Source organism: Nostoc sp., assembly GCF_036917355.1.
GTDB lineage: Bacteria > Cyanobacteriota > Cyanobacteriia > Cyanobacteriales > Nostocaceae > Nostoc.
Window position 1 is genome coordinate 1 of the sequence record NZ_JBALDP010000075.1, and the last position, 40785, is coordinate 40785.

Sequence of the window (40785 nt, forward strand, 5' to 3'; positions counted from 1 at the left end):
ACCAACTTACATTTGAGCAGGTAATTTCTGTCTCTTCTTACAACTTTATCCTGGAAGCTTTATTCTATGCAGCTTCATATTAAATTGGTATTAGACCATGCTAATAGAAAAGGAATTGACCCATTAAAGTATCTATGCAAAGCTCATAACTTTAATAAAAAAGGAGCGATTAGAGTCCCGAAAACTGGATATCGTGGAGATAGTTCAGCTGTATACCGTAAAGGTAATGAATATCTGATTGTCAGACCTGACCAATATGGTACTGAAAAGATAGTTACTTATGGAGTCAATGATGACTAAAGCAATTTTAAATGAGCAAGAATTAGTGAAGAGAAATATTAGTCAATTATTAGTACAATTGACTAATATTTATCAAAATACACGTGGTGAACGACAACAAATTTCTATTCAGTTTCCACCAGAAGATGAAGAGTTTTCCTTCTTAGAAGAACTTGAACTTTTAACAGTAAATCTTAGAGGTTATGCAAGTCAAATTCAAAGCACAGGTCAAATTGCCAATCAATCTCAGGCAATTGAGCAATTACAAACTATGCGAGTTTTAAATATACCTCAGATTGCGAGTTTTTATTTTGGCAGTAATGGCAATTATGAACAGATAAAGAGTTATATTAGAACGTTAGATTACTTGCGGTTACTACTGTTGGAGTATTTGCAGTTTCAGAGTGACTAAAATCATCAAAAACTACTTCTATCTAATGCACATTCAAACTATTTCAAAGCTTGTACGGTTCCTACTTGCCAAGAGCGTTCAACTGTAGCGGTAATAATTTGAGTTAGAGGGATATTTTGAAAGTTAGGACTATTAAGCTGTTCCACATTTCAATTGCATAATTAAGGCGGGCAAGATGCCCACCCCACAAGAGTTATATAAATTTTAGATATGCAAACTAGATGTGGTTTAGCTTATCAGATTCGATGTAATGTCCATCCCTGAGTAAATAAATTCTCAGCTTTTTACTATCGTAAATCCATAGTTCTGGAACTGCGATCGCTTCGTAAGCATCAAGAGTTGTTTTTGATGTCACATCTGTTTCAATTGCCAAATCAGGAGGCGGATCGTTTGGTTCCAGTTTGCGACGACCAATCATTCTTTGATAATTTTGGATGTAGAAGCAAGCATCTGGTTCTACCCCCGCTATATTTTCCCGCTTAAAGGTGGTTGAACCGAAGGGTTCATAACTTTTCCCTGCGATCTTCAGCAAAATTTTTACAATATCCGAAATTAAGTCCTTTGATTTTTCGTGTTCGGGTAGAGGAACCATAATTTCTAACGTAGACTTGCTGTAAGCAACTCGTAGCGATCGCTTTTCCCCCAATTCTTGCAAAATAGACTCAAATTCCTCCCAACTGATATCCTGGATATTCACTGTACTACCAGGCGCTAGCCGCATTTGGCTAACAGGTTTAACAACGGGAGATACAGCAGTCATAAGCATTTTCCTTATAAAGGAACTATTCTGAAACTTGAGGCTGGATTAGCTTTAGCGTAACCTAATCAGATCGCTTACAGGCTAGTTGCAAAATTTTCCTCCATTCCCTAAACTCTTTTTTTCTACGTACCAGCATTTGATAAGTTAGTACATAATCTGAAACAATAACAGTTAATACAAAGAGGGGATTACGTTGAGTCAAAATCCAGATGCCATAGCCCCCCACGGCGGACAGTTGGTTAACCGTATCGCCACACCAGAACAAAGAGCAGAGTTTCTCTCAAAAGCTGACTTTTTGCCGCGAGTGCAACTTGACGATCGCGCCGTTTCCGATCTAGAAATGATTGCGATCGGTGCTTTTAGTCCGCTGACGGGTTTTATGAACCAAGAAGACTACGATCGCACTGTCACAGAAATGCGATTAGCTAACGGTCTTGTGTGGTCAATCCCGATTACACTATCGGTAAGCAAAGAAGTAGCTTCCCCGTTACAAGAAGGCGGCTTAATCCGTCTGGATAACTCCAGAGGCGAATTTATCGGAGTTTTGCAACTCACGCAAAAGTATCACTACGACAAAACCCGCGAAGCAATAAAAGTCTACCGCACAGATGATGTCAAACATCCCGGCGTGCAGGTACTCTATAACCAAGGTACTGTACATCTGGCGGGTGATATTTGGTTGTTGCAACGCGAACCTCATCCCCAGTTTCCCACTTACCAAATCGATCCAGCTGCCTCACGGCAACTATTTCAAGACAAGGGTTGGAAAACCATTGTTGGCTTTCAAACTCGCAACCCCATCCACCGCGCCCATGAATATATTCAAAAGTGCGCTTTAGAAATTGTTGATGGTTTATTTCTGCACCCATTAGTCGGGGCAACAAAAGAAGATGATATTGCCGCTGACGTGCGGATGCGCTGTTATGAAATTTTGCTGGAACACTACTACCCCTTAGACAGGGTAAGTTTGGCAATCAATCCAGCCGCAATGCGTTATGCTGGGCCTCGTGAGGCTATATTCCATGCTTTAGTCCGCAAAAACTACGGCTGTACTCACTTTATCGTCGGACGAGATCATGCTGGTGTCGGTGACTATTACGGCACTTACGACGCTCAATATATCTTTGATGAATTTGAACCAAGTGAATTAGGCATTGTGCCGATGAAATTTGAACACGCTTTTTACTGCACGCGCACTAAGCAAATGGCAACATCTAAAACCAGTCCCAGCAGGCCAGAAGAACGCATTCACCTATCAGGGACAAAAGTTAGAGAAATGCTGCGGCGCGGTGAATTACCTCCACCAGAATTTTCTCGTCCAGAGGTAGCAGCAGAGTTGGCGCGGGCAATGCGGATAGAAGTACCAGCTTAGGGTATGGGGCAAAACAGTGCTGAGTGCTGAGTTAGGAGTTAGGAGTTAAGAATTTTCCCCCTGCTCCCCTGCTCCTCGGTAACAGAGCGTAGCCGTTGGCGCAGCCTCTCGTAGAGAAGTGCTGCTCCCCTGCCTCCCCTGCCCCTCCACTCTCCACGTTTTTGTAACTTTACAATACAGAGTTCAGCCCTGTAAGCTGCTAACTGAATAGCTGAGGGCTGATAGCTAATTATGAAACGTCGCACGTTTTTAGAGAGAATTGGCTCAATACTCGCGGTATTGGGGATAACTGAAGTTGAGTGGTTGTCTTTAGGAAATCGCTATTATCAGGCTTTGGCACAACCTAGTCTGCGTAAACTGGCATTATTAATAGGTATTAACCAATACCCAAAATTTTCAGCCCTCAGTGGTTGTCTGACGGATGTGGAACTACAAAGAGAACTTTTGATTCATCGCTTTGGTTTCCAAGGGTCAGATATCCTAACTTTAACTGAGGAACAAGCTAGTAGGGAATTCATTGAGGCGGCTTTTTTGGATCGTCTGGGTAAGCAAGCTAAACCCAGCGATGTGGTCGTCTTTCACTTTAGCGGTTATGGCAGTCGTGTAAAATTGGAGACATCACCAGATACAATGCAAAATGCTCTGGTGCCAGCTAATGCCAGTTCCACCTCACAAGATGAAAAAACAGTCAACTATATATTAGAAGAAACTCTACTGCTATTATTGCGATCGCTCCCTACAAATCGAGTCACAGCAGTATTAGATACTAGCTATTATGCGCCAACCCCAGTATTAGGATTAAAAAGTCGTGCCCTTCCAGAATCATTAGAGGCAAAGCTAGCAGCAGAAGAACTCGACTTTCTCCAACAACTCAAAACTCAAAAGTTACCCAGCACGCCAATTGTCTTAGCAGCTACCTCAAATCCCAAGCAACCTGCCAGGGAAGAACTATTTTCTGGTTTTAGTGCTGGGTTATTTACTTACGCCTTGACACAGTATTTGTGGGAATTCACCCCAACTACCAGAATTCAAGTCGCTCTCTCTTATATGGAAAATTCTCTATCCAAATTGGGAAGTAAACAGCAACCAGCGTTATTAAGTAGTCAAAAAAATCAACATCTAACGTCTCTACCGCCAGACAACAATATTATTGGTGCAGAAGGTGCGGTGACAGCTATTGAAGAAGACGGTAAAACAATCCAGCTGTGGTTAGCAGGATTACCGCCACATGTGCTGCTATACTACGGAGTTAATTCTCGATTTACCTTAGCAACAACAACAGAAGAATTAGTATTGCGATCGCGGACTGGGTTAACAGCAAAAGCGCAAATTACCCAAATAGAAGGTGCAAATCCCCTACAAATCGGGCAACTTGTCCAAGAAGCAGTCCGGGTTTTACCCCGAAATATTAATTTAATAATTGCTCTGGATACTGGCTTAGAAAGAATTGAGCGGGTAGACGCTACAAGTGCCTTTGCTGCATTTCCCCATGTCTCCACCGTAGTCGCAGGGGAAAAACCAGCTGATTATTTATTTGCCAAACTACAGCAAACACCTAGTCGCTATGGTTTATTTTCTCTTGGTGGCGAACTAATTTCTAATGCCACAGGGGAAGCAGGAGAAGCTGTAAAATTAACAGTGCAAAAGTTAGCGCCAAAATTATCAACCTTGTTAGCAGCCAAGTTATGGCGGCTGACAGAAAATCAAGGTTCTTCCCGCTTGGCTCTCAAGGCAACCTTAGAAATAATTAACAACATATCGCCTCGTGTTATCGTGCAGCGCGAAACAGTACGAACTTTCAAAACAGAAACTTCTATTCAAAAATCACTCCCCACACCGATTGTCCCTATCGGTAGTCGAATGCAATATCGGGTAGAAAACCAGAGCGATCGCCCAGTATATTTAATCTTGCTGGGATTAAACAATAATCATACAGCGATCGCCTTCTATTCTTGGGAAACTCCCCAAGAACCAAACACCGCGGACACCAAACCTCTGCTTAAAGAAGTCGTCATCGCTCCAGGTGAAACCCTCACCCTACCCCAAACGAATACTGCTTCCGAATGGGTGATTTCAGGGCCAGCTTCTGAGTGCGAACACCAACTGATTTTTAGTACTGCCCCCTTTAACGCAACTCTCACCGCCTTGAACACTGCCAAGTATTCCACAGCCGAACAAGGGACAATTGGTCCATTATTGAATTCCTTAGACGTTGTACAAGCCTTGCTACAAGACTTACATAACGCTAGTGCCCTCAAAACGGAGATAAACGGTACAACAGCCGATTCACATAGCTTGGATGTGAATAATTGGGCAAGTCTTAGCTTTAGTTTTCAAGTGTTGTAAAGACTTCTTGCAAAAGTCAGGGTAAAGGGGAAGGGGGAAGGGGAAAAGGTTAAAGAAACTCAAAATCTTTTCCCTTTAACCTTTTTCCTTTACCCTGACTTTTGCAAAAATATATTTTTGCAAGAGGTCTTAAGTAAGTGGGTATGAATAATTAAAGATTTGTAGCTAGTGCCTCTACTAAAGCCTGATTTTGCTCATCTGTCCCAACAGTGATGCGTAATTTATCATCTAGTCCAGGCTGCTTGAAATAGCGAATTAAAATTCCCTGTTCCTTGAGTTTTTGATAGAGATATTCTGCATTTCCTTCTCTTGGCTGTGCCAGCAAAAAGTTAGCTTCGGAATCCCAGATATGAAAACCTAATTGTTTCAAGTCTGTTGCTAACTTAGTCCGTGATGCTTTAATCTTGGCTACACAAGCATTTTTATAAGCTTGGTCAGTGATAGCAGCTGTACCAATTGCACAAGCGATCGCATCAATGTTATAGCTATCCTTAACCTTAAACAATCCCTGCAAAAGTTTGGGATTTGCCACCCCAAAGCCCAATCGCAATCCTGCCAACGAGTATCCCTTAGATAGTGTCCGAAGCACAATGACGTTTTCGTATTCCTGAACCAAAGCCAATGCATTCTCTTCGGTAAAATCTATGTATGCTTCATCGATCGCTAAAACTCCAGATAACTGGCTGGCTAATTTTCGCAACTCATTGGTTGCCACCACGTGCCCCGATGGACTATTGGGCGACGCAATAAATGTTACCGCCCCATTAGCAGCAACTAATTCGTCCTTTGGTAAACTGTAGTCTTTGCTGTAGGGAATCTCAATAATTTCCGCTGCTTGCATTTCTGTTAAGGTGCGATATAAAACGTAAGTAGGCATCGGATAAACTACCTTCTTCCCAGGTTCAGCACAGGCTCGAATCACCACACTCAACAATTCGTCACTGCCATTTCCGACAATTATCCAATCACTAGGAATTCCTAAAACTTTACTTGCAGCTTCCCGGAACTCCCCCCCGAAAGGTTCTGGATACCGCCGCAACCACTCACCATCAATATTTCGTAGCACAGCTAATGCCGCAGGCGAAGGAGGATAGGGATTCTCATTGCTGTTAAGTTTAATAATTTGTGTACCGCGTCGAGGCTGCTCACCGGGAACATAGCTAGCCATTGCATCAACATTAGAGCGAAAGTAGTTGGTCATAAGGTATGGGGCATTGGGTGCGATGTATATGACGGGCTACACCTACGCATTTGGTGGCGTATCTTCAGCAAATTTCAACCCGCAATTTCTGACAATATCGTTTTTTGTCGTTTACATCAAAAAATACGTTATACTCGCCGCATCCTTACTACCCAAGGAATCCAGCCTCGAAAACGGTATTCAGTCACTCTAAAATAATAATGTTATGACCACGATAACACCAATGACAATGGACAATTTTATCGTTCGACCAATGAAGAGGTCAGAATTAGATTTGGTAATTGATTGGGCAGCAGTTGAAGGTTGGAATCCTGGAACTTATGATGCTGAATGTTTTTACCAAGCCGATAAATGCGGTTTTTTTGTGGGGGAATTGAACAATGAACTTGTAGCAAGTATTTCTGCTGTTGCTTACTCTCAGCACTTTGCCGTTATTGGCTTTTATATTGTCAAACCGCAGTTTCGTGGGCGAGGTTTTGGCATGAAAATGTGGAGGGCAGCAATGGCATACCTTGGTACTGAACGTAACATCAGCTTAAATGGAGTAGCTGCTCAACAGGAGAACTACCAAAAATCAGGTTTTAAAATCGCCTACCGTCATATTCGTTATGAGGCTGTAGGCGGCGGCGTTGTACCAGACGGCATTGTAGAACTCAAAACTGTGCCTTTTGATAAGTTAGTTGCTTACGCTCAAGAGTTTTTTTCGGCTGAACGCAAGCAGTTCCTACAACTTTGGATACAGCAACCAAACAGTGCTGCCTTTGGAGTTATTAGAGATGGGCATGTTGTTGGTTATGGAGTCATCCGCCAAAGCCACACAGGTTTTCGGATTGGGCCGTTGAATGCTGACGATGAACAGATTGCCGAGCAACTTTTACTAGCCTTGCTTGCTTTTGGTTCTGATGCTCCGGTGTTTCTTGATGTGCCAGATGTTAATTCAGAAGCGATTAAGCTGGCTCAACGTTACGGGATGAAGCCAGTCTCTGAAATCGCTCAGATGTACACTAAAGAAATTCCTAACTTGCCTATAAATCGTGTATTTGCGGTGACAAGCTTAGAAGTTGGTTAGAGGATGTTTGAAAAGTTCTCTTGTAGGTATCAAAAGTTTTAGATTCCTCTAAATCTCCCAATTTATTGAGAGACTAATAGGTTAAGGCAATAGACGGCGATTCATCGCGTCTTTGGGATTTTGTGGAAAACACCTAAATTAGAAAGCAAACTGGGGTTTGAATAAGTAAAAGTTCCTTTTGCTTGCGGAAAACACCAAAATGAGTAAGCAAACTGGAGTTTAAATAAGTCAAAGCTGTTTTTGCTTGCGGAAAACACCAAAATGAGTAAGCAAACTGAAGTTTGAATAAGTCAAAGCTGCTTTTGCTTGCGGAAAACACCAAAATGAGTAAGTCAAATGACCTTTTGAGTAAGTCAAAGCTTATTTTAAGAAAGTATTTCAGTGTTTTGAGAAAGTAATCGGGCATTTTTATAAAGCAATTAGGCGTTTTGATAAAGTAATCAGCAAATATACTTGACAATTAAAAATCACGTCTTTACAAAGCAAAGTCGGCATTTAGATAACTCAGGTAATATCCCTGAACTCACTTTGATATAAAGGATTTATAAAGTATAAAAAGCATGGTAAAAATTTAACTTCTATAAAAAGAGTTTCTTCAAGTCCGCCAGCGCAGACTTAATTTTTAAGCCACAGATTTATTTTGTGAATGCCAAATTTACCATGCTTAGTTTTTCTCTTCCAAGCATGTTAAATTATGTCACTCAATTTTCAACGAACCCGTGATTTACTCAATAACTTTCAATTTAGTGATTTATTTATAGAAGAATTAGGTTAGTCTAAACCTACTAGACAAAAGCGTGAAGCTGTTTCTCTAAGAAACCTTCACGAATTGCGACTATGACTTAAAGCATAAGTTTGCCGCCGTTTCAAGCATAAGTTTGCCGCGAGTATCACTAGAACACTGATTCTTGCGTAAGGCGATCGCACATGAAATTCCAGCTTTAAACTATAAGTTTGCCGCAATTAGATTTTTCAACTTTTAGCTTGCCGTAATTTCTTAAAATCATCTCACAGCATTAGCCCAGAGGTTTGTAGAAATATTACCTACTGCTAGGGTAAGTATGCAGCATTACCCATTCGGTTATGTGGGGCTTGTTACGTGGACAAATCCTTTAGCCGAGTTGAGTGGTAATCTAAGGAAACGGGAGTATGCGATCGCCTCGCCATCAGTTACGCTTATTATCAAAATGCCCTGTCTGCGAAAAACCCTTTTTCATTCCAGCTTTATGGATAGAGGGAATGTGTAATAGATGTTTTACACCTTTTGCTGAGATGGCAAAACATCAAAAGCATTACTGATTACATCCCTCCCTCTTGTCTTCCATCCGCCGACTATTGACATAGTGATTCTGCTTATGGGATGTGTTTTAATGGTGACTATTCTTCTTTCCTGAAGAATAGTCATATTTCCTACAACTCCTTGTTTGGCTGTAAAACTATCGTTCTGCCCCCCGAAATGTAGATATAATAAGCAGATCGATATAGACGGACATGGCAGACCATCACCAACTCTCCAACTTCATTTGGCAAATTGCTGACTTATTACGGGGGCCTTACCGCCCACCGCAGTATGAGCGTGTAATGTTACCAATGACGGTGCTGCGTCGCTTTGATTGTGTGCTTGCGTCAACTAAATCCCAAGTACTGGCGGAATATGACAAGCGGAAGGATATACCCGCATTCAAGGATAATTTCCCGGATCAAATTCTGGATAATGTAGCAGGACAACGTTTTCATAACCGTTCAAAACTCGATTTTCAGCAACTTAAAGGTGATCCCGATAATATAGATGAACATCTCATCAGCTACATTAAAGGTTTCTCGAAGAACGTTTACAATATTTTCGAGCGATTTGAGTTTACTGCTGAAATTGAGAAAATGCGTGAAGCAAATATTCTCTACCTCGTTGTGTCTAAGTTTTGCGATGTTAACCTGCATCCTGATGACTTAGATAACATCGGCATGGGATTGCTGTTTGAGGATTTAATCCGCAGATTTAATGAAGCAGCTAATGAAACAGCAGGCGATCACTTTACGCCGCGAGAAGTGGTTAAGCTTTCGGAATTAAATGTGATTTGAGAAATATTATTTAAATCCATTACCTCATCAACAATCGGGAATAAAGGGCTACCAGATGACCATAATTCTGTACTGCCGGGATGTTGATCAAAGTAATCAGGTTTAGTAGTAACTCGCAAAGTTTCTTTCATTCCAGGCATAGAGAATTTATATTCGCCATCCTGCATTAGTTGAACTTCAATCCCTGGAGGCAGTAAAGAGGGAGTTTGTAGCAATTTGTCTAAGATTTTTAAGCCATATAGTGGTTCTGGTCTTAAAGGTTCTTCTAAATCAGCTTCGGTAATTACATCCAAATCGAACGTTTCTTGTTGAGCTTGACGTATACTACTATCCAATTCACTGACTAAAACCGCTCGTTGCTGTTCTTGTTCAGTACGACTCGATAAAGCAGCATTGGCAATACTTCTAGGTAAAGTGGCTAAAATAGGTTGTAATCTGCCTACGTATTGAGAAAACAAACCAATGCGTTCTCTTAAAACTACATAAACATCTGTTTCTACAGTATCTTGATAATGTAAGTTAATGATTTTGATGTCTTCATAAGCTTGACCTAAACGGTCGATTCTGCCAATGCGCTGCTCAACTCGCATGGGATTCCAAGGCATATCATAGTTAATTAATGCGCCGCAGAATTGAAAGTTTAAGCCTTCGGCTGCTGCGTCTGTGCATAAGAGAATTTCTGCTTTTCCTTCACGAAATATTCGCTTAGTTTCATCTCTAGAAATACCTCGCCAATTGTTGTTACTGACGGCTAATTCTCCACCTCTTCCCGAAAAACAAATAACTTTATATTTTTCTGATTCTACTAAGTACTGGCGCAGAAAATCCATTGTATCAGTATATTGGGTAAATACAATTACTTGTCGATAGCCTTCTTGTCTGAGTTTCTGAAGCTCTTGGCGAAAAATTTGGGCTTTAGTATCAGTTGGTAATTGTTGGACTTGTTTTAATAAAAATTCTAATTCACGTACTTCTTCTGCTTGTAGAGCCTCTCTTTCTAGCTCGTTGGCTTCTTCAGCATCCATTGTTTCATCTGAAGCTTCATCATCAGAAATATTTTCTTCATTCAGTTCTAGTTGAGTAAAATTGCGATTTTTAAGATTATTAACTCGCTGGCTAAGGGTATGTTCTAAAGCGGCAAAACTACTAGCAAGACGGCGACGATAGATAGTCATTACAAAACCGACAGCGTTTTTCTCTGCTTGAGATGCATTATTATATGTTGTAGAAATATAATCCTCAACTGCTTCATATAATTGTCTTTCAGCAGGGGTTAAAGATACAAATTCGTCTTCAACAATTCGAGTAGCAATGCGACTACTAATTTTTCCAGCTTCGTAATAGCGCCGTAACAGTTCACGAGTATGGCGCGAAATCAGACGATTGACAGGAGTATTAGATCGCATAATTGCGATCGCTGCTCGTCTTTTGTCGTTGTTAAGTTGTTTTCTAAGTAAGGTGGCTTCATCTCTGAGAGCTTTTAATACATTTTTAGTGGCTAATTTACTGTTACCAGGGATAAATCTTTGGGCAGCTTCTAGAGATGTTTCACCAAATTGTGCTTCAACGGAGCGGAACAAGTTTGCCATTAACTCAAATTGAGCATGGCTAGGATTGCCTGCACTGGCACAATTGAAAAAATCTTGAAAATTCTTTAGATTCCACAACTGAGGTAATTCTAGTAAGTTGAGTAAGTCCCATACCTCTATGGGGCTAACTTGCATAGGAGTTGCAGTTAATAAAACTAAACCTTGAGTTCTATGTTTTAACTGCTGCATTAATCGCAATAATTGATTAGGGCCTTTCGGTTGAGTGCCACTCACTCCTTGGCGGCGGGCATGGTGTGCTTCATCAAGAAACAATAAGTCGTAAGGTTCAGCTTCATTAATCAATTCTTTGGCGCGATCTGCCCTTCGCATTAAGTGGCTGGAGGTAATGATGATGGGTTCTTTGTGCCATTCCTCACGGCTGACGGCTTTACTAATGGGTTTACCTAACACTCTCAAAGCTGGGCAATCATACCAACTAAGAGTTTTACCATCATAGATAGGAACATTGAGGTTAAACTTTTCTCTGAGTTCAATTTGCCATTGAGTGAGAATCGCTTTGGGGGCAAGGATGAGAATCCGCTTGGCTTTACCAGCTAACCAAGCTTGACGAATCAATAATCCAGCTTGAATGGTTTTACCTAAGCCAACTTCGTCAGCAATCAGGAGTTTGGGAGGCCAATTTTGATATAGGCGTTGAAAAGCATTGACTTGGTGCGGATAGGGTGTAATCGCACAGGTAGCTTCGCCAACGCGATCGCCTTTTCCAGGAATTGCCGCGCCGTACTGTATCAAACTCCAAACTTGTTTAAATTGTTCTTGCAGATCAAGAGGCTGCTTGTTTTCATCAAAGGTTTTTTCACTGGTTTGGGCAGTTGTAGAACCAACAGAACTCATCTCTACAAAATTCTGAGTGCTGACTTCTGGTTCCTGAATACTCTGCAATCGCTTTGGTTTTTGATCGTTGGGTGGAAGATAACTGAGGAGTTGTTCTTTTACCGCAGTAGGAACATCAATGACTAGACAGCGTTTGGCTTGGTTTGTCCAGAGTTTAGCAAATCCTCGTTCCTCTTCCTCTAAATGGAGTTTTGTTCCACCCCAATCTGTAAAGACGTGAAAACTCTCCCAATTTCCTGTCCAGCCTTTGGCTGTTTCATTCACACTGCCATTAAATGCAAGTCTGTTTCCAGCTTTATCTTCAATAACTCCGGCTTTTTCGTGAAAAATGCCTTCTAGGGGAATCGGCTGGCGTTCAGAAGAACAGGGTAAAGCAAGTTTAACTTCTAGATAGCCCTGTGCAATCATCCAGGAAAGAAGTTCTAATGCGTCTGCTTCTCCAATATTTTCTGGAATCAACGGAAAATTAGATAGAGAACGATCTACCACTTCTTTGAGTTTTTCACCTCGTGCGATCGCTTCTACTTCTTCTTCCTTAAGAGTGCAGCCAATGACTAACCGCATAACTCCATGATTACGAATTAAACCTTCAATTCCCCGTGCAGCTAAGGTGAGGATACGGGCAGAAAAAAAGCCAGTAGAACGGTCATAGCGGATTGCACAATTAAGGATAGGTTCGTAAAACTCATTAATCAGGCTCAATGTATCAGAGTCGTACTTTGTCGCCCAAGTATAATCTGTAAGTAAAGCCATAATTTTTAGACATTGGTTTGAATCATAAAGCCAAATTTTTCTAAAATCAGTTTTTTTCTAGCTGCAATAAACTGTTCATAGTTTTCTAGCTTCCATAACTCTCGGTCTTTAGGAATTAGATGTAAATTTAAATAATCATCATTTTTGCTGCTAAACCATTGTTCAGGGGGAATATCTCTTTTGCCTCCTGCACCATTTTCTTTCGCAGTTAGCAACATACAGTTAGCAATCTGATCTCGGTCAAATTGCAGATACTTGAGAATGTCTTTGCGCCCTGTAGTTGGGTTAATTGTTTTAATCTTTCGTAGCAGAGATTGAGGAAATATATGATCTATCTGTGGTAGACTAGCTTCGTAAGATGGGTGATAATCAAAGCTTTTATACCATAAATTAAAATACAAATGTATGTATTTAGAAGAATAATGCTGTGTTAAGACGCTAGATTCAGTAATTTCTAAATTTCTGCCATCAGCGCGAATTACACCTAATAGGTCTTTGACATCAAATTCTTCAATTTCTTTGATTTTTCTGGTTAATTTATCAATTAATTTATCCGGATTACCGCTAAAAGCACCAGTAAGTAATGTTCTTAAAACATAGGTATCTAAGTGTTCAATATTAGACCACTTTCTCGGATATTTATAGCGGAAATAGATAATCGGAATTAATGCCAAATAAGAAGGAACAGCTTTATCAGTCCGTAGAAAAGTTTTACCTAGTAGGAAATCTTTAACATCTTTGATAGCATTAGCTATGTTATCCCAGTTTTTTACAATCTCTTCTTTGGTAACTCCATCTCTGAACTTATTAACATCATACTGCGCTCCTTTATCCAGTAAAGTAATACAGGTTTTTAAAATAAAATCCCTGGTAAAACTATAGCCACTTCGATTCAGTTCATCTATTAAGTCTTCCAACTCCTCATCTGCATCATCCCAACTGGATGTTAACAGAGAAAAGAGTAAATCTGATTTACCTAATTGAGTCCCACCAGAATTGGCTCTAATAAAAATTTCTACAACATCTTCTTCTTTATAAGCTTGTGGATTATCAACGCTATCAAGTTCCTGATATATTAAAAAATCAGATGCAGAAAACTGATTAATAGCTAAGGCGACATTATCAAAAACTCTGCTTTTATCTTCATTGCTTAAATCGTCTTGAAGGTTAATAATTGATTGAGCAATTGTATTAAATCTGTTATGATTAAAGATAATGTCTTTGAATTTAATCCAAGGGAATTTAGCGTTATCAGCATTTAGAAATTTAAACTGATAGCGAATATCTTCTGGTGCAGCTAAATCTCCACTGATTACATTAAAAAATAGTTCTTTTCTGTCGTAACTACCTTTTAAGCCAATAAACATACATTGTAAACGTTGTTGCCCGTCTAGAACTAATAGTTTAGTCTTACTATTCTCTGGAACATTAAAATCAGAAAGTCTCAAATTTGGTTTATAATGGTCAATAAATTTACGACATTTTATTTTTGATTGAGTACGCCAAACCAAGAGCGTGCTGATAGGGTATTCACGCATAATCGAGTCAAATAGACGCTCGATTTGTTCTTCTGACCAAACAAAGGGACGTTGAATATTTGGCAACCAAAAGCCGCCATCTTTTTCTTCATCATTAAGGTAAGTAACCATTTTACGAATGGTTTCTTTTTGATTCTTCATAACACAATTTCCTATGCAATTTTAATATTCAACCACAGTTCTAATTGCTTGGGCTGTGGAACGTTTTCGCTAAATGCCAAGCGACGCAAGCTTTCTAACACATCAAAATCTTTAGCAGCTTCTGCAACTTCCCCTTCTTCTTCTGCAAAACCTGTGTAGGTGCTGGAAACAGGTAATACTTCTAATACAGCTAATAAAGCGGTTTGGAAATCTGAACTTTTATCAACTTGGTTGCTTTCGAGTAATTTCTTAGCAGCTTCTAAGCCATTGCTACGCGCACGGTTAGCAGCGTGGTGTAGTGCATCAATCATGCTGCGACTACCATCTGGTGAACCTAGACTAGCTTTGGCGGCGCGTTGACTACTATCCCATAAAATTAAATCGCTGGATTGTTTTTGTGCTAAATAACCAACAATTTCTTTGTCTAAATCTACACCTACAACTCTAGCTAATCGCAAGGCTTCATCATAAGGGAAACGAGGAGCTTCAAAAGCATCCCAAGCTAATACAAACCATTCGGTAATGGGGTCTAAATTTGTTTGGCGTTTTGTGCCTAAAAGTTGTTCCATGCGCCATTGTTTCACTTCTCGCCTAGCCGCATCTAGCGCATCTTCTGGGGTGACTGCATAAGGGTCAAATTCATCAAATAAGCTGGTTTGTTTGCTTTTCTGTTTCGTTTTTGGTTGAGCTTTGGGAGTACCGCGAGTTAAAGGCCAGTGTTGGGATAATTCTTGTAAGGCTGGCCCAAAGCAGGATAGATATAAATCAACGCCTTTGATACCGTATTTTTGAAATTCTTGGACTCGTTTTCTGACAGCCTTAGCAACATCCTTTTCTACGTCTTCCCAATAAACAGTATCTTCTTCAGGTTTGGTGGGACGAGGACGACAAACAAGGAATATAGTACTTTTAGCAGCAGCTTTGTCTTTGATGTGCAGGCTGCTTTCAGCTTCGGTGTTGATAGGCCAAGAAGCAGTGATAGTAAAGCCAGCTTCTAATAAACCACTAGCCAAAGCATCCCATGCACCTTGAGCTTTATGGGTAAACATGAGGGTGAGAATACCGTCATCTTTGAGGACACGGCGACACTCATTAAAAATACTCGCCATGCGTTCTTGATAGTCTTTGGTTGCTAATGCTTTCGCGCCTTTTTCACCTTGAAATTTTGCAGGGTTGGCTACGGCTTCGTTTTCTTTATCTGTTAATTGACGGGTAAAAAATTCAGGATAAACATAACCTGCGGTGAGCTTTAGCCAAACATAAAAGAAATCACTAAGTTCTGCATACATTACATTGTCATAATAAGGTGGATCAAAGACAATGGCATCTATGCTTTTATCTTCTAAATGAGACAGGTTATCTCCTGAATCATTTGTGATTGTAATATCAGGTATAGTAAAAGATGACGCATTCAATAATTGAAGTTGCTTACTCTTGCTGTTACTGTTTTTAGTATCAATGTCTGGACGGCTTAATTCAATAAGTTCTTCAATACATTTTCTAGTTTGTTCTATCGCCCAATCATAGCCTAAGCCATTAATTAAAGGAGCTATTTCAGCATAAGAGCATTTGAAAGAAAAATCATGACGCTCAAATAAATTACGAATTCTTTCAGTTTTCTGATCCCATCGAGAAGAATAAGAGTTATAACTAATAATTTTATCAATTACAAAGCTTAAATAAATAAACGCTGCTTTTGTAGCTTCATCTAATGTTTCTTGGGCTTTTTCTTTCTCTAATAGTTCTCGAAATATTTCTACACTTATCCCATGACAAAAAAGTTGGCGTGGGTGAAATAAATCGAGAAACTTTTTTGCTCCATACTGAGCAGGTGTATTACCATGAGTCCATGATTCTGTATTCATTGGTAAATAATCGCTAGGAATAATATCTAAAGCTTCCCATTCAATTAATTTTTCTTCTAACTTTGCTTTAATTTCTGCTGAATTATCATCACTGGATACAGGTGCGCGATATCCTCTTTCCCATTTTTCCTTTGTTTTTCCTGTTTTAGTTGTAGTAACAATTCTTTCTTTATATACAACAGCAAATAATTGGTCGTCCATTTCTCCAGCTTGTGCTTGAGATTTAATTTCATCACCTGACACAACTCGATTACAATCAGGATAGGGACATTGAGCATCGCCTTTACTAACTGTTCCGGCTGATTGGTCTTTGCTTTTATGGACTATTTCAAATTCACAAATTCGCTTATTTACATCTGGCTTTAAGCGTACTCCTGTACCGTCCGGCGCAAGTTTCCAATTAGGAGAAAGGGGAATTATACCTTCACAATAAGGACAGCATACTGTACGGGCGTAAATGTAATTAGTTGAAATCGCATTTTCTTTAGGTTCTTTAGGATAAAATTCTTTTAACCTTTCTTCTCTTAGTTGAATAAACTTAGCAGAAATTATATTAAATTCTTCTAAAATCTGTAATCCATAATTGATTGGAAAGTCAATAGTTGCTTTGAGAATAAGGGAAGCAACAGGATTAAGATCGTTAGCAAACGTATTTACGCCTAGTCGTATGGACTCAAAGGGTATACTACCTCCGCCAGCAGTTGGATCTAAAATTTGAGGTTTTTTTAAGCCTATTCTACGGCTTTCATAGTTTAGCCATTCTTTATCTGCATCTGAAGGAATATAAGAAAAAGCACGTTTATAAGTATAAGCGTCCCCTTCAAAACGTTCTCCTTTCCTTCTTGCTAAATCAATTTTTCTGCGAGTTGCAATAGGATCGCCATGAATACCTAAAATATGCAAAAATTTTTTTTTATCAACATCCGCAGGTAATAAAGAAGCCAAGACCGCAGCCCGTGATGCTACTAAAGGTCGCCTAGCCCACCAAACATGAAGATAATAAGTGGGAGGTAGCGCAGTCATTGAACGTCTTTCTCTAACACTTTCCTCACCAATTTCCGCAACAGGTAGCCATTCCTCAATCAAACGTCTGGTCATTTTTTAATCCTTTAATCTTTATTTGGGTCTGTCAACAAACAGCGCAAAGCCATCAAAACTCGCCTGGGATTTTTACGGTGCATTGCCATTCCTAACCAGTAGGCGGCTTCTTCTTTTCCCATCACCTCAACCCCTTCAGCACAACAGCGCATATTCTCTCGATTTCGCATTGGTGCTAACACGCGAAACATTAAACCCATTCTCAATGCCTGTTCTTCATCAAGGTCAAAATCTTTGATTTTTCCTTGTTGCAATTTGGTTAAATCAATATCTATCTGCTTGAGTTGACGTAGTAACCGATGTTCGATTAAAGCAAAATTTCTGCCTTTAATTCCTGCAACACGTTTGGGACTTTTGAGATGTGGTGTAGCGGGAGATGGTAACTGCCAAATTTCTAAAGATAAATCACTTCCTGGCAGCTTTTCTACTTTTAATTGATAATGAGGTTTACTCAAATTCTTAGTAAAAGAATTATGGTGATGTGAAAATTGACTTAAAGGAAGAGTAGCAACAACCATTTTTTAACACGCCTCTGCATAAGCTTCTACAAAAGCTGCACCAGTAGCAAATCTGGCTAGCTTTTCTGTTATCTTTTCTGGTTCATCTGTGTTCAGTTCTAGCCCACTTGCGTAGGTTAAGGTAAAAGTTATTTCTAAATGAGTTTCAGAAGCTGCTCGTAATTGAGGTTGCAAGAAATCTTTAATCGGTTGAGCATCACTCACCTGTCCGGCAAACTCGATACTGAAACTACTACTATTCGTGGTTTCATATTCAGCAGATAGTTTTACTTGTTTATCTGCACCCGACACAGTGTTAATCACACCAAGCAGCTTAAATCCATCACTACCATCAAAAACCCTTAAACTGAGCAGACTAATTTTCTTAATTTGGGCGCTGCGTGCATCTTCCCAAATTTTGGTTAAAGCTTCCCGTAATGGTGCTTCTGCTTTAAAAACATTCGGATGAGGTAGTAATGGTACAGGAACTTTTACAGAGTCTTTAGTAGTATCAACGCGATAACTACCAGTTTTTTCTCCTACTTTGGATGTGGTAGGCTGATTACCTTCATCAGAATTATTATCTGTGTCAGCATCTATTGCCTCACTCGGTTTTGTGACAACGGGACGAGGCCAAATCCCATGCTCCTTAGCATAAGTTGATGTGAAAACAATCGATTGCTCATCAATTTTAATTTCGGCGTAGGGGTCGCCATTTCCTAACAGTAAATCTCCACTTTGATAAACATAAACTCCCTCCTCTATTCCTAATCGCACCAATTTAATAAATGGATCATCACTAACCATGATGGGAAAACGAGGGTTTTGACGGAACTCTGCTCTGAGTTCAGCCGTGCTGATTTGTCCTTTTTTTAAAGAAGTCAGATCCTTGACAAAATTTGGAGCAGGAGGAGGACTATTAGGCGGAAGTAATTTTTGATTGTCAATCAGTGCTTTGATAATTCCCTGCTGTCCATTCCCTGGTTTTTCGGAAGCCGAAGGTAAATCAAAGGCTGTATGAGCTAAATCAACATTTGCTCCATCTAGGCGATTGCGAGATGGATAAAAAAGATGACGATAACACTGCTGAATAATAATTGCTAATTCTTGTTCAGACTTTTTGTAAAGTTCGTTAACTTTCTCTTGCTGGTGTTCTGGTAATTGTGCCAAACGGTCAGGCGATCGCATTCCATCTAATGCCAACCGATAAAGCATCTTATTCTTCATCTCATCACGAGTGGCATCGTCAGCAACCAGAAACACTAAATTATTCAGTAATTGACGGAATTTTCCTTGATTACCTTGATTGCGGTAAATATTTTCTACCAACTGCGGTACTGTCACCGCCTCATTACGAACTGTTTCAGCGTCATAACTAATCAGTACCAGATTCGGTCTGCCATCGCTCACATCATCTGCTACATCGTAAGCTCCACCTGCAAAACGGATTAAATTAAAAGTTTTTCCCGTAAAAATGGTACGAATATGGTCTTGTAATAAATTTCTTGCCTCGTTAGTATCCACCTGCTTTGTCTGGCGGCGAATGAGAACACCAAGGTTGACTTCCGTTAAAAACCGTAAGGGAGCGGCTGGACGGTCATCTAGATAGGCAGATTCAGCAATAAACCTTTGACGGGCATCATTGATAAAACTGATATCCAAACCAGAGGCAAGGATGGCGTAACGCAGATTTACCTCGTCAACACCTTGTAAATTGTCATTAAATGCAAAGCTATTCCAAAGAATGTTTCGAGCGACAAAAGAAGCATAGGGAGCTAAACCCGCATACCATTTAGCATCTAACTGTTGTGCTAAAGAAGTTTCTTTTTCTGTTGCTGCTACATCATTTTGGATTACAGGGTCAAACCTCCCTAATTCCAGACGGGTGGTAATCTCATCTCGAATGGGAATATAGCCTGGATTAACGTGATGTAAATGAATAGCGTAGGTATTTGCAGGTTGTTCTTGCCAAAGATGAGCAATGGTTCGTGTCAGTAACCTCAACATTCCTCTGACACGCTGAAAAGTACTCACAGTAGAGAGTTTATCTGTGAGTAAATCTATCAACGCCGGATGAAAAGGAAAACCACTACGAAAATCGGCCAGTTTGTCTGCATTCAGCCGTTCAATTGGTAAATGACTGCGATGGTTAATCCATAACTGTTCATAATTAGCAATTACTTCCTCGGCTGCATTTTCATCAATGTAAGAAAATAATCTGCGACGCAAAACCTGTACAGTTTCTTGTTCTGTAGTTGGGTTTAAAAGTGTGGCTACTCGCCCTGCAACTTTAGTTGCTTCATCAAGCTGTTCCGCTACAAATTCATTTTCTTGAGAATAAGCATCTGTCGCTTTCCCTTCCTTACCAACTGCTAAAGTAAAGACCACACAAGCTTTTGCTGAAGAACTTACAGCTTTAAATAAAGCAGTCAAAAAAGGTGTTAGTTGGTCTTGTTCTTTTCTACCTTTAATTTTGCGTAAATATATAGATAATTCATCAAGCAATATTAATACTGGCTCATTGCCAAATAATTCTTGAATCGTAGCCGCACCAGGAGCAACTTTTTCGATATCGCTTTGACGGACTTTCTCATATCCAGCCACCCCAGCTAAACCATACGCTAGTTCTCCCCAAGGCGTGTAAGCCCTCAAACCGTTGCCAAGAGGTCTACCGTTAACTGAATCTGCGTTTTCTCCATCAAAAGCAGCCAGTCGAACTGTGGTTGTGGGGACAAGTTCAGGGTCAATAAATTCCTGAATATTAGCTACACCTTTCATTCCCTGTGCGGCGTGAGTTAAAGCAATCAAACTATGAGTTTTACCGCCACCGTATTGAGTATCTAAACGCAGCACGGGAGAACCACCTACACCTTGTAGTCTTTGACAAACAGTTTTTAATAATGCTTTTAACCCTTGAGTGGGGTGAGTATTGGCAAAGAATTTGTTTGGTACAGCATATTCTGGTGGTGCTGTACCATTAATGACCTGCGCTAAATCTGCCGCAAAATCAGATTCTCGAATATCTCCTTTTAATATGTCAGGGCAAGGGCTACAAATTTCAAATAAGGTTTTCATTGCAATCAGCAGCGGCATTAGTTGCTACATATTAACCTTATGTTTGTAAAAATATGCTTGCGTATATTCCCTTATAAAATTCATAACCACTAATATTTGCTACTTAAGTACTTTGCGATTATCTATAGCTTGTCATCGCTTCATAAAAAACCTACTTAAATACAGCCCAAATTATTAGCATTACTGTTTTAACAATTCTTAATTAGCCAAAAACAATTCACTAGCTTGAAGAAGAAGGCTTGTTGTGTTGCTTTTGTCTTATGTCCCAAATTTAGAGTTTAGCTAAATTACTGAGTATTTACTCACCAAAAGTTATAAATTTTACTGTATGACAAGTACTAACATTAGTACAAAAAATAGTACTTAATGATACTTGTAAAGATGTAGAAAGCAATATCCAACTATGAATTGCTTTCTCTAAGTACTTTCTCTACTTCTCTAACGATACATTTGTTTCAAGTAAAAACCATTCAACTGAGTTTAAAGGGACGAAACCCTTTCATTAATCCCCCTTCCCTTTATTAGTTGAGGAATTTTCGTCCTCAGCGTCTAGCCATGCTCGAATTAACTCAAGTGCCTTCTGACTCATCGTGGTTCGATGCTTGGCACAGGCAATCTTGAATCTGGTTCTCTCAGCCTCCGGCAGAAAAACTCGGAAATTTACTGTCTTGTCTTCTTCTGACACAACTGCCCTATCAACACGAATTAGCCTCATTGTGGCATTTGCTTTGTTCAGATCAAATACGGCAGTTAGCCCAGTTGCGGCAACTGACCCAGTTGGTTTATCCTAATTTCCATAGTCTATTTGCAACATTTAGACTTCACTGCTGAACTTGACTAACCAAAAAAAATACCAAAAGCCAGCGCCCAACTTTCCACGGCTGACGCTGGCTTATGGTTTCCCCATTCAAGGAGATTTTATCTATGGTAAAACCTGTGAGCGCTCAACGCGATCGCTTAGATACTTATCAACAGGCTTTAGATGACTTTGGCATTACAGAGCTACTATCACGGTTAAGCAATTTTTCCGATCCAGATTTTGATGCAGCATACTTGGTGGAGAAACAAGAGCTAGAGAACCTAGTAGCCATACTCATCCAAAGGCTAACTCATAGCCTCGAAGATAATCTAATTGTCAGTTATTTAAGTGCCATTCAGCAAGGCAAATCAGATTCACTGTTGAGCCAAATTAATGTCAAAATTCCGCCGCCGTCGATTGAGTTACCAAGCCATTTCCCAAACGTCGAAACACCTCGCTTTTTGTACGGCGACAAACTACGGTGGGTTTCGTCTGATGATCGCACAGATTGGGGGATTGCGATCGGGAGATTCTACAGCTTTGCACCTCATCGCTGCTGTTGGATGTGGCGCTACCTAATTTGGTTAGCTAAAGATAGCCCCAGCGCAGCCTGGACAGTTGCAGACACTGCTTGGGAAGAAGACTTGGAGCCTTTAGCATCAGAAAAAGGTCTATGAAAAATGCTCGTCCTTTAACAGAGCGAGAGCAACAACTAATTCAACTCTACGCCAACTGTGAACTAGGAATGACTCCTCGGCAGTTTTACTCCAAGTGGCAGGTAAACTACGAAATACTTGCCTTGATTTGTTCGCGATCGCTTCCTACGGTGCAACGCTGGTTTAGAAGAGGTCACAACTATCGGCCTCCGCTAACACTAGACTTACGTAATCTTGCTTTAATGGATTTCTTGCTAGAGCATTTTGAACAGATTCCTCCTAATCTCTTGAACAAGCTTTGTTCCTCAAGCCAAACTCAGCAAGACTCTCAAACAACTAACTCCCAAAGCTAGGTCAAGTGAGGAAAGTAGACTCATATTTTAATCTAAATGTCAATATAATTCTGATATTTTTTTACTAGCCATTCTTTATTAGGATGGCTATTGTTTAATCCTAGTTGAAGAGGGATTTACTGTGAATCCTCTTAAAACAACAGAGAAATTAAAGATTAAAGTTTTTTATGCTTTCTAATCCTAGTGAACTTGTAGCAAAACTTCTAGACATAGATGAAAGAGAATTTTGGAGAGTATGTTTACCTGGAGCGCAGCTTCAAGGAAAAGACCTAAGCGGAGTAGACTGGTATGGCGGAAATATGAGCAAAGCCTGTCTAGATGGTGCGAATTTACAGAAAGCTGTTTTATCTCAATGTAAGCTGACGGAAGCATCTTTTAAAGGGGCCTTACTCACAGAGGCGTGTTTCAGAGCCGCAGACTTGAGAGGAGCATTTTTTCAGGGCGCTGATTTGAGAGAAGCAGATTTTGTGAATGCAAATTTGACTAACGCCAACTTAGCAGGCGCTGATTTGAGAGGGGCAGACCTTTCTGGTGCAAAACTTAATGGGGCTAACTTGTGTGGCGCAATATTGGATGGAGCAAAAATACCTGGAAAATTTGTTAATAACCAAGGTATTCCGTTCAATCCAAATTGGCGAATTTACCATTGGGAAGGGCTAAGGTTTCGCTCGAAGAACGAAATAGAAATTGCAAAAGCGCTTGATGAGGCTGGTGTTCTCTTTTTACCCCTTTGCCTAACTCGGCTCAATACGCCAACAGGTAGACGTAATCTAGAACCTGACTTTCTAGTTTGCCATCACGGTAAATGGGGCCTTATGGAAGTTGATGGCCCCTACCACACTCCATTGACACGAGTAGACGAACAAGAGCGAGAACGCTTTTTTCAGCATCATGGCATCAGAGTAATTCAGCGCTTTGATGCTAAAAGCTGTGAGGAGAAACCCCATGAAGTGGTTAGGGAATTTCTCCAATTAATTGAAAAAATGCACTAGTACTTCGATCTAGGCATTAATTAACCTGTAATTAAGCAATAATTATAACTGGATAAAATTAAATAGCTGATCTTAAGCGGCTTTTTTATAAGTTTGTGACAGATGGGCATTTCTAATAAATATTTTTAACCTTGATTTTCTATAAATAAGTTAAAGATCGAAAACATTACACACTGCTTTTAATTTTAGGTTCTATTACAGTCCAAACGGACACAGTTTTTGACAACCTTACTAGATAAGGATATTTCTTCAGAAATATCCTAAATCATGAAACGCTGTAAACCTTGCTATTTAAGGATTTTTATACCTCAGATGTGTTTACTATAAATTTTAATTTCTGGATATCCAGAAATTTGGTACTTACCGTACAGCAATATAGTAAAAAGTTTTATATGGTATTTATTTTTTAAAGTTAAATGAAAACATAATCACAAATCATTTTGGATTTTTAATTGAATAATTATCTCCAGCAGCTAATTTTCATTGTTTGTAAAAAAATATGTATTTCTTTTGACTAAGATAAAAAATAAACATATAAAAATAATTGCAAGATGTATTTAGCATAAACAATAATGCTTGATCTAAAAGAGTTAAAAAACTTTTATCTAAAATTAGGCATATCACACCAAGCTCAAAAGGTAATAGAAACTATACGCTCATCTGAACCATTACGGAAAGTTAAGGGTAATGCTAGAAATATCTCTGGAAACTATCCCAGTCTAAAGATGGGTAGAACGATCCAATTTGAGTCACATCAAGTTGAACTTATAGCAATTAAATTATTTTATGAGTACGATGATGATGTTTATGAATATTGGGATCAGGCATTTCAATTTCCTATAAAATACAAAGCTAATAGTGGAAAAAATATTACGACTGCCCACATCCCAGATTTTTTTGTTATCCGAAAAAATTCAGTTGGTTTTGAAGAATGGAAACCAGAGATTACATTGGAAAATCTTGCTATTAAACAGTCTAACCGCTATTCTCGAACAGATGATGATTTATGGCATAGTCCACCTGCTGAAGAATATGCACAAAAGCTAGGTGTCTATTACCGTCTTCGCTCAAATATAGAAATCGATTGGATTAAATACCGCAATATTCAGTATTTAAGAGGATATCTTGATAAACAATATATAGTAAGTGATGAAATTGCTAATATAATTATTGCTGTTGTTACTTTAAACCCAGGAATCACCTTTGATCAACTACGAGAAGAAGCTAAGGTTGCTAGCGTTGATGATATTAATGCACTAATTGCAACTAATAATATTTATATTGACCTCTCAGCTACTCCTTTAATAGAGCAAGAACGAGTTCATATATTTCGGGATAAAGTAACGGCTGAAGCTTACGCCATAGCAGTTCATTCTCGTTCTAATACAGTCACGCATAGCTTGCAAGTTATTGATGTGCAGGTAGGTCTATCAATTATTTGGGATAGTAAAGTTTTCACCATTAAGACAATGGGGGAAACAAAAATTTGGTTGAGTGGAGATGATGTCTTAGTTTCGCTAGCTCATGCCGAATTTCACAAGCTTGTTGAGCATGGTGAGATAAAAGGAATTGCTTCACAACTACAAGAACAACCCAGCATTAATTCCACCGGATGGGAATACTTTCTCCAAGCTTCTCCAGAAACTTTGAGCAAAGCCAACAAACGCTATCAATCAATTGTTTCTTACCTGCGTGGAGACACAATTGAAGTATCAAGCATATCCGAACGCACAATTAGAGACTGGAAAGCCAAGTTCAAAAAAGCTAAGGAGAAGTACGGCTGCGGCTTGATTGGGCTTATTGACCAAAAAAAAGGAAATTCTATTTCCAGATACTCAAGTGACACCTGGGAATTCATCGACAAGATTATTAAAGAAGAATATGAAACCTTTAAACAGAAAAATGTCTGGGCCACCTACGAACACTTGAAAGATCAGTGGGAAGAAGAAGGAATTTTAGAACCTATTCCCAGCCATACTACTTTTTATGAAAGGGTTAAACAGCATTCGGGTTACAAACAAACTAAAAATCGAGAGGGTTCTCGCGCTGCTAATCAAAAATTACCGCCTTTCAAACTGGAGTTTAGTACACCTCGCCACGGCGATCGCCCCTTCGAGATTGTACATATCGACCATACATTGCTTGATATTGAAATTGTGTGTGGATACACAGATATGAAGCTTGGTAGGCCTTGGGTAACGGCAATGATTGATGCCTACACTCGGCGCATCTTAGCTGTTTACATCACTTTTGACGCACCTAGCTACCGTTCCTGCATGATGGTAATGCGAATATGTGTACAGCGCTTCGGACGCTTTCCTGAAACTATAGTGGTTGATAACGGCAAAGAATTTAAGAGCATTTACTTTGATACTCTTTTAGCTCGGTTTGAATGCTGTAAAAAGCACCGGCCCCCAGATATGCCCAAGTTTAGTTCCATCATTGAGCGCTGGTTTGGTACAAATAATACACAATTCATCAATAACTTAAGAGGTAACACCCAGATTACGAAGCATATTCGTCTAGTTAAAAAGGCAAATAACCCCAAAAATCTAGCAGTCTGGACACTTGATGAATTTTATGAATACTTTGCTAATGGGTATTGTTACAGTGTTTACGAACAAAAGAAGCATCCAGCACTAGAAGGGTTTTCTCCCTTTGAAGCCTTTGCTGCGGGACTCGCACATAGTGGCTCTCGCCCTCATCAGAAAATAATTTATGACGAGCAATTCCGTATTTTGACTCTACCATCAGTACCTAAAGGGACAGCAAAAGTTCAACCTGCTACCGGAGTGAGAATTAATTACCAAGATTACTGGTCTATAGATGATTCCTTTCTCCGACCAGATATCGAAGGTAAGCAAGTGCCAGTACGTTATGACCCCTTTGATTATGCAACTGCTTATGCCTATGTTCAAGGACATTGGGTACGTTGTATTTCCAAGCATTACAACAGATTTCAAGGCCACTCAGAACGCGAAGTCATGATTGCCACTATGATCTCAACGCGAAAGAGACAGATTCATGGGAAAAAAATAGGATCTAAAGTTGAGGAAATAGCTCATCTTTTAAAAGATGCAGAGGCACATGAGGAACTGTTACTACAACGCCAACGCGATTTAGCGGCTAAAGGTGTTCGTGACTTAATCGAAAACAAGCCAGCTTACACAACCTCTCTCTCTAAAAGCGACGAATTAAAAGACAGGAATGATTTGCCAGATAATAATTTTACTGGTACTAATTCTGTGGATATAAAAAACAATAATTTGCCCTATATCAAGCCATATGATGATAGGGAGCTATGGCAATGACAAATCAGCGCCCATTCGCCTTAGAACTTTTGGAAAAACCATCCTCAGTCAAGTTGAAATACTTTAAAGATATTACTGTCCCTCATAGAAATTTGAAAGAAATATTGGCTCAACTAATAACAAATATTTTAGAGCCAGCCGATACATCATTGTTTCTCATTTTTGGTGTAACTGGAGTTGGTAAAACTACCTTAAGGTTACGACTCGAAAAAATTTTGTTAGAATTATTCTTAGAAGATTTGTTCTTGAATCCCGGCCAGATTGCTGTGGCAGGTGTAGAGGTAGCTTCTCCAGCACAGGGAAAATTTAACCACCAAGATTATTACATACGTGTTTTAGAAGTTCTTAATGAAGTATTAATTAGTTATAAAGTTGTCTATGATATTAGCGCTTCCAAAGATAATAATGGACAACCGATAAAAATTTCAGGCAATAACTCGCAAGCATTACGTCGAGCAATGGAAAAAGTTTTTCTCAATCGGCAATTGAGAGCCTTTACAATAGATGAGGCTCAACACTTATTTGCAACGGCAGGTGCTCATCAGTTATTGAACCAAATGAACTGGATTAAGTCCATTGCTAATCTCACAAAGACAGTACATATTTTATTTGGAACATATGAATTACTAAACTGTTCTACGATCAATGGACAGGTGGGCAGACGTAGCCAAGATATTCATCTTAGTCGTTATCACAAAGAGTTAGAACAAGATATTACTGAGTACAGTAGGATTATACAAACTTTTCAACGTCATCTTCCAGTCCTTAATGAACCGCAGCTTGAAAAGCATTCTGATTATCTTCTTGATTACTCCCTAGGCTGTGTTGGAATTCTTAAAAGCTGGTTGATTCGTGCTCTCAATATTGCTATTGAAAAAAATGAAAATACTTTAACAAAAAACCATCTGCAACAAGCTGAATTATCTTTAGTACGACGTAAACAAATCTGCGAAGAGGCAAAAGCTGGCGAGAAACGTTTTACAGAATCGTTCATAAATAATGAAGGTTCTGATACTTTTACTTCACAACAAAACCGAGCTACTGCCTCAAAATCAACTCATCGAGGTGTAGGTGAGCGCAAACCACAGCGAGATCAAGTAGGAGTCAATTCTTATGACAGTTAGTTTAAATATTATTGATGAGCTATGGGATTTAGAAAAGCCAATCTTCCCACCGCGAACCCATTTATTCTGTTTACAGCCAATAAGTATAGGAACACCTTATGTAGAGAGCCTAGCAAGTTATGTAGCTAGGCTTGCTGAAGCTCATTCTGTTACTACAGGAAAATTAATTACTCATGAAATTATACCTTGCGAAAAAGTTAAATATATGCAAAAATCTTTGCCTATCAAATTGAGTTCCACTGGTTTTAAAAAGATCATTCGTTGTTTAAAATTATGGAGCGGTACTGGAAAAGAAACAAAATTTTTTATAGAAAAACTTCAAAGTCTAATAGGAAGAAAAAACTTACATTTTTTAACTATGCTTACTTTCTCTGAAGTTATACCAAATAAGTATTTATTCCGAGAATGCAAAGCTTGGTGTCCAGTATGTTATCAGAATTGGCGTACATCATGCATATACGATCCTTTAATTTGGACTTTAAAAGTATTTACTATTTGCCCCTACCATTGTCAAATACTACAGACTCACTGTCCTAAGTGTCATAAAACAAATCCCTTTCTTGATGCGAATTATCGCCCTGGTTACTGCTCAAAATGCAGCCAATGGCTAGGAAGTTATAAATTTAATGAATCTCTTGCTAATCAAAATGTATCAAAAGAGGAAGTAAAGTGGCAAATATGGGTATTTGATAATGTTGGAGATTTGCTAAAAAAAGCACCTTTTTTTTCATCTATTCTTACTAGAAATAGAATTAAAACATTAATAGCTATATGTATTGATAAAGCTACAAAAGGTAATAAAAAGACCTTTGCTAAATTGCTTGGCAAGAGTGAGGGTTCTGTAAAAAGATGGTGTAATGGAGGGCAAATTCCCAACTTACATACCCTTTTACAAATTTGTTATTTTTCTAATGTATCATTACTCGTTTTATTCACTGTACCCTTAACTATTCTAGGGAGTAATAATGTTGCCAACAACGAAGAAAGTTTAGTAAATGAAACACTTCAGGATAAAGCTGAGAAAAATTTGATTATTTTAGATAGAGAAAAGCAATTTTTAAATGATCTGAATTTAATTGAACAAGCTTTAAAAGGAGCTTTGCATGAGTATCCTCCACCTTCATTGAAAATGCTAAGAGAACGTTTAGGATTAACAAGAAATCAAATATTTTATGAGTATTTTTCAGATTTATCTTATCAAGTATCTAGTTATTATAGCCAATACTGTAAATGCATTAAACAGCAAAGAGTACGCAGTTTAGTTTTAGCAGAAATAGGTAAAAATGAATATCCACCACCAACATTAGAACTAGTTGTTACACGAATAAAGTTAAGCTATTCAGTTTTATATAAAGCTTGTCCTGATTTATGCCAGATGATTGTAAAAAGAGCTTTTCAGTACCGTCATTTACGAGCAATTCAACGGGTAGAAAAACATTGTGAACAAGTGCGCTGCGCTGTTTTGATACTTCATGAAAGAGGAATTAATCCGAATCTAAACGCTGTAAAGAAATGTTTAATACAACCATTGATTTTGCTAAATCCAATAGTTGTATCTACATTATATGAAATGAGACATGAACTAGGTTACGAGGAATGAATTTATAAAAATATAACATTTTTCAATTTATACTATATATAAATTATTACAAATACATATTATTAATACTTGTTAATGCTAAAAAACTTTATTATGCGCTCTAATAATTTGTTTTGTTAGTAGTAAAATTTATTATCAATTTGAGCTAATTTTCCTTAACAAGTAACTAATATAGATACTTAAGAATATTTACTTATAGAAATTGGCTAATAAACAAATGATGTATAACATAACAATTATTTAAGAAGAAGTAAAATAATAAATTTATAGTTTATTCAGAGTAGAGTTATATGATACCTGAGCCACAGAGTATTCATGAATTGTGGGATTTAGAGAAACCAATAATTCCAGAACGTAGTTGCCTTCATCATCTAAATCCAGTAGGTGTTGGGTCTCCATTGGTGGAAAGTTTAACAAGCTATGTTTCTCGTCTGGCAAAATCTCACAATGTATTTCTGGGGGTGTTAATTTCCAGAGAACTTGCGCCGTTAATAGAAAAAGTATATGTTAAAACCAGCGCTGGCATGGGTTTACGTGCTTTGTTTAACCGTGCTACAGCTTTAAACGGCACAGGAATTATGGCTAAGGATTTTGTGCAAGCACTTGAAAAACTAACTTTGCAAAAAAACTTACAGTTTCTTACCTTGCTTTTTTGGGCAGATGTTATTCTACCAAAAGAGTTGTTTCGAGATAATAAAAGCTGGTGTTCAGTTTGTTATCAAGAGTGGAATTTATTGCAAAAAGAAATTTATGACCCTTTGCTTTGGACAATAAGTATAGTTAAATTTTGTCCTCAGCATAATAAATTCCTTTGTGAGCGGTGTCCTAACTGTCAGCAAAAAATATCACTCCTGACTTGGAAAACTCAACCAGGATACTGCTCAAATTGTGGTGGATGGTTGGGTAAAAATTCATCTACCACTTCATATATTGAATCTCCTGACAGCAAATATTTGTCTAAAAAGGAGTTGCAGTGGGAAACTTGGGTAGCACAGGTCATTGGAGAATTAATTGCTAGTACTCCATATTTGGCATCTGCACCACCAAAAGAAAACATTGCCAAATCTCTTGGTAGAGCTATAGAGATAGTAACGGATGGTAATATAGCTGCTTTTGCTAGCCTAGTTGAACTACCAAAAAATACAGTATGGATGTGGCAAAAAGGGAAAGCTTTACCGCAAGTTGATCTCCTTCTAAAAATCTGCCACTTTCTCGGAGTAAGCTTATTAGATTTTCTAACATCAGAAGATATTGGTAATTTGATTAAGACAATCTTAAACCCGTCTCAACAGCGATCGCGTAGGACAAGAATATCCCCGAAATCATTTGACTACGAGCAAGTGCAAGATGCTTTAGTAGCCGTGCTTGCAAATGACGAGATCCCACCATTAACAATGAAAGAAGTTGCTCAACGTCTTGGATACGATAGAAGAACCATTTTTCAACATTTTCCGGAATTATGCCGTGATATTTCCGCCAAATACCTTAATTACCGCAAAGCATTACGTTTGAAAAATATAGAACTGTCTTGCAAAGAAGTTCAAGAAATTGCAGTCATACTGTGCAACAAGGGAGTATATCCTACAGAAAAGCTTGTATCTAAGTCAATGACTAAGCCTGGATACTTAAGATACAAAGGAGTCCGTGCTACATTGCAGCAAGCACAAAGTAATTTTCCTGGATAGGCAGATTTAGAACTCAATCGGGTGAAAACATGGTTTGATTCAATATCCACTTTTTCAAGCATAAGTTTGCCGCAGGAGTTTTCAAGCATAATGTTGCCGTTGCGGCAAACTTATGCTTGAAATTACACATATAATTTGCGAATGTACAATAAATAAATGGGCGATACTGGATTTGAACCAGTGACCCCATCCGTGTGAAGGATGTGCGCTACCACTGTGCTAATCGCCCAAGGCTCTTTATATTAACATAATTTACTAATACTAAATAGCAACGTAAGTTAAAATGACAAAGCCTTACTTGCTGCGCCTACGCAATTGAAGTTATTCTTCATCATTGCCGTATGTCACGCAAGGACTGTCAATTATAAGTGCTGGCTCAAATGAATTGCAGAAAATGACCGTAGAACAATTAACCCCAAATTCGTCAGGGTGAATGCACGTTATCGCTTCTTCTACTAAAGCATGGAAAGCACAATCATTGCAGATAGTCTGACATTTCTCCACTAAGTATAAATTTTTAAATGGGATTGCGATCGCACTTCTATCAGTTAAATAAGAACAAGTAGCAACAAAATCAAATGTTTAAATCGCGTAGAGCCAGACGAATTTGCTCGACTCGTCTGCGGTTGACACCAAGATCGGATTCTCCTACGCGAGAAGCCGATCGCAGATGAATTACTGACTCATTAGGAGGTAAATAAAATTCTACATCATCAACAAATTGGAAAATACGGCTTTTAGAAAGAGCGTGGATGTAATTATCTGTTTGTTCTACAATTTCTGTACGCGGAACAACACCGATAACTTTTAGTAAGATTTCTCTAGCTGCATTGCGGTCTACATGATAAGCAATCGGGTCGATAGCGTGTTTTTCATCTGCGTTTTGACTGACAACACAGTTGTCTGAAGCCGGACAAGAACTAAGATGACCATTATCAACTCCCAAGCTAGAAGCAGCCCAAGTAGCCCCAGGAAGTATTAAACTACTAATCAAAGTTAAGAGTATTGCAAAAGCGATACTCCGTAAGAATCGCTGCCGGAATGCTGTTAGCAGACGGGACATGATAAATTTACTCCTTTTGTTCGATTATTTTGAGTGAGTACTGCGAATTGCTGGTTCGCTCTACAGATTATCATCTATCCAGCCACACTCTGAGTTTGGGCAATCACAATGTAGCCGCGCCGACCAGTCCCTTAGACTTCTTGCAGAAGTCGGGAAAAGGGTAAGGGGGAAAGGTAAAGGTTTTGTATTTTCCCCTTCCCCTTTAACCTTTTCCCTTTTCCGACGAGAGTGCAAAAAGCACTTTTGCAAGAGGTGCCTTGTGCTATTGTTGCTGCCAATAAGGGAATCAAGCCTAAAAAGTGACCAACAATTCAGATTTCCATTGACTACGAACCCAAAATCATTAACAGGGGTTGCAACTGCATTCCCTGGTGATTCCAGCTTTGACTCGGAAGAATTGGCTGGTATCGGCTTTGTTGTGGCCAATATTAGAAAGTTTGATGGTTTTAGATGAATATAGGAATAATCCAGCCTTACAGTAACGGGTTTTTAGAAGTTGTACCAGAGAGCGATTATTGGCAGATTGCAGCTATACACATCAATGGCCAAGCCTACTGCCCTACTCCTCAGCTTTATCGTTCAGAAAAAGTGGCATTAGCAAAAGCAACACAAATTTATGATTGGATAGCTGACCACGAACACCAAATCAGTGATGAGGCTTACTACTGCTCTGAATTGAACCTCATCCTCTGGCAGCAACCAAAAGTATCTTAGTTAACTAGGGAGATTGCTTGCCTTGGGCAAATCTGATAGTAGTTTCGTATTAATGTTTCAGAGTAAAGCTATAGTCCCTGCCGCAAATATGGGGATTTTAGTTTGTGGATAGGATGTGTAGGCATACCCGCCCGCTTGAGAAAGTCGTGTTCAGTCGAAGTAGCTAGGCTCTGGATGCAGGGGTAACTGAAGATTCATTTCTTTAGTTTATCTAAAGTCGCATCTAAGTTATCAAATTACCTTTCTAAGATAGAAGCAGCAACTATAAGTTGCTATAGATGACTAAAACCCAATTAACAGCTAGTGGCTGCGGAGAACATAAAAATGACTAAAGCGCCGGAATCTTTAGACTTATCTGCCTACGATGCTACAGACAGAGCCTTAGATCGTGACTGTACAACTTTATCCCGTCACGTCCTCCAACAACTTCAGAGTTTTTCGCCAGATGCACAGGATTTAAGTGCGCTGATGAATCGCATCGCCCTGGCCGGAAAACTGGTGGCTCGTCGTATGAGTCGCGCTGGTTTAATGGAAGGCGTTCTGGGATTTACTGGGGAAGTTAATGTCCAAGGCGAATCCGTCAAAAAGATGGATGTCTATGCCAATGATGTATTTATCTCAGTGTTTAAGCAAAGCGGCTTAGTCTGTCGCCTCGCGTCTGAGGAAATGGAAAATCCCTATTACATCCCGGAAAATTGCCCCATTGGGCGCTATACCCTGCTGTATGACCCAATTGATGGCTCATCCAACACTGATAATAATCTCAGCTTAGGTTCCATTTTCGCCATTCGCCAACAAGAAGGAACTGATAGCGATGGTAAGGCAACTGACCTCCTCACCAACGGACGTAAGCAGCTTGCTGCCGGATATATCCTGTATGGGCCTTGCACAATGCTGGTTTATACTATAGGTAAGGGCGTTCATTCCTTTGTTCTCGATCCCAGCTTAGGAGAGTTTATTCTCACAGAAGAAAATATCCGCATTCCTAACCACGGGTCTGTTTACAGCGTGAACGAGGGTAACTTTTGGCAGTGGGAAGAATCAATTCGAGAATACATCCGCTACGTTCACCGCACAGAAGGCTACAGCGCTCGTTATAGCGGCGCAATGGTGAGCGACATCCATAGAATTTTGGTTCAAGGCGGCGTGTTTCTCTACCCAGGCACAATTCAAAACCCTGAAGGAAAATTACGCTTGCTTTATGAAACTGCTCCTCTCGCCTTTTTAATTGAGCAAGCAGGTGGCCGTGCTACTACAGGACTGGTAAATATCTTGGATGTGGTGCCAAAAAAACTGCATCAGCGCACGCCTTTAATTATTGGTAGCAAAGAGGATGTTGCAAAGGTGGAGTCTTTTATTCAAAACGGACACTAGAAGACAATTCGTAATTACTGTTACGTAAGGGTTTTAGACGTTTTATAAGAGTGACTTATTTCCTCCATGCCGTACTCTCATCTGCCATTAATTAAACGTTAATCATGGTGATTTAGGATTGGGAATGCAAAATAGCGCTTTTTGAAGATCAATTAAGGATTATCTCAGCTGGCCGATGCAATAAGTAATTGGCAACGCCACAATTCAAAAGTAACCATCAATATTTGATGCGTTTTGCCAAATTTACTTAGAAGCATCACTATACAGGAGTGAAATAAACTAGCTATGTCTACCAATCATCTACTAGAAATTAACCAATACGGTCAAAGTATCTGGATGGATAATTTGACCCGTGACATTATTCAATCAGGTGAACTCAAAGACATGGTTGAAAATCAAGGAATCTCTGGGATTACTTCTAACCCAGCGATCTTTGAAAAAGCGATCGCTGGTAACGTTATTTATGATGCCGATATCGAAGCCGGAGTTCGGGCTAACTTACCCATAGACAAAATTTACGAATCCCTAGTTTTTGCAGACATCCGTAATGCCTGTGATATTTTACGCCCTGTTTATGAAGCCTCGAATAGACTAGATGGTTATGTGAGTATTGAAGTTCCACCAACCATTGCCCATGATACTGAAGCAACCATAACCGAAGCCCGACGCTATTTCCAAGAAATTGGTCGGGAAAATCTGATGATTAAAATTCCTGGTACAGAACCTGGTTTGCCAGCAGTAGAACAGGTAATATCCGAAGGGATGAATGTTAATATTACGCTGCTGTTTTCTGTAGAAAGCTATATAAACACAGCAATGGCTTATATTCGGGGCTTAGAAAAACGGGTGGCTGAAGGTAAGGACATTAGTAAAATTGCTTCAGTCGCTAGCTTCTTCCTCAGCCGGATCGATAGCAACATTGATGGCAAGATTGATGCTAAGTTGAAAAAAGGCGTTGATGATATTGCTGTGGAAGCAAAGCTAAGAGCTGTTAAAGGGAAAGTAGCGATCGCTAACGCTAAGATTGCGTATCAAGAATACAAGAAAATCATTAGAAGCGAGCGTTGGCAAGATTTGGCAGCAAAAGGGGCTACAGTACAACGGCTACTTTGGGCTAGCACTAGCACCAAAGACCCCAACTACAGAGACGTGATGTATATCGAAGAGTTGGTCGGCCATGATACCGTCAACACCGTACCACCAGCGACCATTAAAGCTTGTGCCGATCATTGTAACGTAAGCGATCGCTTAGAAACAGATTTAGATAATGCTTACACGCTGATCGAAAACCTCAAAGATCCCGACATCAACATCGATCTCGATAACGTCATGGATGAACTGTTAGTCGATGGTATTGACAAATTTATCCAGCCCTTCCAGTCCTTGATGAACTCTTTAGAAGACAAGATCAAGGTATTGTCACCAGTGTAGGGAACAGAAGAGGGAAAAAGGTTAAAGGGTAAATGGTAAAGGTATAGTTCTTCCCCTTTCCCCCTTCCCCTTTCCCCCTTTCCCTTTCCCCAATCCTAGTACCAAATCTAAAATCCAAAATTCCTATGGTTAGTCTGCTAGAAAATCCCTTACGCGTTGGTCTGCAACAACAAGGGATGCCCGAACCCCAGATTATAGTCATTTTTGGCGCTTCTGGCGATCTCACCTGGCGCAAACTAGTGCCAGCACTTTACAAATTGCGGCGAGAACGGCGTATTCCCCCAGAAACGACCATTGTCGGTGTGGCACGTCGAGAATGGAGCCACGAATACTTCCGCGAACAAATGCAAAAGGGCATGGAAGAAGCACATGCCGATGTCGATTTAGGGGAACTATGGCAAGATTTTTCCCAAGGTCTGTTCTATAGCCCTGGGGATATAGACAACCCCGAAGGCTACCAGAAACTAAAAAACTTATTGAGTGAATTAGACGAAAAACGGGGCACGCGAGGTAATCGCATGTTCTACCTCTCGGTTGCCCCTTCATTCTTTCCTGAAGCTATTAAGCAGCTAGGAAGCGCCGGGATGCTAGAAGATCCTTACAAACATCGTCTAGTAGTTGAAAAACCCTTTGGTAGAGACTTGGCTTCTGCTCAGAGTCTTAACCAAGTGGTACAGAAATATTGTAAAGAAAACCAAGTATACCGCATTGACCACTACTTGGGTAAAGAAACAGTCCAGAATTTGCTGGTGTTTCGCTTTGCCAATGCGATTTTTGAACCGTTGTGGAATCGTCAATTTGTTGACCACGTGCAAATTACCGTGGCAGAAACCGTGGGAGTGGAAGACCGGGCTGGTTACTATGAAAGTGCCGGCGCACTACGGGATATGTTGCAAAACCATTTAATGCAACTTTACTGTCTAACGGCAATGGAAGCACCCAACGCAATGGATGCCGATAGCATCCGCACAGAAAAAGTGAAGGTACTCCAAGCTACTCGTTTAGCTGATGTTCACAATCTGTCGCGGTCAGCAGTACGCGGTCAGTATAGTGCTGGCTGGATGAAGGGTCAAGCAGTACCAGGGTATCGGACAGAACCAGGCGTTGCTCCCAACTCCACCACACCGACCTACGTCGCTATGAAGTTTTTGGTAGATAACTGGCGCTGGAAAGGTGTTCCTTTCTACCTGCGTACAGGGAAGCGGATGCCGAAAAAAGTCAGCGAGATTGCCATTCACTTCCGCGAAGTTCCATCTCGGATGTTCCAATCTGCCGCCCAACAGACAAACGCCAATATTTTGACGATGCGGATTCAGCCAAATGAAGGTATTTCCCTGCGTTTTGATGTGAAAATGCCGGGTGCAGAATTCCGTACTCGTTCCGTTGACATGGACTTTAGTTATGGTTCCTTTGGCATCCAAGCCACATCTGATGCCTACGATCGCTTATTCCTTGATTGTATGATGGGCGATCAAACTTTGTTCACCCGCGCGGATGAAGTAGAAGCCGCTTGGCAGGTAGTAACGCCAGCCCTTTCCGTTTGGGATGCACCCGCCGACGCCAATACTATTCCCCAATATGAAGCTGGAACCTGGGAACCAACAGAAGCAGAATTCTTAATTAACCAGGATGGCCGTCGCTGGCGCAGACTTTAGAAAGTTAGGAGTGATGAGTTAATAGTTAGGAGTAATAAATTATGAGTTTTTGAGTTAATAATTCAGTTATTCTAACTCCTAACTCCTAACTCCCAACTCTTAACTCCTAACTTCTAACTGCTAACTGATTCACCAAACAAAGCTGACAACTCAAAACTACTATGGCTCCCCAAGCTTCTACAATTTATTCACTTCAGGCGCCAAAAGATATTTCGCTTAACGAAATAGAAGCGGAACTTAATCAAATTTGGCAAAGTTACGGCATTACTGGCGAGGATGGTGGGCTTCCTGCTGCCACTCGCGCCACAACATTTACCTTAGTGGTTTACGAACCCGAAGAAACCCAGTATCTTTTGGCTACTTTGGGATTTTACAACGGCCCGCTTGACGGGATTTTAGGGCCTCAGATGGTAGCTGCCTTGCGGCAAGTGCAGAGAAAATATGCACTACCAGATACTGGAACAGCAACACCTGAAACTCTGGCTATCTTGAGAGAAGAATTCATCAAACGTCAAGGAAACGGCGCTGCGGGAGACAATGCTTCTATTGAACTTCCGAGCTTAAATGCCCCCAGCCCCAGAATTGCTGATGAAATCGCCCTCCGCAACCCCTGCCGGATCATCGCGCTATTTCCGATTACTGGCGAAGATGAAGGAGTTAAGGCTCAGGTTTCTGCCTATTGCCCCATCCAAAAGCAATCGTCAAGCACACTAATTTGCTGCGAATACATCACTCTCAGTGGAACTGCTGCTGCCTTAGAACGCATCGGTGGTATGATTCCAGAATTGTTGATTGGTGGCTTACCAAAGTTTCTCTGGTGGAAAGCAACGCCAGACCCCAACAACACTCTATTCAAACGGCTGTCAGCTGTCTGCAATAATGTGATTGTAGATTCTTGCCGCTTTAACGAGCCAGAAAGTGACTTACTCCGCCTGCAAGAATTGGTGGACAGTGGTGTTCCCCTAGCTGACCTCAACTGGCGTCGCCTCTCAGCATGGCAGGAATTGACAGCTGAAGCTTACGACTCACCTCATCGTCGGGCTGCCCTGCGGGAAGTTGACCGAGTAACTATTGATTACGAAAAAGGCAACCCCGCACAAGCGCTGCTGTTTTTGGGTTGGTTGGCAAGTCGTTTAGGATGGCAGCCAGTTTCGTATAAAAAGGAAACCGGAGATTATGACATCACTCGCATTCACTTTATTGCCCAAGACCAACGGGAAATAGAAACCGAATTAGCGGGCGTTCCCCTTGCTGATGTGGGTGAGATTGCTGGCGACTTGATTGCTTTGCGCCTCAGTTCGACCAATCCGAAGGCAGACTGTGGTACAGTAATTTGCTCGGAAACTGGTGGTTGTATGCGAATGGAAACCCACGGCGGCGCTCAATCTGCCGGTCTGTTTCAACAGGTGACTTCACTTTCAGAACAAAAGGCGGAAGCTTTGCTGAGTCAGCAGGTACAACGCTGGGGTCGTGAGTCGCTTTTTGAAGAAAGTTTGGGAGTGACAGCGAATATTTTCAAATTGGAAACAAACTAGTATCCCAAGGCGGAATTCCAAAGTTAACACTGAGCAAAGTCGAAGTGTCAAAATTCAAAATCAATACACCGTAAGTGTTTCATTGATTTTAAATGGTTGCTTTATTTCCGCCTACTACTCTGGCAAGGCAACAATGCTTGGTTTTTAGTGAGCGCTAAAGCGCTCAAGTTAAGGACTAAAATCCTAACTACAAACTTATGCATCTATCAAAGTTGGTCTGGTGGACTACTAGTTAGCTTCACCTGAAAAAAATAAAAGTTACTACAATTGGAAAAATCAAACACAAACTCTTCAGATTTTTGGATATGTCAATAATCTGGAGGGTTTTTCTATTTTCCTTGGTTTTTTGAACCAGATACCAAAGACCTGATTTATCGCGTCTCTTGCCTTAACCGAGAGCTATTGCCCCCTACCAGGCTGCAACTTTAATGCATCGACCTACAACTTTGATGCATCGACCTACAACTTTAATGCATCGACCTACAACTTTGATGCATTGACCTGCAACTTTGATGTATCGACTTGCACCTTTAATGCATCGACTTGCACCTTTAATGCATTGACTTGCAAAAATTAATTAGCCTACTCTTGTCAAAATCAATTATTTTAAAACTTTGCAATATAAAATATTCAAAAGTAACTAAGTTGATTCACCAATACTAAACACATCCAACTCGCACTGCTGTAGTTGCAGCCTCAGTGCGGTTCGTTACCCCTAACTTATTTAATACCTGGCTGACATGATGTCTGATGGTAGAAGGACTCAGTTTCATGCGTTGAGCGATCGCGTCATTACTCAATCCTAAAGCCAGTAGTGCTAAGACTTCTTGCTGTCGCTTGCTTAGTTCGTAGACAAGTTGAGATGACGGTTTGCTTGGTTGCAGCAAAGCCTGAATCACCTCTGCTGCCAACATAGACCGACCGATCGCAGCGGCTCGTATGGCATCCGCCAACTCATCAATCGAGATACCTTTGAGCAGGTAGCCAATGGCTCCGGCTTGCATTGCTTGCTGTACCAAGTCATTCGCTAGAAAACTCGTCAAAATTAAAACTTGAATTTCTGGGTATTTTTTGCGGATAGCTCTTGTTGCTTCTGCCCCATTCATCCCCACCATCATTAAATCCATCAGCACCACATCTGGCTGCAACTGTTCGCACAAATGTACTGCCTCATCTCCATTACGCGCTTCACCCACTAATTCCATGTCATCAAACGCCAGCAAGAGAAATTTAATACCTCCCCGCAGGATTTCATGATCGTCAACAGTAATCACCCGAATCGGTTTCAATGATTTATCTTTTTCCATATATAAATCCGGGCAATTAAAACTATTTTTAATACATTTACATTACACGATCGTTTGATTTCCAGTATTTATACGTGATATTCTTAATCTTTAATTTTTTATTTACCGCCACTCAATCGCGCAAAAATCACACAATATAATATGTAAACTTATCTTTTCTAACCCTCTTCTGTCACTTTCCGAGTATTCTGAATAAAAGGATTAAAAGAAAAAACTCTGGAAGGTAAGCAGGGCAATGGATGTAGAATTACAAATCC

General features: G+C 39.9%; 30 protein-coding genes and 1 tRNA gene. 20 read left to right on the plus strand and 11 right to left on the minus strand.

Going from position 1 to position 40785, the window contains the following annotated elements; genetic code table 11:
• The first annotated feature begins 66 nt into the window (after positions 1–66).
• Together V7K53_RS24650 and V7K53_RS24655 are read left to right on the plus strand one after the other, a co-directional pair.
• The gene (locus tag V7K53_RS24650) at positions 67–300 is read left to right on the plus strand and encodes a hypothetical protein (protein ID WP_335200160.1); all 234 of its coding nucleotides are present in this window, start codon (positions 67–69) and stop codon (positions 298–300) included.
• Positions 290–691, plus strand: a complete 402-nt coding sequence (locus V7K53_RS24655) for a hypothetical protein (RefSeq protein ID WP_335200161.1) — start codon at positions 290–292, stop codon at positions 689–691. Before V7K53_RS24650 ends, V7K53_RS24655 begins: the two co-directional genes overlap by 11 nt.
• Positions 692–908: 217 nt before the next feature.
• On the opposite strand, the gene V7K53_RS24660 is transcribed toward V7K53_RS24655, so the two are convergent.
• A complete protein-coding gene (locus V7K53_RS24660; RefSeq protein ID WP_442940511.1) occupies positions 909–1451 on the minus strand; it encodes a Uma2 family endonuclease in 543 nt (180 codons plus the stop codon).
• A 193-nt stretch (positions 1452–1644) separates the two neighbouring features.
• Here V7K53_RS24660 and sat point away from each other — a divergent pair, with 193 nt between their 5' ends.
• A complete protein-coding gene (gene sat, locus V7K53_RS24665; RefSeq protein WP_335200162.1) occupies positions 1645–2823 on the plus strand; it encodes a sulfate adenylyltransferase in 1179 nt (392 codons plus the stop codon).
• 231 nt (positions 2824–3054) lie between these two features.
• Entirely contained in the window at positions 3055–5169 is a 2115-nt protein-coding gene (locus tag V7K53_RS24670; RefSeq protein ID WP_335200163.1) for a caspase family protein, read from the plus strand.
• Between the two features lie 151 nt (positions 5170–5320).
• Here the strand turns inward: V7K53_RS24670 and hisC are convergent, their stop codons facing one another.
• The gene (hisC, locus tag V7K53_RS24675; RefSeq protein WP_335200164.1) at positions 5321–6370 is read right to left on the minus strand and encodes a histidinol-phosphate transaminase; all 1050 of its coding nucleotides are present in this window, start codon (positions 6368–6370) and stop codon (positions 5321–5323) included.
• On the opposite strand from hisC, the gene V7K53_RS24680 reads away from it, so the two are divergent.
• The 3 genes from V7K53_RS24680 to V7K53_RS24690 all read left to right on the plus strand — a co-directional run bounded on the left by V7K53_RS24680 (position 6363) and on the right by V7K53_RS24690 (position 9518).
• Complete coding sequence (locus V7K53_RS24680) at positions 6363–6563, plus strand: hypothetical protein (RefSeq protein ID WP_335200165.1); 201 nt, start codon at positions 6363–6365, stop codon at positions 6561–6563. The genes hisC and V7K53_RS24680 overlap by 8 nt on opposite strands.
• 60 nt (positions 6564–6623) lie before the next feature.
• Positions 6624–7439 (plus strand): GNAT family N-acetyltransferase, encoded by an 816-nt coding sequence (locus tag V7K53_RS24685; RefSeq protein ID WP_335200166.1) that lies wholly within the window; start codon positions 6624–6626, stop codon positions 7437–7439.
• A gap of 1491 nt (positions 7440–8930) precedes the next feature.
• Positions 8931–9518, plus strand: coding sequence for a type I restriction-modification system subunit M N-terminal domain-containing protein (locus V7K53_RS24690; RefSeq protein WP_335200167.1), 588 nt, complete (start codon positions 8931–8933; stop codon positions 9516–9518).
• Here V7K53_RS24690 and V7K53_RS24695 read toward each other — a convergent pair.
• From V7K53_RS24695 to V7K53_RS24720, 6 genes are all read right to left on the minus strand, one after another.
• Entirely contained in the window at positions 9467–12715 is a 3249-nt protein-coding gene (locus V7K53_RS24695; protein ID WP_335200168.1) for a DEAD/DEAH box helicase, read from the minus strand. The two genes, V7K53_RS24690 and V7K53_RS24695, sit on opposite strands and share 52 nt — an antisense overlap.
• A 5-nt stretch (positions 12716–12720) precedes the next feature.
• Positions 12721–14394: a DUF262 domain-containing HNH endonuclease family protein gene (locus tag V7K53_RS24700; RefSeq protein ID WP_335200169.1), complete on the minus strand. Its 1674-nt coding sequence runs from the start codon at positions 14392–14394 to the stop codon at positions 12721–12723.
• An 11-nt stretch (positions 14395–14405) separates the two neighbouring features.
• Positions 14406–17357 carry a DUF1156 domain-containing protein gene (locus V7K53_RS24705; protein WP_335200170.1) on the minus strand — a complete coding sequence of 984 codons (2952 nt, stop codon included), beginning with the start codon at positions 17355–17357 and terminating at the stop codon, positions 14406–14408.
• An 11-nt stretch (positions 17358–17368) separates the two neighbouring features.
• The gene (locus V7K53_RS24710) at positions 17369–17875 is read right to left on the minus strand and encodes a DUF7680 family protein (RefSeq protein ID WP_335200171.1); all 507 of its coding nucleotides are present in this window, start codon (positions 17873–17875) and stop codon (positions 17369–17371) included.
• Between the two features lie 3 nt (positions 17876–17878).
• The gene (locus tag V7K53_RS24715; RefSeq protein WP_335200172.1) at positions 17879–20929 is read right to left on the minus strand and encodes an ATP-binding protein; all 3051 of its coding nucleotides are present in this window, start codon (positions 20927–20929) and stop codon (positions 17879–17881) included.
• Between the two features lie 502 nt (positions 20930–21431).
• Positions 21432–21644 carry a plasmid partition protein ParG gene (locus tag V7K53_RS24720; protein ID WP_335200174.1) on the minus strand — a complete coding sequence of 71 codons (213 nt, stop codon included), beginning with the start codon at positions 21642–21644 and terminating at the stop codon, positions 21432–21434.
• A gap of 209 nt (positions 21645–21853) precedes the next feature.
• On the opposite strand from V7K53_RS24720, the gene V7K53_RS24725 reads away from it, so the two are divergent.
• The 7 genes from V7K53_RS24725 to V7K53_RS24755 all read left to right on the plus strand — a co-directional run bounded on the left by V7K53_RS24725 (position 21854) and on the right by V7K53_RS24755 (position 31449).
• Positions 21854–22405, plus strand: a complete 552-nt coding sequence (locus V7K53_RS24725) for a hypothetical protein (RefSeq protein ID WP_335200175.1) — start codon at positions 21854–21856, stop codon at positions 22403–22405.
• Positions 22402–22737: a helix-turn-helix domain-containing protein gene (locus tag V7K53_RS24730; RefSeq protein ID WP_335093533.1), complete on the plus strand. Its 336-nt coding sequence runs from the start codon at positions 22402–22404 to the stop codon at positions 22735–22737. The genes V7K53_RS24725 and V7K53_RS24730 overlap by 4 nt, the downstream gene beginning before the upstream one ends.
• 167 nt (positions 22738–22904) lie before the next feature.
• Complete coding sequence (locus tag V7K53_RS24735) at positions 22905–23729, plus strand: pentapeptide repeat-containing protein (RefSeq protein WP_335200176.1); 825 nt, start codon at positions 22905–22907, stop codon at positions 23727–23729.
• A 572-nt stretch (positions 23730–24301) separates the two neighbouring features.
• Entirely contained in the window at positions 24302–27040 is a 2739-nt protein-coding gene (locus tag V7K53_RS24740) for a DDE-type integrase/transposase/recombinase (protein ID WP_335200177.1), read from the plus strand.
• Positions 27037–28164 (plus strand): ATP-binding protein, encoded by a 1128-nt coding sequence (locus V7K53_RS24745; RefSeq protein WP_335200179.1) that lies wholly within the window; start codon positions 27037–27039, stop codon positions 28162–28164. Before V7K53_RS24740 ends, V7K53_RS24745 begins: the two co-directional genes overlap by 4 nt.
• Complete coding sequence (locus V7K53_RS24750) at positions 28154–29764, plus strand: TniQ family protein (RefSeq protein WP_335200180.1); 1611 nt, start codon at positions 28154–28156, stop codon at positions 29762–29764. Before V7K53_RS24745 ends, V7K53_RS24750 begins: the two co-directional genes overlap by 11 nt.
• Positions 29765–30054: 290 nt before the next feature.
• Complete coding sequence (locus V7K53_RS24755) at positions 30055–31449, plus strand: TniQ family protein (RefSeq protein ID WP_335200181.1); 1395 nt, start codon at positions 30055–30057, stop codon at positions 31447–31449.
• 157 nt (positions 31450–31606) lie between these two features.
• Here V7K53_RS24755 and V7K53_RS24760 read toward each other — a convergent pair.
• Positions 31607–31678: transfer RNA gene (locus tag V7K53_RS24760), tRNA-Val, on the minus strand.
• A gap of 345 nt (positions 31679–32023) precedes the next feature.
• Positions 32024–32512, minus strand: a complete 489-nt coding sequence (locus V7K53_RS24765; RefSeq protein ID WP_335200182.1) for a DUF1499 domain-containing protein — start codon at positions 32510–32512, stop codon at positions 32024–32026.
• A gap of 322 nt (positions 32513–32834) precedes the next feature.
• Here V7K53_RS24765 and V7K53_RS24770 point away from each other — a divergent pair, with 322 nt between their 5' ends.
• The 6 genes from V7K53_RS24770 to opcA all read left to right on the plus strand — a co-directional run bounded on the left by V7K53_RS24770 (position 32835) and on the right by opcA (position 39221).
• Positions 32835–32966, plus strand: a complete 132-nt coding sequence (locus V7K53_RS24770; protein WP_335200183.1) for a hypothetical protein — start codon at positions 32835–32837, stop codon at positions 32964–32966.
• Positions 32963–33226, plus strand: a complete 264-nt coding sequence (locus V7K53_RS24775; protein WP_335200184.1) for a hypothetical protein — start codon at positions 32963–32965, stop codon at positions 33224–33226. The genes V7K53_RS24770 and V7K53_RS24775 overlap by 4 nt, the downstream gene beginning before the upstream one ends.
• Positions 33227–33550: 324 nt before the next feature.
• Positions 33551–34600: a class 1 fructose-bisphosphatase gene (fbp, locus tag V7K53_RS24780; RefSeq protein ID WP_094347243.1), complete on the plus strand. Its 1050-nt coding sequence runs from the start codon at positions 33551–33553 to the stop codon at positions 34598–34600.
• Positions 34601–34885: 285 nt separating this feature from the next.
• Positions 34886–36031: a transaldolase gene (gene tal, locus V7K53_RS24785; protein WP_335200185.1), complete on the plus strand. Its 1146-nt coding sequence runs from the start codon at positions 34886–34888 to the stop codon at positions 36029–36031.
• A 125-nt stretch (positions 36032–36156) separates the two neighbouring features.
• Positions 36157–37686 (plus strand): glucose-6-phosphate dehydrogenase, encoded by a 1530-nt coding sequence (gene zwf / locus V7K53_RS24790; protein ID WP_335200186.1) that lies wholly within the window; start codon positions 36157–36159, stop codon positions 37684–37686.
• 161 nt (positions 37687–37847) lie between these two features.
• A complete protein-coding gene (gene opcA / locus V7K53_RS24795; protein ID WP_335200187.1) occupies positions 37848–39221 on the plus strand; it encodes a glucose-6-phosphate dehydrogenase assembly protein OpcA in 1374 nt (457 codons plus the stop codon).
• 659 nt (positions 39222–39880) lie between these two features.
• Here opcA and V7K53_RS24800 read toward each other — a convergent pair.
• Positions 39881–40528: a response regulator transcription factor gene (locus tag V7K53_RS24800; RefSeq protein ID WP_335200188.1), complete on the minus strand. Its 648-nt coding sequence runs from the start codon at positions 40526–40528 to the stop codon at positions 39881–39883.
• Positions 40529–40785: the final 257 nt, after the last annotated feature.

What these genes read in the sequence shown, in the direction of transcription:
- V7K53_RS24650 (WP_335200160.1), top strand. Translation starts at nt 67, where the DNA reads ATGCAGCTTCATATTAAATTGGTATTAGACCATGCTAATAGAAAAGGA.
- V7K53_RS24655 (WP_335200161.1), top strand. Translation starts at nt 290, where the DNA reads ATGATGACTAAAGCAATTTTAAATGAGCAAGAATTAGTGAAGAGAAAT.
- V7K53_RS24660 (WP_442940511.1), bottom strand. Translation starts at nt 1,451, where the DNA reads ATGACTGCTGTATCTCCCGTTGTTAAACCTGTTAGCCAAATGCGGCTA.
- V7K53_RS24670 (WP_335200163.1), top strand. Translation starts at nt 3,055, where the DNA reads ATGAAACGTCGCACGTTTTTAGAGAGAATTGGCTCAATACTCGCGGTA.
- hisC (WP_335200164.1), bottom strand. Translation starts at nt 6,370, where the DNA reads ATGACCAACTACTTTCGCTCTAATGTTGATGCAATGGCTAGCTATGTT.
- V7K53_RS24685 (WP_335200166.1), top strand. Translation starts at nt 6,624, where the DNA reads ATGAAGAGGTCAGAATTAGATTTGGTAATTGATTGGGCAGCAGTTGAA.
- V7K53_RS24690 (WP_335200167.1), top strand. Translation starts at nt 8,931, where the DNA reads ATGGCAGACCATCACCAACTCTCCAACTTCATTTGGCAAATTGCTGAC.
- V7K53_RS24695 (WP_335200168.1), bottom strand. Translation starts at nt 12,715, where the DNA reads ATGGCTTTACTTACAGATTATACTTGGGCGACAAAGTACGACTCTGAT.
- V7K53_RS24700 (WP_335200169.1), bottom strand. Translation starts at nt 14,394, where the DNA reads ATGAAGAATCAAAAAGAAACCATTCGTAAAATGGTTACTTACCTTAAT.
- V7K53_RS24705 (WP_335200170.1), bottom strand. Translation starts at nt 17,357, where the DNA reads ATGACCAGACGTTTGATTGAGGAATGGCTACCTGTTGCGGAAATTGGT.
- V7K53_RS24710 (WP_335200171.1), bottom strand. Translation starts at nt 17,875, where the DNA reads ATGGTTGTTGCTACTCTTCCTTTAAGTCAATTTTCACATCACCATAAT.
- V7K53_RS24715 (WP_335200172.1), bottom strand. Translation starts at nt 20,929, where the DNA reads ATGAAAACCTTATTTGAAATTTGTAGCCCTTGCCCTGACATATTAAAA.
- V7K53_RS24720 (WP_335200174.1), bottom strand. Translation starts at nt 21,644, where the DNA reads ATGAGGCTAATTCGTGTTGATAGGGCAGTTGTGTCAGAAGAAGACAAG.
- V7K53_RS24725 (WP_335200175.1), top strand. Translation starts at nt 21,854, where the DNA reads ATGGTAAAACCTGTGAGCGCTCAACGCGATCGCTTAGATACTTATCAA.
- V7K53_RS24730 (WP_335093533.1), top strand. Translation starts at nt 22,402, where the DNA reads ATGAAAAATGCTCGTCCTTTAACAGAGCGAGAGCAACAACTAATTCAA.
- V7K53_RS24735 (WP_335200176.1), top strand. Translation starts at nt 22,905, where the DNA reads ATGCTTTCTAATCCTAGTGAACTTGTAGCAAAACTTCTAGACATAGAT.
- V7K53_RS24740 (WP_335200177.1), top strand. Translation starts at nt 24,302, where the DNA reads ATGCTTGATCTAAAAGAGTTAAAAAACTTTTATCTAAAATTAGGCATA.
- V7K53_RS24745 (WP_335200179.1), top strand. Translation starts at nt 27,037, where the DNA reads ATGACAAATCAGCGCCCATTCGCCTTAGAACTTTTGGAAAAACCATCC.
- V7K53_RS24750 (WP_335200180.1), top strand. Translation starts at nt 28,154, where the DNA reads ATGACAGTTAGTTTAAATATTATTGATGAGCTATGGGATTTAGAAAAG.
- V7K53_RS24755 (WP_335200181.1), top strand. Translation starts at nt 30,055, where the DNA reads ATGATACCTGAGCCACAGAGTATTCATGAATTGTGGGATTTAGAGAAA.
- V7K53_RS24765 (WP_335200182.1), bottom strand. Translation starts at nt 32,512, where the DNA reads ATGTCCCGTCTGCTAACAGCATTCCGGCAGCGATTCTTACGGAGTATC.
- V7K53_RS24775 (WP_335200184.1), top strand. Translation starts at nt 32,963, where the DNA reads ATGAATATAGGAATAATCCAGCCTTACAGTAACGGGTTTTTAGAAGTT.
- fbp (WP_094347243.1), top strand. Translation starts at nt 33,551, where the DNA reads ATGACTAAAGCGCCGGAATCTTTAGACTTATCTGCCTACGATGCTACA.
- tal (WP_335200185.1), top strand. Translation starts at nt 34,886, where the DNA reads ATGTCTACCAATCATCTACTAGAAATTAACCAATACGGTCAAAGTATC.
- zwf (WP_335200186.1), top strand. Translation starts at nt 36,157, where the DNA reads ATGGTTAGTCTGCTAGAAAATCCCTTACGCGTTGGTCTGCAACAACAA.
- opcA (WP_335200187.1), top strand. Translation starts at nt 37,848, where the DNA reads ATGGCTCCCCAAGCTTCTACAATTTATTCACTTCAGGCGCCAAAAGAT.
- V7K53_RS24800 (WP_335200188.1), bottom strand. Translation starts at nt 40,528, where the DNA reads ATGGAAAAAGATAAATCATTGAAACCGATTCGGGTGATTACTGTTGAC.